The organism is Shewanella sp. SR44-4 (assembly GCF_014163715.1).
In the GTDB taxonomy this organism is placed as follows: domain Bacteria; phylum Pseudomonadota; class Gammaproteobacteria; order Enterobacterales; family Shewanellaceae; genus Shewanella.
Genome location: NZ_JACJDU010000012.1, coordinates 1 through 57,671 on the forward strand (window position 1 = coordinate 1; position 57,671 = coordinate 57,671).

50 protein-coding genes and 1 tRNA gene (1 of these 51 running past the window's edge) are annotated in these 57,671 nt (G+C 41.8%); 19 read left to right on the forward strand and 32 right to left on the reverse strand.

What is annotated here, in order from left to right:
• Positions 1–92 precede the first annotated feature (92 nt).
• The 3 genes from H5125_RS07705 to H5125_RS07715 form a co-directional block, all read right to left on the reverse strand.
• The gene (locus H5125_RS07705) at positions 93–683 is read right to left on the reverse strand and encodes a hypothetical protein (RefSeq protein ID WP_182743932.1); all 591 of its coding nucleotides are present in this window, start codon (positions 681–683) and stop codon (positions 93–95) included.
• 210 nt (positions 684–893) lie between these two features.
• Positions 894–969: transfer RNA gene (locus tag H5125_RS07710), tRNA-Arg, on the reverse strand.
• 161 nt (positions 970–1,130) lie between these two features.
• Positions 1,131–2,339: a flagellar assembly protein FlgT gene (locus H5125_RS07715; RefSeq protein ID WP_182743933.1), complete on the reverse strand. Its 1,209-nt coding sequence runs from the start codon at positions 2,337–2,339 to the stop codon at positions 1,131–1,133.
• A gap of 269 nt (positions 2,340–2,608) precedes the next feature.
• Between H5125_RS07715 and H5125_RS07720 the strand changes: the two genes are divergently transcribed.
• Entirely contained in the window at positions 2,609–3,319 is a 711-nt protein-coding gene (locus tag H5125_RS07720; protein ID WP_182743934.1) for a FlgO family outer membrane protein, read from the forward strand.
• Entirely contained in the window at positions 3,316–3,762 is a 447-nt protein-coding gene (locus tag H5125_RS07725; protein WP_011636625.1) for an LPP20 family lipoprotein, read from the forward strand. Before H5125_RS07720 ends, H5125_RS07725 begins: the two co-directional genes overlap by 4 nt.
• An 82-nt stretch (positions 3,763–3,844) precedes the next feature.
• Here the strand turns inward: H5125_RS07725 and H5125_RS07730 are convergent, their stop codons facing one another.
• Together H5125_RS07730 and H5125_RS07735 are read right to left on the reverse strand one after the other, a co-directional pair.
• Positions 3,845–4,777 (reverse strand): DUF6268 family outer membrane beta-barrel protein, encoded by a 933-nt coding sequence (locus tag H5125_RS07730; RefSeq protein WP_101085452.1) that lies wholly within the window; start codon positions 4,775–4,777, stop codon positions 3,845–3,847.
• A 149-nt stretch (positions 4,778–4,926) separates the two neighbouring features.
• Positions 4,927–5,577, reverse strand: coding sequence for a TetR/AcrR family transcriptional regulator (locus H5125_RS07735; RefSeq protein WP_182743935.1), 651 nt, complete (start codon positions 5,575–5,577; stop codon positions 4,927–4,929).
• A 244-nt stretch (positions 5,578–5,821) separates the two neighbouring features.
• Here H5125_RS07735 and H5125_RS07740 point away from each other — a divergent pair, with 244 nt between their 5' ends.
• The 3 genes from H5125_RS07740 to H5125_RS07750 all read left to right on the forward strand — a co-directional run bounded on the left by H5125_RS07740 (position 5,822) and on the right by H5125_RS07750 (position 12,156).
• Positions 5,822–6,943, forward strand: coding sequence for an efflux RND transporter periplasmic adaptor subunit (locus H5125_RS07740; RefSeq protein WP_182743936.1), 1,122 nt, complete (start codon positions 5,822–5,824; stop codon positions 6,941–6,943).
• Positions 6,940–10,005 carry an efflux RND transporter permease subunit gene (locus H5125_RS07745; protein ID WP_182743937.1) on the forward strand — a complete coding sequence of 1,022 codons (3,066 nt, stop codon included), beginning with the start codon at positions 6,940–6,942 and terminating at the stop codon, positions 10,003–10,005. Before H5125_RS07740 ends, H5125_RS07745 begins: the two co-directional genes overlap by 4 nt.
• A gap of 144 nt (positions 10,006–10,149) precedes the next feature.
• A complete protein-coding gene (locus H5125_RS07750; RefSeq protein WP_101085460.1) occupies positions 10,150–12,156 on the forward strand; it encodes a methyl-accepting chemotaxis protein in 2,007 nt (668 codons plus the stop codon).
• A gap of 245 nt (positions 12,157–12,401) precedes the next feature.
• On the opposite strand, the gene H5125_RS07755 is transcribed toward H5125_RS07750, so the two are convergent.
• The 5 genes from H5125_RS07755 to purL all read right to left on the reverse strand — a co-directional run bounded on the left by H5125_RS07755 (position 12,402) and on the right by purL (position 21,073).
• Positions 12,402–12,851: a host attachment protein gene (locus tag H5125_RS07755; protein WP_182743938.1), complete on the reverse strand. Its 450-nt coding sequence runs from the start codon at positions 12,849–12,851 to the stop codon at positions 12,402–12,404.
• Between the two features lie 362 nt (positions 12,852–13,213).
• Positions 13,214–13,324, reverse strand: a complete 111-nt coding sequence (cydX, locus tag H5125_RS07760; protein WP_011636618.1) for a cytochrome bd-I oxidase subunit CydX — start codon at positions 13,322–13,324, stop codon at positions 13,214–13,216.
• 17 nt (positions 13,325–13,341) lie between these two features.
• Positions 13,342–14,481 carry a cytochrome d ubiquinol oxidase subunit II gene (cydB, locus tag H5125_RS07765; protein ID WP_182743939.1) on the reverse strand — a complete coding sequence of 380 codons (1,140 nt, stop codon included), beginning with the start codon at positions 14,479–14,481 and terminating at the stop codon, positions 13,342–13,344.
• Positions 14,482–14,496: 15 nt separating this feature from the next.
• The gene (locus H5125_RS07770; protein WP_162022620.1) at positions 14,497–16,053 is read right to left on the reverse strand and encodes a cytochrome ubiquinol oxidase subunit I; all 1,557 of its coding nucleotides are present in this window, start codon (positions 16,051–16,053) and stop codon (positions 14,497–14,499) included.
• Between the two features lie 1,138 nt (positions 16,054–17,191).
• A complete protein-coding gene (purL, locus tag H5125_RS07775) occupies positions 17,192–21,073 on the reverse strand; it encodes a phosphoribosylformylglycinamidine synthase (protein ID WP_182743940.1) in 3,882 nt (1,293 codons plus the stop codon).
• Between the two features lie 355 nt (positions 21,074–21,428).
• On the opposite strand from purL, the gene mltF reads away from it, so the two are divergent.
• Positions 21,429–22,859: a membrane-bound lytic murein transglycosylase MltF gene (gene mltF, locus H5125_RS07780; protein ID WP_182743941.1), complete on the forward strand. Its 1,431-nt coding sequence runs from the start codon at positions 21,429–21,431 to the stop codon at positions 22,857–22,859.
• A gap of 315 nt (positions 22,860–23,174) precedes the next feature.
• On the opposite strand, the gene tadA is transcribed toward mltF, so the two are convergent.
• The 3 genes from tadA to guaB form a co-directional block, all read right to left on the reverse strand.
• Positions 23,175–23,654, reverse strand: coding sequence for a tRNA adenosine(34) deaminase TadA (tadA, locus tag H5125_RS07785; RefSeq protein ID WP_206780909.1), 480 nt, complete (start codon positions 23,652–23,654; stop codon positions 23,175–23,177).
• Between the two features lie 188 nt (positions 23,655–23,842).
• Positions 23,843–25,420, reverse strand: coding sequence for a glutamine-hydrolyzing GMP synthase (gene guaA, locus H5125_RS07790; RefSeq protein WP_162022616.1), 1,578 nt, complete (start codon positions 25,418–25,420; stop codon positions 23,843–23,845).
• A gap of 104 nt (positions 25,421–25,524) precedes the next feature.
• Positions 25,525–26,991 carry an IMP dehydrogenase gene (gene guaB / locus H5125_RS07795; RefSeq protein ID WP_101085482.1) on the reverse strand — a complete coding sequence of 489 codons (1,467 nt, stop codon included), beginning with the start codon at positions 26,989–26,991 and terminating at the stop codon, positions 25,525–25,527.
• A 118-nt stretch (positions 26,992–27,109) separates the two neighbouring features.
• Here guaB and xseA point away from each other — a divergent pair, with 118 nt between their 5' ends.
• Positions 27,110–28,450: an exodeoxyribonuclease VII large subunit gene (gene xseA, locus H5125_RS07800; protein WP_101085484.1), complete on the forward strand. Its 1,341-nt coding sequence runs from the start codon at positions 27,110–27,112 to the stop codon at positions 28,448–28,450.
• 252 nt (positions 28,451–28,702) lie between these two features.
• Here xseA and H5125_RS07805 read toward each other — a convergent pair whose 3' ends face one another.
• Together H5125_RS07805 and H5125_RS07810 are read right to left on the reverse strand one after the other, a co-directional pair.
• A complete protein-coding gene (locus H5125_RS07805; protein WP_162022615.1) occupies positions 28,703–29,380 on the reverse strand; it encodes an OmpA family protein in 678 nt (225 codons plus the stop codon).
• Positions 29,381–29,482: 102 nt separating this feature from the next.
• Positions 29,483–30,364 (reverse strand): choice-of-anchor H family protein, encoded by an 882-nt coding sequence (locus tag H5125_RS07810; protein ID WP_182743942.1) that lies wholly within the window; start codon positions 30,362–30,364, stop codon positions 29,483–29,485.
• Between the two features lie 341 nt (positions 30,365–30,705).
• On the opposite strand from H5125_RS07810, the gene H5125_RS07815 reads away from it, so the two are divergent.
• The 4 genes from H5125_RS07815 to H5125_RS07830 all read left to right on the forward strand — a co-directional run bounded on the left by H5125_RS07815 (position 30,706) and on the right by H5125_RS07830 (position 34,764).
• On the forward strand, positions 30,706–31,062 hold the full coding sequence (locus tag H5125_RS07815) for a PepSY domain-containing protein (protein ID WP_242445092.1): 357 nt from the start codon (positions 30,706–30,708) through the stop codon (positions 31,060–31,062).
• Between the two features lie 3 nt (positions 31,063–31,065).
• Positions 31,066–31,749, forward strand: a complete 684-nt coding sequence (locus H5125_RS07820; protein ID WP_182743943.1) for a response regulator transcription factor — start codon at positions 31,066–31,068, stop codon at positions 31,747–31,749.
• Positions 31,742–33,070: an ATP-binding protein gene (locus H5125_RS07825; RefSeq protein WP_101085491.1), complete on the forward strand. Its 1,329-nt coding sequence runs from the start codon at positions 31,742–31,744 to the stop codon at positions 33,068–33,070. The genes H5125_RS07820 and H5125_RS07825 overlap by 8 nt, the downstream gene beginning before the upstream one ends.
• A 179-nt stretch (positions 33,071–33,249) precedes the next feature.
• Positions 33,250–34,764, forward strand: coding sequence for a DUF3300 domain-containing protein (locus H5125_RS07830; RefSeq protein WP_182743944.1), 1,515 nt, complete (start codon positions 33,250–33,252; stop codon positions 34,762–34,764).
• Positions 34,765–34,869: 105 nt separating this feature from the next.
• Here H5125_RS07830 and H5125_RS07835 read toward each other — a convergent pair whose 3' ends face one another.
• The 7 genes from H5125_RS07835 to H5125_RS07865 all read right to left on the reverse strand — a co-directional run bounded on the left by H5125_RS07835 (position 34,870) and on the right by H5125_RS07865 (position 40,715).
• Positions 34,870–36,273, reverse strand: a complete 1,404-nt coding sequence (locus H5125_RS07835) for an ATP-binding protein (protein WP_182743945.1) — start codon at positions 36,271–36,273, stop codon at positions 34,870–34,872.
• 86 nt (positions 36,274–36,359) lie between these two features.
• Positions 36,360–37,019 (reverse strand): response regulator transcription factor, encoded by a 660-nt coding sequence (locus H5125_RS07840; protein WP_162022611.1) that lies wholly within the window; start codon positions 37,017–37,019, stop codon positions 36,360–36,362.
• A gap of 16 nt (positions 37,020–37,035) precedes the next feature.
• A complete protein-coding gene (locus tag H5125_RS07845; protein WP_182743946.1) occupies positions 37,036–37,932 on the reverse strand; it encodes an FAD:protein FMN transferase in 897 nt (298 codons plus the stop codon).
• A gap of 56 nt (positions 37,933–37,988) precedes the next feature.
• Positions 37,989–39,287 carry a DUF3570 domain-containing protein gene (locus H5125_RS07850; RefSeq protein WP_162022609.1) on the reverse strand — a complete coding sequence of 433 codons (1,299 nt, stop codon included), beginning with the start codon at positions 39,285–39,287 and terminating at the stop codon, positions 37,989–37,991.
• A complete protein-coding gene (locus tag H5125_RS07855) occupies positions 39,278–39,517 on the reverse strand; it encodes a DUF4266 domain-containing protein (RefSeq protein WP_162022608.1) in 240 nt (79 codons plus the stop codon). Before H5125_RS07855 ends, H5125_RS07850 begins: the two co-directional genes overlap by 10 nt.
• Positions 39,518–39,521: 4 nt before the next feature.
• The gene (locus H5125_RS07860) at positions 39,522–40,034 is read right to left on the reverse strand and encodes a TlpA disulfide reductase family protein (RefSeq protein ID WP_242445093.1); all 513 of its coding nucleotides are present in this window, start codon (positions 40,032–40,034) and stop codon (positions 39,522–39,524) included.
• A gap of 114 nt (positions 40,035–40,148) precedes the next feature.
• Positions 40,149–40,715, reverse strand: a complete 567-nt coding sequence (locus tag H5125_RS07865) for a cytochrome b/b6 domain-containing protein (protein WP_101085505.1) — start codon at positions 40,713–40,715, stop codon at positions 40,149–40,151.
• Between the two features lie 136 nt (positions 40,716–40,851).
• Here H5125_RS07865 and H5125_RS07870 point away from each other — a divergent pair, with 136 nt between their 5' ends.
• Positions 40,852–41,253, forward strand: coding sequence for a hypothetical protein (locus H5125_RS07870; RefSeq protein ID WP_182743947.1), 402 nt, complete (start codon positions 40,852–40,854; stop codon positions 41,251–41,253).
• 16 nt (positions 41,254–41,269) lie between these two features.
• Here the strand turns inward: H5125_RS07870 and H5125_RS07875 are convergent, their stop codons facing one another.
• The 9 genes from H5125_RS07875 to H5125_RS07915 form a co-directional block, all read right to left on the reverse strand.
• Positions 41,270–41,479, reverse strand: coding sequence for a DUF3565 domain-containing protein (locus tag H5125_RS07875; protein ID WP_101085508.1), 210 nt, complete (start codon positions 41,477–41,479; stop codon positions 41,270–41,272).
• A 109-nt stretch (positions 41,480–41,588) separates the two neighbouring features.
• Entirely contained in the window at positions 41,589–43,055 is a 1,467-nt protein-coding gene (gene der / locus H5125_RS07880; RefSeq protein WP_101085510.1) for a ribosome biogenesis GTPase Der, read from the reverse strand.
• Between the two features lie 103 nt (positions 43,056–43,158).
• The gene (gene bamB, locus H5125_RS07885) at positions 43,159–44,394 is read right to left on the reverse strand and encodes an outer membrane protein assembly factor BamB (RefSeq protein WP_182743948.1); all 1,236 of its coding nucleotides are present in this window, start codon (positions 44,392–44,394) and stop codon (positions 43,159–43,161) included.
• A 12-nt stretch (positions 44,395–44,406) separates the two neighbouring features.
• Entirely contained in the window at positions 44,407–45,027 is a 621-nt protein-coding gene (locus tag H5125_RS07890) for a tetratricopeptide repeat protein (RefSeq protein WP_182743949.1), read from the reverse strand.
• Positions 45,028–45,053: 26 nt separating this feature from the next.
• Positions 45,054–46,328: a histidine--tRNA ligase gene (gene hisS, locus H5125_RS07895; protein ID WP_162022604.1), complete on the reverse strand. Its 1,275-nt coding sequence runs from the start codon at positions 46,326–46,328 to the stop codon at positions 45,054–45,056.
• A 95-nt stretch (positions 46,329–46,423) separates the two neighbouring features.
• Positions 46,424–47,539 (reverse strand): flavodoxin-dependent (E)-4-hydroxy-3-methylbut-2-enyl-diphosphate synthase, encoded by a 1,116-nt coding sequence (ispG, locus tag H5125_RS07900; protein WP_101085518.1) that lies wholly within the window; start codon positions 47,537–47,539, stop codon positions 46,424–46,426.
• A gap of 31 nt (positions 47,540–47,570) precedes the next feature.
• Positions 47,571–48,548, reverse strand: coding sequence for a RodZ domain-containing protein (locus H5125_RS07905; protein WP_182743950.1), 978 nt, complete (start codon positions 48,546–48,548; stop codon positions 47,571–47,573).
• The gene (gene pilW / locus H5125_RS07910) at positions 48,548–49,333 is read right to left on the reverse strand and encodes a type IV pilus biogenesis/stability protein PilW (protein ID WP_101085522.1); all 786 of its coding nucleotides are present in this window, start codon (positions 49,331–49,333) and stop codon (positions 48,548–48,550) included. Before pilW ends, H5125_RS07905 begins: the two co-directional genes overlap by 1 nt.
• Before the next feature lie 31 nt (positions 49,334–49,364).
• Positions 49,365–50,486, reverse strand: a complete 1,122-nt coding sequence (locus tag H5125_RS07915) for a bifunctional tRNA (adenosine(37)-C2)-methyltransferase TrmG/ribosomal RNA large subunit methyltransferase RlmN (protein ID WP_011636587.1) — start codon at positions 50,484–50,486, stop codon at positions 49,365–49,367.
• 147 nt (positions 50,487–50,633) lie between these two features.
• Here H5125_RS07915 and H5125_RS07920 point away from each other — a divergent pair, with 147 nt between their 5' ends.
• From H5125_RS07920 to H5125_RS07935, 4 genes are all read left to right on the forward strand, one after another.
• A complete protein-coding gene (locus H5125_RS07920; RefSeq protein ID WP_162024297.1) occupies positions 50,634–51,683 on the forward strand; it encodes a CNNM domain-containing protein in 1,050 nt (349 codons plus the stop codon).
• Between the two features lie 221 nt (positions 51,684–51,904).
• A complete protein-coding gene (locus tag H5125_RS07925) occupies positions 51,905–53,641 on the forward strand; it encodes a bifunctional UDP-sugar hydrolase/5'-nucleotidase (RefSeq protein ID WP_182743951.1) in 1,737 nt (578 codons plus the stop codon).
• 174 nt (positions 53,642–53,815) lie between these two features.
• The gene (locus H5125_RS07930; RefSeq protein ID WP_059747853.1) at positions 53,816–54,118 is read left to right on the forward strand and encodes a hypothetical protein; all 303 of its coding nucleotides are present in this window, start codon (positions 53,816–53,818) and stop codon (positions 54,116–54,118) included.
• A gap of 57 nt (positions 54,119–54,175) precedes the next feature.
• A complete protein-coding gene (locus H5125_RS07935) occupies positions 54,176–54,697 on the forward strand; it encodes a GNAT family N-acetyltransferase (RefSeq protein WP_182743952.1) in 522 nt (173 codons plus the stop codon).
• 235 nt (positions 54,698–54,932) lie between these two features.
• Here H5125_RS07935 and H5125_RS07940 read toward each other — a convergent pair whose 3' ends face one another.
• On the reverse strand, positions 54,933–55,145 hold the full coding sequence (locus H5125_RS07940; protein WP_041413444.1) for a DUF3820 family protein: 213 nt from the start codon (positions 55,143–55,145) through the stop codon (positions 54,933–54,935).
• 747 nt (positions 55,146–55,892) lie between these two features.
• Between H5125_RS07940 and H5125_RS07945 the strand changes: the two genes are divergently transcribed.
• The 3 genes from H5125_RS07945 to H5125_RS07955 all read left to right on the forward strand — a co-directional run.
• Complete coding sequence (locus tag H5125_RS07945; protein ID WP_101085529.1) at positions 55,893–56,639, forward strand: AAA family ATPase; 747 nt, start codon at positions 55,893–55,895, stop codon at positions 56,637–56,639.
• Positions 56,599–57,021 (forward strand): hypothetical protein, encoded by a 423-nt coding sequence (locus H5125_RS07950; protein WP_101085531.1) that lies wholly within the window; start codon positions 56,599–56,601, stop codon positions 57,019–57,021. The genes H5125_RS07945 and H5125_RS07950 overlap by 41 nt, the downstream gene beginning before the upstream one ends.
• Positions 57,022–57,381: 360 nt before the next feature.
• Positions 57,382–57,671, forward strand: the 5' portion of a protein-coding gene (locus H5125_RS07955) for a M90 family metallopeptidase (RefSeq protein WP_182743953.1). The gene runs 535 nt beyond the window's last position; the window shows 290 of its 825 coding nt (coding positions 1–290); its start codon is at positions 57,382–57,384; its stop codon lies off the right edge, out of view.

The following is a 57,671-nucleotide window of genomic DNA, read 5'->3' on the forward strand; positions in this document are numbered from 1 at the left end:
CAATATATCCAGTTCTACAATTACAAACGCAGACATTCAGCAATAGATTATAAGACGCCACATCAAAAATATAATGAGTTAAAAAAAGCGGCTTAAAATCTCTCCAGAAATACTTGACCATTACAAACAAATATTTGAAACAACAAATTGGCTTGCTTTGGCATACCAGCCATCTGACAAGCTATGGCACCATGAATAAGCTCTGCACTGTCTTGTGGGATCGCATTTAGGAATGTGAGAGCTTCACTACCTTCTTCACCAAACGCTTCATGTAAGTTGGCAGCATTGGCAAATCGTCTGATCTCATTAATATCATCATAAGGCTCTGCAGCTATTGACTCAAATAATGATGTAAATATCTCTGCACCTTCAAGCTGCTCAGTCTCAAGTATTGACTGACTATCATCAACTTTCGAAAGCGCTTTGGCTAAAGACTCTTCATTAGTGCCTTCTGGGAGAAAAGGTTTAACGGCTGAATCTTTTTGAGTAAGCATGTCGAATGACTGCAAGCTGGCTAAAAAATCGGCTTTCAGCTTTTGATTAGCATGTTCTGACGAATTTAAAATATTAACCATTTGCAACTTCAGCGCTTCAGGCATTTCGGTTAGAAGTTCTTCTAGCTGATTATCGACTTCAGACTTGTGAGGTTTAGTTTGTTGGTTAGACTCTTTATTGAGGTTCATTACACAATACTTCCATGTTTTAGCTTTAATAGAAAACTATTGGAAATACGCTTAAATGTCCATGATTGGGTTCAAACTATCGAAAAGCGGAGTGTTGAAGAATGCTTAAAAAAAAATTCCAAAAAAGTGGTTTCCAGAGGCGGCACATAGGCGGCACAACTTTTGACGATTTTATTAAGTGCTTGATATTTAAAATAAAAAGAGGTGTTATGGTCTCCCCACAGGGACTCGAACCCCGATCGGCCGCTTAGGAGGCGGCTGCTCTATCCTGTTGAGCTATAGAGAGACCCAGTGATTATACTGAGTTTATAATCGAATTAAACCTTTTATATTTAATTGCTTGATTAATAACCAACTAATTCATAATCGCCTTACTCTTAGCACTTAGCACTTAGCACTTAGCACTTAGCTCTTGAGTCTGAATTATTAACTTCTTAGAGCTAATCATTAATTCTTAATCGCAATATCATTTACTTGAATATTATCTGCACTGTCGATGCCGTCGAATATTGCGGTTGAGCTGTCTTCGGTAACTTGTTCGATAACCACATTGGCACGACTTTTAGTGGCGATGGCACGCATGGAATTAAATCTGTCTGGGATATTCTTTTGTAATACGATTTGGAACTTATCACCCATTTTAACGCCATTTTTACGGCCTAAATTGATGATAATACGATCCCCTTGCCTGGCGACAATTTGGCCTAATAATGGACGACAGTTTAACTGCTTATCCAGCGACATCACGCTTTGCTGTAAAATATCGCTGATCGCCTGACCATAAGATGACCGCCAAAAGCGCTGGTTAGCAGGTGAGACGATTTCTTGTCTTTCAAATTCCCAAGGCGCTGAGGTGGCGAATGATTCTGACCACACCACTTCACCGCTGATCCCGTGGTAAAGGGTTAATTTAAATATAAACTGTCTTAACGGATCATCCTCGACAAAGCCCATATAACTGCTTTGAGCAGGTTCGGTCGAAATATCAATGATTTCAGGTTGCAGCAGATATTGGCTGTCGGTGATTTCGCCTAACCAACTGGGAATACGATATCCTTTAAAGTTGACCAGTTGATTGATGTTATCAATTTTTTCATCGGCATGTAGTCGTGCAAAACTGTATCGCGACTGTGCATTGATAGCTTTACCTAATTGCTCGGTGATCCGCTCTTCAAAGTGAGCTAATTGACCATAACGCAACTGTTCGCGTTCTTGTAAATAGGCTTGTGGCAACATAATCGCGGCTTTAAGTGATTGGCTTTTACATTGAACGTTAGGTTCTTGTTCGCTGAGTTCAAGCTGTAATACCACGGTGATGGTGTGTTGGCTGATCATTTCACTCATTAATTCAACGTTATTGGCCGATCCCATCCGCTGAATTTGAAAGGTATCTTGAGTAAGCCGACCTTGGTTGACTTGTTGTTCGCTGGAAAAGTTAACCCCGGCTTTTAAACTGGCGTAATTTAATGCTTGGCTTATAGCGTCTTCACGGGCTTTATCTATATCGCCATTCACGATTTTAGCCTTACCAGTTACTTCAATTTGTTCAGCCAATACCGACGACGTTACACACAATGCACTCACGCATAGCATTGCTATTACGGCAAGGTGATTAAAGGTTTTTGTTCGGATAACAGGGCTGTGTCGGATCAACATACAATGTCCTAATGTCAAAAAATCGTCTATTTTGCACAATTGTGTAAATTCAGCTTACTCTATTTTAATCAAAGCAAAAATTGTGCCGACTCACTATATTAGTGGTTATTTTCGATGTTGCACTATTACAGTAAAGCTTTGAACGCATTTGCCGATATAAAGACACCAATAATAAAGAGTACATAATTGGCCTTAGTTATCGATGGACAAGGCGATTAAATGACTCATTTATACCAAGACTAGCGGCATTATTTGTTAGAGGAATTATTATGATTAACAGGCTTTTTATCTCCACGGTCATGCTTGCGTCGTTATCGTTAGCGGCATGCACCCAAACGCCTAATGCTGCCAATAACCTTGCCTTTAGTAATAACGGTAAATTTGTCAAAACCGTCGACGAAGATGAGGTTTATCACGATAAACTGGCTTATGATATTCAGGCTGCGGGGATATCACCCAAAGGCCAGGTGAATGTGTGGGCAGAAAAGTTAGTTAACGAGTTAGTGTTACAAAACGACGCCTTGCGCCCAGATCAACCACTGCTGATTTCTACGCCAGTGATGACCAGTAATTTAAATGCAACCAATGAATTAGCATTACAGTTACAACAAGGATTACTCGCGGCATTCCACGCTCATGAATTTAACTTAGTCGATTTAAATGTGGCGACAAATTTGCGCGCCACAGAACAAGGCGAGTTTATGTTGAGCCGCAACTGGGAACTGTTACGTGCAGATTTACCGGTTTCACACGTATTAGTGTCAACCATGACCCTCACCCCTGAAGGAATTGTGTTTAACGGCCGAGTGGTTAATGTGACCAATAATCGCGTCCTTTCAGCGGTGCAATCATTTGTGGCAGCATCGAGTTTGTCGGGTTATTTACAACCCTCTGAACTCATTGAATCACGCAATGGTTTACTGTATCGCCACGAGAATAAGGGCGACAGTCGTTACACCGTATTAGGAGATAAGCTATGAAGTCGTTGATGTTAATTATGCTATTGCTGCTCACTGGCTGTGTGAGCAAAGATAAATATGTTCAGTGGGAAACCGAAGCGCCAGCCTCGTTCCCAACGCTAACGGCAATTGGTTATGCCCCGTTGGCGACTCAGCCCAGTAAAGAGCCATCACATCGTATTTTAATGGCGATGCAAGCTTCAAAAATTGCCGCTTACCGAGAGTTGGCTGAGCAAGTATATGGACAAAAAATTTCGGCTAATAGCGACGTAAGTGAATGGTTACTAACTGACGACAACGTTAAATCTAGCGTGAGTGGTATTATTCGCGGCGCTAAAGTGGTTAAGACCTACCCTTCTGGTGAGTTTTATGTCACGGAGCTAGCTCTGGACTTTAAACAAGTATGGCAGTTGTACGAACAACAAAATCGTCCTAAACGCGTAAAAGAAGTTACTTACTTTTAATTGAACGTTTACGCTAACTTGTTGATATAAAAATGCCGCTGATATCAGCGGCATTTTTATTATATTAGGTTAACACTTATCATTAAAACGTCAGTTTAAACACTAAACCTAATGCTGCTTGGTTTTCCATGTCTTCCGTAACGTCTGGGTAACTTAACTCCATTTCGCCACCAAAATAATAACCTGCGTACGCATTAAGGCTAACATTACTAGTTGCTTGCCAGCCTGCGCGAGCAAAGCCTACCCATTCTTCTACTTCAATGGTTTTGTCATCATCAGCAATTAAAAAACGTTCTGTTCGCATTGAGCTACCCACACCGAAACTCCAGTCACGGTTATACTGATAACTTAACTCTAATCCTGCAGGACCACTAAAACCAGCTTGGAACGGGTTAGCAAGTACCCACTTCTCGTTTATCTGCCAACGCACGGCTAAGTAAGGTACGGTGCGCACTTCTGAAATATCATTTAAGTATGCAACACCAAAGCCGAGCATATTGCCGGAATCAAAGCGGTACATGCCCGAGGCAACGACACCATAACTTTGCGCATTTGAAGATGATGCAGTATCGGCATAGGCGTATTGCAGTTTGGGGGCTATAAGAAACATCCAATGATTATCAAGACGGTAAGATAACGATAAACCAGCACTGTACTGATGTATGGTTGACCAAGGTTCAGTACTGCTGCGTAACAGAGTGTTTTGGTTCATATCCCAGTCGTAATCGAGATTATCGTAGCCTAGATTTGCCCCAATTGACCACTGACGATTGAGTGGCATGCTGGCCGAAAAACTGGTCTTCCAAGCATCACGTTGTAACTGATTAGGGTTATTGCTATCAGCCCCAACATTAGCGGTACCCGTTGATGTACGAGCCACAGTGAGCGAAAATGGTGAACGTTCTGGCGCTGCTAAAGCATGCTGACTTAACAACAGTCCCGATGCTAGCAAAATTGACAAAGCTGATGTACTCAATGATTTTGGCTGAATTACGTTAACGTTATAAAGCGTCATATCAATCTGCTTCCCTTCAAATAATGAGATAAGTTAGCTATTAACTTGGCTTAACTGCACCTTGGCTTAATAGCACGTTGGGTTAATAGCACCTTAGTTTAATTACGATAATACTGTTATCGCGCCAATTAAGTTCAACTTTTATTGGCTTATTTTACGTCTACTTGGTGGGCTCGCAAAAACATCTCGGCAGTATCTTGTAAATATTGTTGCCTAGTTGTCAGTAAATCACCTATCTCTAATCCTAGCTCTAAACGTAATTTTAGTTCGCCAAATAACATTAAACACAATCTAACTGCGCTTTCGTGCGGATTTTCAAAAAAGTATTCGCCATGTTCATTGACCTTTTTTAAGTAATTTCTAATCAGTCCGAGTACGTGCTTGGGACCTGCGTCATAAAACAATCTAGACACTTCTGGGTGAGTGTCTGCTTGAGCTACGCAAGTTTTAAATACTGTCATTGTTTCTTTGCTAACAATCATTTCACCAAATTGCAGAGCAAACTGCAAAATAACCCGTTGTGGATTTGCTGCATCAATTAAAGCTTCGCCAGTGAGTTGATGCACAACACATTTAGACTCAATCGCGGAAACAAACAAATCATCTTTGGAACCAAAATGAGAGTAAACGGTTTGTTTTGATACACCGGCATGTTTTGCCACTTCGTCCATGCTGGTATTAGGAAAACCCTGATGGCAAAAAAGGTCAATCGCAGACTCAAGTACTTGAGCCCGCTTTTGCTCACTGCGGCTCAAACTAACCTGTTCGATGTTATTAAGCGATGTGTGTTTTTTTGTCATGTTGGTTCCGTAAATTAACCCATTAAGCACAATCGAGTGTCAGCGTTACTACTCATTATTTAGCGTTATAGTAACTAAAAATAGACTGGACAGTCTAGTTTTATAAAACTAGACTACCGAGTCTAGTTAACATTTAAGTTACAAGTCACGATTTGCGGTTAATGAGTTCGCTTATTGTTATTAACACTGGTTTTTAAGATAAATCAACATTGGCACAATATATTGCTTTGCAAGGAATAAACTTATGTACGCGTCAAAGACATTCACCCCAATCATTCGATACTGGGCGCTAGGTTTAAGCTTAATCTCATTAGGCGGTTGTGGCTCTGAGGTAAAAGAGCATTCACAAACAACTGAGTACCAAACGGTATTGTCACAGCCTTTATCATTAAGCGACCGTTATCAACACATGCAAACTTATACGGGTACGATTCGCTCGGCCAATACCACCGGAATTGGCTTTGAGCTTGCGGGTAAACTGAATAATATCCTAGTCGACAGTGGCGATACTGTGAGCAAAGGACAAATATTAGCGCAGCTTGATACTGATTTATTAACCGCAGAAAAGCAGCAATTACAAGCCAGTTTATTGCAAACTCAAGCGGATATAGATTTAGCAAAAAGCACCTTAGCCCGTACTCTAAAGTTGAAACAACAAAACTATGTGTCTGAGCAGCAACTCGATGAAACCCAGCAACAAGTTATTAGCTTACAAGCAAACCAAAAGCGTATAGAAGCCAGCTTAAGTGCGACCAATTTGAAAATTGAAAAATCAACCTTAATGGCCCCATTCAATGGAAAAATCAGTCAACGTTTTCATAATATCGGCGAAGTGATTGCGCTAGGCAGTCCGGTTTTCACCTTAGTTGGTAACAGTCAGCCTGTGGCTTATATTGGAGTACCCATTGATATCGCACAGCAGTTAACCGCCGAGCAGATGGTAGATGTCCGTGTAGGTAAGCAAACCTTTATCGCTAAAATTGCCGGTATTAGTGCCGAGGTCAATACCATTAGTCGCACGGTTCAGTTGCGTATTCATTTGCCCGACTCAGCCAGAGTGATCAATGGCGAAATAGCTTATTTGGCGTATCAACAAGACGTGCAAGCACTTGGTTATTGGGTGCCTATGTCGGCATTAACCGATGGCGTGCGCGGATTATGGAACGTGTTTGCCTTAGTTGAGGCTGAGCAAGGTTTTTATACCATTGAGCGCCGCGATGTAGAGATTATCTATACCAATGAACAACAAGCGTATATTCAAGGTGCCATAAAACCAACCGATTTAATTGTATCGCAAGGATTACATAAATTGGTCGTTAACCAGAAAGTCACTCTCGCTCAAGCTGAGAAAACGGGGGCATTATGATTAAAGCATTTTTAGAAAATGGCCGCCTAACCAGTTTATTTATCGCATTATTAATTGTTGCCGGATTAGGTGCCATTTCAAGCCTACCTCGCACCGAAGATCCACATATTACTAACCGATTTTCGTCTGTTATCACTCAATACCCTGGTGCATCTGCAGAGCGGGTTGAAGCACTTGTGACTGAGGTATTAGAGAATCAATTACGCCGTTTAGAAGATTTAAAGCTAGTCCAGTCGACCTCTCGCCCCGGGATTTCGGTTATCCAGCTAGAATTAAAAGACACGGTCACAGAGACGGATCCGGTGTGGTCGCGCGCTCGAGATCTTATCGCCGACAGTAAATCATTGTTGCCAGTAGAAGCACAAAATAGTGTATTAGATGATCAACTAGGTTATGCCAATACCGCCATTTTAGGACTTGTTTGGGCTGACGATAGCCCTGTAAGAACCGATATTCTAAATCGTTATGCCAAAGAATTACAAAGCCGTCTAAGACTGCTCAGTGGTACTGATTTTGTTAAACTTTATGGCGCACCACAAGAAGAGATTTTAGTTGAGCTAGATGGCAATAAAATCAGTCAATTGCATTTAACCCCCGCCAGTATTGCCGCTATTTTAAATAATGCCGACAGCAAAATTTCAGCCGGTGAAGTTAATAACAGCCAATTTAGAGCCTTAGTTGAAGTCTCTGGTGAGTTAGATTCGCAGAATCGTATCCGCCAAGTGCCGTTAAAAGTAGACGACTATGGTCAAATTATTCGCTTAGGGGATGTGGCCAATATTAGCCGCCAAGCCAAGACTCCGGCATCGAGTATCGCTTTAATCGACAGTCAGCAAGGCGTTTTGGTGTCTGCACGCATGCTCAACAATAATCGAGTCGATGTGTGGCAACAGCATGTAAGCAGCGCCATAGATGATTTTTCAGCTAATTTACCGGCCAATATTAAGGTGCAATGGTTATTCGACCAACAAAGCTATACCAGTGATCGATTAGGTGACTTGGTGATTAATCTGCTACAAGGATTTGTGATTATTTTAGTGGTTCTGATGCTAACATTAGGACTGCGCAATGCAGTGATTGTGGCGATATCATTACCATTAACCGCATTATTTACCCTCACCTGCATGAAATATACTGGACTACCGATCCACCAAATGTCGGTAACAGGTTTAGTGGTTGCGCTGGGGATTATGGTCGATAACGCGATTGTGATTGTTGATGCCATTGCGCAACGCCGTCAACAAGGTATGAGCAAACTGGAAGCGGTATCAAAAACCTTACACCATTTATGGCTACCACTAGCAGGGTCGACTATTACCACCATGCTAGCCTTTGCACCTATTGTATTAATGCCTGGAGCTGCGGGTGAGTTTGTGGGTGGCATTGCCATTTCGGTCATGTTCGCCTTACTCGGCTCATATATTATTTCTCATACCATTATTGCTGGCCTTGCGGGTCGATTCAGTCGCAGTGAAAAACCAACGGCTTGGTATCAGCAAGGGATGGCATTCCCAAGAATTAGCCAAGCATTTACCGCCAGTTTACAGTTTGCGTTATCTCGGCCAATACTGACCGCCATCGTAATTGGAATATTACCGATAGCTGGCTTTTTTGCCGCGGGCAAAATGACTGAACAATTTTTCCCTCCGTCTGATCGCGACATGTTCCAAATTGAAGTCTACCTGGCACCTCATGTCAGTATTGATAACACTCTCGAGCAGGTCAAACTGATTGATAAAAAGCTGCAACAGATTGACGATATTATTGCAGCTACATGGGTTGTTGGCGGTAATACGCCCTCTTTCTATTACAACTTAACTCAACGGCAACAAGGGGCAACCAATTACGCCCAAGCGATGATTAAAGTGACCGATTATGCCGCTGCCAATCGGTTAATTTTACAATTACAAAAAGAGTTTGATGCCCAATTTCCACAAGCACAGATTTTAGTGCGAAAACTGGAACAAGGGCCTCCCTTTAACGCTCCGGTTGAGCTGCGAATTTATGGCCCTAATCTTGATACTCTGAAAACATTAGGTGAGCAAGTACGTGGTATTTTAGTCGCCACACCAGATGTGATTCATACTCGTGCCACCCTCAGTTCTGGCGCTCCAAAAGTGTGGTTACAAGTGAATGAAGACGCCAGCTTAATGAGTGGCCTAAGTTTGAGCGACATTGCTAATCAAATTCAAATGGCGACTACTGGGATCATTGGTGGCAGTATTTTAGAGCAAACAGAATCACTGCCAATACGGGTTCGCTTAGGCGACAACAGCCGCGAACAAGCCACTCGTTTAGCCGAGATTAATCTGGTGTCACCATCGGGGTCAGGCATTCCACTATCGGCATTATCTTATAACGAAATAAATGTCAGTCGTGGTGCAATACCCCGTAGAAATGGCGAACGCGTTAATACTATCGAAGCTTATATCACCAGTGGAGTATTACCAGCACAAGTACTCAACGAGGTTAAAGATGCTATTGCTAATTTGTCTATTCCTGCGGGATATCATCTCGAAATAGGTGGTGAAAGCGCAAAACGTAATGAAGCAGTAGGGAATTTACTGTCTAATATTGTGTTGGTTGTAACCTTACTATTAGCAACGGTAGTGCTGTCTTTTAACTCGTTTAGATTAACCGCCATCATTTTACTGAGTGCTTTTCAATCGGCTGGTTTAGGTTTGTTATCCGTGTATGTATTTGGCTATCCGTTTGGGTTTACCGTCATCATCGGTTTGCTAGGATTGATGGGGTTAGCCATTAATGCGGCCATTGTTATTTTGGCAGAGCTTGAGGATATTCCCGAGGCGCGCGATGGCAATTTGGCCCTAATCATTAGCACGGTGAGCAGTTGTGGGCGTCATATTGGCTCAACAACTATTACCACCATAGGTGGCTTTTTACCGCTAATTATCGCCGGTGGCGGCTTTTGGCCACCTTTTGCTATCGCTATTGCCGGCGGTACGCTATTAGCCACCATGTTGTCACTGATTTGGGTGCCGGTAATGTATACCTTGTTGATGAAGCCGAAAGGTATACTGGCTAATCACTCAGTCGCGTAAAGATATAAATTTCATCAGAATTTATCATTACTTATCACTTTTTCGTACTAAATAACGGGTAATTAGTAGTCCTTAGATGTACATTTAAACTCGTATACCTACCTATTGAAAATTAATTGTCATAATAATTATGGAATAGTGCATATGAATTATAAAAATTGGCCTATAGCAAAACAAATTGGCTCACTTGCCATATTGTCTTCTATCGTTATCTTTACCGCTATGTCTTGGTTTTCCTATCAATCGGCATCCACTGTATTGCATGACAAAGCAATTCAAGCGATTAAATCACAAATGCACAGTAATACTCATTTAATTGAACTGCAGTTCAACAGTATGCTGGACTTAGCTAAACGAAATGCCGATGTTCTGCGTACCTTATATCCAGGACAATTCTTGATAGAAGATCGCACCGTTGAGGTGTTAGGAATTAAGACCCCTGTACTAGTCCATGATAATGAGCAAATTAACAATTCAAATAATAACGTAGATCACTTTTCGAAGCTTACAGGCGGAGTCGCTACAATATTTGCTCGCGATAATGATGATTTTGTTCGTGTATCAACATCACTTAAAAAAGCAGATGGTAATCGTGCATTAGGGACGTATTTAGGTATTACACATCCCGGTTATCAGCGTTTGGTTAAAGGCGAAGAGTATGAAGGCTACGCCAAGCTTTTTGGTAAAGACTACATGACAATTTATCGCCCAGTAAAAGATCCCAATGGCAAAGTTATCGCTATTCTTTTTATCGGTTTTGATATCACCCGATCTGTTGCACAAATCCAAAACTCACTTAAACAACTGACTCTTGAAGAATCAGGTTCGTATGTCATCATCCGAAACTCTGATCAACAGATTATCTCTCATCGTGAGTTAACATCAGAAGAACCATATAATGAAACATTGCTCGATGGCCTATCGCTTGAACAGGCACTCACAGATAAAGGGAGTTGGGTTTACAGCTCCTTGTCTAATCAAGAAATGTATTCTTATTCCGTATATATTCCCGGTTGGAATTGGACTTTGGTCGGTTTCGTTCCTGAAAAGGAATTGAGTGATGAAAGCTTAGGCATGTTAAAAATTAACGCCATATTGGCATTGCTAGGCGTAGTTATTATTTCCGTTTTACTTTTTAATGTCATTAATCGTGCAATTAAGCCATTAAAGAACCTACAGAGGCAAATAGCTAAATTAGGCCAAGGGGATCTTTCACAAACTTTCGAACAATGCCCTCAAGACAGCCACAATGAAGTTGATCACATCACCATAAGTGTGGCACAAACGGCTGCAAGTTTAGCAGGATTAATTGAGTCGTTAAAACAGTCTGTCAGCAGCTTAGAAAGCCAAGCAATTCTTAGCCAACAAACATCAAAATTGAATGGTAATGAGGCAAAATCACTGTTAAACCAAACAGAACAGATTGCGACAGCTATCGAAGAAATGTCTTCTTCTATTAAAGATGTAGCGCAGAATTCGAGTCAAGTTGCCCAGCAGGCGCAAGAAATTGATGGCGCATCAAACCAAGGACATACACAGTTAACTCAGGCGGTTACAGAACTACAATCCTTGCGTGAACAACTTATTCAAAGTCAAAAAAATATTGAAAGCGTCAACAATGAAACTCAAGCCATCAGTCAGGTTACAGAAGTCATTAACGGCATTGCAGACCAAACTAATTTACTCGCCTTAAATGCCGCAATTGAAGCAGCCAGAGCGGGTGACCAAGGTCGTGGTTTTGCTGTTGTTGCTGATGAAGTTCGCTCATTAGCACAAAGGACACAACGTTCAATTAGTGAGATAGGTACGACTATTAACAAATTACAACAGCAGGTAGAACACACAGCAACACAAATGATCCAGTGTCAGCAACTGGGTGAGTCATCAGCGGTACAAGCTGATACAGTTAATAATCAACTCACACTGATTAATCATAATATCGGCGAAATGGCAATATTTTCATCTAGTATTGCCAGTGCCACCAAACAGCAAAGTACGGTAGCAGATGAAGTGTCACGCAGCTTACATACTATTTCTACACTTGCACAAAATAGTGATGAACGGGCAACAAAAGCGGTAAGTGATTCAGAGCAATTAACCAAACTTGCGCACAGTATCAAACAACAAATAGGTGTATTTAAAGTGGTTTAACTAAGTGGGATTTTAGCAGACCAGTACTCAATCTACTGAGTGCTGGTTAATTATCTTAATCGCTTAGTTGAGCAACGATAATCGTCACAACGAAGATTTGCGACTTAGGTAATACAGGTTCATGCTTAATGTTATTTCACGACAGTAGTTTACGACAAAAAACAAAAATATCCCATTAAGCTGCCGACATATGAATTAAGAATGATGACAGCTTAATAAACGAACCTAATTATCTAAATTTCAGCTTATGTGGCTAAGTTAGGTAAGATAATTGGCAGCTGACCTCTAATCGAGTCGATGTCCTGCTTTACAATATCTTTATCTATTTCCAGCGTAACAACTTTAGTGACGTTAGTGCTCATTTCTTTGCGTAAGTTACCTAGAAAATGAGGCGCGGCAACAACAATCAATTGGCTAAATTTGTGCGCATTATATTCAGCCTCAAGGTATCGACAGATCTCCCTGGCAAATTCGACAGCCTCATTCTTTTTAGGCTCTGTTTTCCCCCCGACAGAATGATGACTATTGGTTGCTCCTCCAGCCTGACGGCCTGGTAGATCTGAGGTTAGTTCCTGTTCATGCTGCTGTGCTTCGGGATGGATCATACTCTTAATCTCAATTAATGTAGATTTTGCTGTTTCTGCGTTAAATAGACGTGCATGTGCGCTATCCGCGACTAAAATCCAACTGCTCATTATATATCTCCCGTTAAGTGCATTATTAACAAATTGCCATGTTCAAAAAACAAACAATTAGCGTTAATTAATTATAGACAATATTTCTGTTAACACTTGGGAATTGAACTGTATTTCCTGGTATCTTTGAATAAAAATCTTACTTAGCAGTGGCGAGTTTACTATATATTTTTTGGCTTTTTAAAAGGCGGCGACTGAACATAAAATTGGCTTTGTTAACAGCCACTAAGTAACAAGCTAATGAGTGCTAGATTGAGTCATAAGTTAAAACCGGTCGATTTTAGTTTTGTAAACAAGATGAGTAGCCAATAAAAAACCGCTTTATTACTAAAGCGGTTTTTTTATATCAAACGATATAACGTTTATAGTTCGTTGTTACGATCCATATTTTCAGTATTCTCAAGCCATAACGCGTTGATGATACCGAATGAACACGCTAACAATACCCCTAAAATCCACGCAAAATACCACATAGACGTTGCTCCTTAATTTAGTAAAGTGAGCTTTTGTTGTTTTCAACATACTCACGATTTAAGCGGCCGTACATCTTGTAGTAAGTCCAAATGGTGTAACTTAATACTGTAGGTACGAAGATAATAGCGGCAACGGTCATCACTTTTAGTGACATTTGACTGGCTGTAGCATCCCACATTGTTAAGCTGACATTAGGTTCTAATGATGAAGGCATAACAAATGGGAACATTGCTGCACCACAGGTTAAAATGACACTAGCAACCGCAAGCGAACTGAAAAAGAACGCAAATCCACTACGATTTAAACGACTGGCAAAAATCACCAATATTGGCATTAATAATCCTAACACCGGGAATAACATGGTAAGAGGATATTTATCATAGTTGGTTAACCAAGCACCCGCTTCAACCGCCACTGTCTTAGTAGTTGGATTTGACGGGCCAGCAAGGTCGAGGGCTGAGGTAATAACATAACCATCAATACCGTTTACAAGCCAAACCCCTGCAGCACCAAACAGAACCACTAATAGACCACCACAAATTTGCGATGCTTTAGCGCTTCTAACGCGCAGCTCTCCGTCGGTCTTCATTTGTAACCATGTAGAGCCTTGCATTATCACCATAGTGACACTCACAAGACCGGCTAATAAGCCAAACGGATTCAATAAACCCAACAGACCGCCATGATAAGTGGCGCGTAAATATTCATCAAAGTTAAATGGTACGCCTTGAAGCAAGTTACCAAATGCCACACCAATGATTAACGGTGGTACAAAACTGCCGACAAATAATGCTCTATCCCATGACTTACGCCATCTTGGATCTTCAATTTTAGAGCGATAATCAAAACCGACTGGACGTAAAAACAATGCAAATAGTACTAGCATCATTGCCACATAAAAGCCCGAAAACGATACCGCGTAGACCATAGGCCAAGCAGCAAATAATGCACCACCCGCCGTCACTAGCCATACTTGGTTACCGTCCCAATGTGGTGCGATAGTGTTAATCATAATACGGCGTTCAGTATCATCTTTACCAATAACGGGTAACAATATACCTACGCCCATATCAAAGCCATCTGTCACGGTAAAACCAATCAACAGCACGCCGATTAACGCCCACCAAATAAATCTTAATACTTCATAATCAAACATAATCAGGTCCTCAGATTAAGCATCTTGGGTTTCGAAATGGTAACGGCCGGTCTTTAAGCTGCTTGGACCAAGACGAGCAAACTTATACATCAAGTAAGCCTCTATCACCAACAGGATGGTATAGAACACCGTAATCGAAATAATACTGAACCAAAGATCCGCCGTCGTTAAACTAGACGCCGACATGAATGTTGGTAGCACTTCAGAAATGGTCCAAGGTTGGCGACCAAACTCTGACACAAACCAACCAGCTTCAATGGCTACCCATGGAAGTGGCAAACTGTAAAGAGCAGCACGAAGTACCCACTTTTTCTCGGCGATTTGATGACGAGTGCTTTGCCAGAAGGCGGCAGCAAACACCAATAGCATTATCATCCCAGAGCCAACCATTAAGCGGAAACTCCAGAACATAGGCGCCACGGTAGGAATTGAGTCATAAGACGCTGCAATAATTTGCTCTTCAGTCGCATCCACCACTTTGTCGGTATAACGCTTAAGTAAGAAACCATAACCTAGATCGATTTTAGTTGCTTCAAATTGCTCTCTAACCTCAACCGATTTATCACCAGCACGTAATTTTTCAAGTAAAGCATACGCAACCATACCGTTACGAATTCGTACTTCGTGATCTTTAATAAGATCCTTAATACCGGTTACTTCTCCATCTAAAGAACGTGTCGCAATGATACCCATCGCATATGGGATCTTAACGGCGTAATCCGTGTGCATAGTTTCTTGGTTAGGGAAACCAAATGCAGTAAAGGCTGCTGGTGCAGGTTCCGTGTGCCATTCAGCTTCAATTGCCGCTAATTTAACACGTTGGACTTCACCGACTTCATAACCCGATTCATCACCTAACACGATGACCGATAAAATAGATGCCATACCAAAGCTTGCTGCAATAGCGAATGAGCGACGAGCAAAAGGTAAATCTCGGCCTTTCAATATGTAATATGAGCTAATGGCAAGTACAAACATGGCACCGGCAACATAACCAGATGCGACGGTATGAACAAACTTAACTTGCGCGACGGGGTTAAATACCACTTCGGCAAAATTGGTCATTTCCATACGCATGGTTTCGTAGTTAAACACCGAGCCCACTGGATTTTGCATCCAACCATTTGCGATCAAAATCCATAAAGCTGACATATTAGAGCCAAGAGCGACAAGCCAAGTGACGACTAAATGTTGGCGTTTGCTGAAGCGATCCCAACCAAAAAAGAACATCCCGACTAACGTAGACTCAAGGAAGAATGCCATTAAGCCTTCAATCGCCAGAGGCGCGCCAAAAATGTCACCTACGTAATGAGAATAGTAGGACCAGTTAGTACCAAACTGGAACTCCATCGCTAAACCCGTTGTTACGCCTAAGGCAAAGTTAATCCCAAACAACTTACCCCAAAATTTAGTCATGTCTTTATAAACTTGCTTATTGGTCATCACATACAGTGATTCCATAATCGCAAGAATAAAGGCTAAACCTAGGGTGAGTGGAACAAATAAAAAATGATACATGGCTGTCAGCGCAAATTGAAAACGCGATAGCTCAACGACCTCTTCGATAATCATTGGCGACTCCTTACTTCAGTACAACCAAATACGACATAGCAACACTCGGTTACCATAATGATGATGTTATACCTGAAAACGGTAATATTGAAGCAGTGGACAACTCACCAAAGAGTGAAAAATGATAAATTAATCTATTTGCCTGTGTTTTCAAGTCCAGTCCTAAACGCCCTATATCTTACGGTATAATGGCTTGGTAGATCATATTTTTTAATCAAAAATGTGATAAGCATTAGATTTTTTGCATGAATAATTTTTTGACTTAAAAAATCAGTCTTTTACAGTCGATCTCACACCTATTCGATACACATTTGATGTCAGATGGATCACAACTCAACAAGAAACTTGTGGTATTCGTTGTAATAAAAATTGTACAACCATCTCCACCCTATCTTGAGGTATTGACAAAAAATGGATAATTGCTAGGAATAAAAAGCAAGCATGTCTTATTTTTGACAAAACACCCTGCTCACTCAGATTGTTAATAAAAAGTAGTTAAATACACAAAAATTAATATTAGATAAATATTTCTATAATTAACAATACACCACTAAATTCATAAAGCGCTGTTTAAATTAAGTATAAGTAAATTTATTTTAAAAATTAAATTAAAATAATACAATAATTCATTAAATAAACTAATGCCAAACATCATTTTTTCTCGTTTGAGCATACATTAGTTCAATTGTATAATTTGCGCACAATTAAGAAGACGAACACTAAGTAGTGCAATGAGTCGTTGTCTTAATTCCAGTGACCTAACCTAGAGAGAATGTGCTATGACTCAATTATTCGAACATATTGCCAACTTGTACAAACGTGTTTTTACTGAAATGTTTACTGCTAAAGAAGTGAAATAAGCGAGCTCACGTTTTTATCTATACCGTGTTTAGTGAATGTTTTTGTTAGCGCAGAAATAATATTAAGCGGTAATCGTTATGATCCAAGGATAACGAATCAGAAAACCCCATAGAATAAATCTATGGGGTTTTTCTTTATCACGACAACATAAAATCAGCAGCGCTAAACAAATTGAAACCAATAAAAAAGGCGACTCAAAGGAGTCGCCTTTTGCTTTATAAATTAAGTGTTTTAGCTAAATCAAGTGCTTTAGCTAAACTAAAAATTTAATTTGCGATTAGCCGATTTTCACTCGTGCATTACGGAACATGCGCATCCATGGGCTATCTTCACCCCAGTTATCTGGATGCCATGAATTAGCAACAGTTCTAAATACTCGTTCAGGATGCGGCATCATAATGGTTACACGACCATCTGTGGTACAAATACCCGTTAAGCCATTGGCTGAACCATTTGGATTTTCTGGGTACTGGGTGGCAATTTGACCATGACCATCAACATAACGCAGTGCAATAGTGCCCGATGCTTCTGCATTTGCTAACGCTTGAGCATTAGCAAATTCCACTAAGCCTTCACCATGCGATACAGCGATAGGCATACGAGAGCCAACCATACCGTCAAAAAATACCGATGGATTTTGTTGCACTTCAACCAAACTGAATCGAGCTTCAAAACGCTCTGAGCGGTTACGTACAAAACGCGGCCAATGCTCACTTCCTGGAATAATTTCTTTCAGATTAGATAACATCTGACAACCATTACACACGCCAAGGGCGATGCTTGAATCACGTTCGAAGAAACGGCTAAACTCATCGCGAGCACGGTCATTAAACAGAATCGACTTAGCCCAACCTTCACCAGCACCTAACACGTCACCATATGAGAATCCGCCACAAGCCACTAGGCCTTGGAATTCTTCAAGGCTAATACGGCCAGATAAAATGTCCGACATGTGCACGTCGCGGCTTTCAAAACCGGCACGGTCAAAAGCTGCTGCCATTTCAACATGAGAGTTAACGCCTTGCTCACGTAAAATAGCCATTTTAGGGGCAGCGCCTTTAAGAATATAAGGTGCAGCCACATCTTCACTTGGATTAAAGCCTAATTTAACCGTTAATCCTGGCGCATCAGCTTGTTGTTTAAGCTCATACTCTTCACGCGCGCATTCTGGGTTGTCACGTAGCGCTTGCATGCGATAGGTCGTTTCTGACCACAAAGTGCGCAGTGCTGTACGACTATCAGCAAATATCACTCGCTCGCCATCGTTAATGCTAATCTTGTCTGCCGCTTGTAAGCCACCAATGTGATGACACGTGACACCTTTAGCCTCAAATTGTGCAGCAATGGCTTTGGCATCAACAGCACTGACTTGAATTACAGCACCAATTTCTTCGTTAAATAAACGCTCTAAATCAGTACCATTCAAGCTGGCTAAATCAATCATTAACCCGGTATTACCGGCAAAGGCCATTTCCACTAAGGTGGTAAATAAACCGCCGTCGCTACGGTCGTGATAAGCCATAACCGCTTGCTCGGCGACTAACTGCTGCATCACTTCAAAAAAGCCCGCTAAGTTAGCGGTTTTATCTAATGTGGGTGCAATATCGCCTAACTCACTATAAACCTGCGCTAAACAAGAACCGCCTAAACGATTTTGGCCATTGCTTAAGTCCAGCATTAATAATGCACTGTCACCTTTATCATCACGAAGTTGCGGCGTTACCGTTTTACGAATATCTTGCACCACACCAAAAGCGGTGATGACTAACGACATAGGCGATGTGACGGATTTGTGAGTACCATTTTCTTCCCATGCGGTTTTCATCGACATGGAGTCTTTACCGACAGGAATCGTGATACCGAGTTCAGGACAAAGGTCTTCACCAATCGCTTTAACCGCCTGGTATAAACCCGCATCTTCGCCTGGATGACCCGCTGGAGACATCCAGTTAGCAGAAAGTTTAATACGCTTGAACGAGCCAATATCGGTACCGGCAATGTTCATAATCGATTCGGCAACTGCCATACGAGCAGAGGCGTCGAAATCGAGTAATGCTAACGGAGTACGCTCACCCATCGACATCGCTTCACCGCAGTAGCTGTCATAACTTGATGCGGTTACTGCACAGTCGGCAACAGGAACCTGCCATGGACCCACCATTTGGTCGCGATTAACTAAACCAGTGACGGAGCGATCACCTATGGTGATAAGGAAGGTTTTGTCAGCCACGGTTGGCAAGGTTAAAATGCGCTTAACGGCATCGTTTAGCTCAATTTTAGTTTGATCTAACGCTGGCGATACTGCTTTGGCAGTCACCACATCACGGCTCATTTTAGGCGCTTTACCTAATAAAACTTCAAGCGGTAAATCAATCGGCTTGTTATTAAAGTGACTGTCGGCAAGCGTTAAATGCATCTCTGCAGTTGCTTCACCAACCACCGCAAATGGCGCGCGTTCACGGGCACAAATATCAGCAAATTGTTGTAAGTTCTCTGGTGCAACCGATAACACATAACGCTCTTGAGATTCATTACACCAAATTTCAAGCGGGCTCATGCCTGGCTCGTCAGAAGGAACATTACGTAAATTGAATACCCCACCGCGATCAGCATCATTCACTAACTCAGGGAACGCATTAGATAATCCACCAGCGCCCACATCGTGAATAAATTGAATTGGGTTGGTGTCACCTAACTGCCAGCAGCGGTCGATAACTTCCTGACAACGACGTTCCATTTCTGGGTTTTCACGTTGTACAGAGGCAAAATCTAAATCTTCGCTAGACTGACCAGACGCCATAGAAGATGCGGCGCCGCCACCTAAGCCAATGTTCATTGCCGGTCCACCAAGCACAATAAGCTTAGCGCCAACGGTAATCTCACCTTTTTGAACATGTTCTTCTCGGATATTGCCTAAGCCACCGGCAATCATAATCGGCTTATGATAACCACGCACTTCAACGCCATTGTGGCTAGAGACTAATTGCTCGTAGGTGCGGAAATAACCGGTAATGGCAGGACGACCAAATTCATTGTTAAATGCTGCGCCGCCAAGAGGGCCTTCGAGCATGATTTCTAACGGAGTGACGATACGATCTGGTTTACCGTAATCCCCTTCCCATGGTTGTACAAAACCAGGAATTTTCAAGTTAGAAACAGTAAAACCAGATAAACCTGCTTTAGGTTTAGAACCTCGGCCAGTCGCACCCTCATCGCGAATTTCACCACCAGAACCAGTAGCAGCGCCAGGATATGGGCTAATAGCGGTTGGATGATTGTGAGTTTCTACTTTCATCAATATATGCATTGGTTCAGTGTGATAGTTATAAACACCATCGGGATCAGGGAAAAAACGACCCGCTACCGGACCCGTCATCACTGCGGCATTATCTTTGTAAGCTGATAACACGTAATCTGGCGTGACTTCAAAAGTGTTTTTAATCATTTTGAACAATGATTTTGGCTGTACTTCGCCATCGATTGTCCAGTCTGCATTGAAAATTTTGTGGCGACAATGTTCCGAGTTTGCTTGAGCAAACATCATTAGTTCGATGTCGTTAGGGTTACGCTTTAAACGAACAAAATTTTCAATTAAATAGTCAATTTCATCATCGGCAAGGGCCAAGCCTAGCTTAATATTGGCCACTTCTAAGGCGCGGCGGCCTTCAGCAAGAATATTCACACTGCTAAATTTTGCTGGTTCTGTACGAGCAAATAATATTTCAGCAGCTTCAAACGCCGGCAGCATGACTTCGACCATGCGGTCATGCAATAAACCTTGCAGTAGTTTTTGCTGCTCGGCTGTTAATACTGACGCTTCAACATAATAAGCAATACCACGCTCAAGACGGTTAACTTTGCCTAAGCCACAGTTGTGGGCAATATCAGTAGCTTTAGAAGACCAAGGAGAAATAGTGCCAGGACGAGGAGTAACAAACAGTAAAGTGCCTTGTGGGGCATGAGACTCAATAGCTGGGCCATAAGTAAGAATAGTTTCTAACTGTAGACGTTCATTATCATCTAGTGGTTCACTCAAATTAGCTAAATGTACATATTCAGCATAAATTTGCGATACAGGAAGCGCTGCGTTTTCGCAAGCCTCCATGAGTTTTTGAACTCTAAATGCAGATAGTGCTGGGGCTCCGCGAATGATTTCCATCACGTCTATTCACCTTTATAATATAGGAGGATCAGAATTGGCGCTATTATAGGGAATTGCACACTACAAATCACCTTCAAGCGCAGGTGAAAACAGTGTTTCCTGATAGGGAAAATATCCCATTCAAGTAATGCTAAAATGAATAACATAAACACTTTACCTTTTAACAAAAAATAACCACTAAATGCTGCTTATTTACTCAACTATAGGCGTTTAGGAAAACTACTGATAAAGTAAGCAAAAAATAAGCTAACTCCCCTACATATTTAAAGGCTATTCAACCGGTATTTCATTCGTTTTTACACATCACTCTGGTGACATTAACGAAACAACTTAAGATAACCAATTAATAAATATGATCAAAACCTTATTCATAATCTTACTTTGCGGGATATTATCCGCCTGTCAACCTGTTGATATTCAAGATGTTGATATTGCTGCCCCTGCACCTAAGCGTACCGTATTAAAGGTAGGGACATTATATGGCCCGCAGATTTATCTTAATTCAGAACAGGGTGAAAGCGGATTCGACTTCGAAATGGCGCAGCGCTTTGCTGACTATTTAGCCGTTCCTTTAGAAATGATCCCGTACACCAATCGCAAGCAATTATTCGCGGCATTAAAAGAAAACAAGATTGATATTATTGCGGCTGGCATCGCTAAAACCCCTAACCGTAGTCAACAATTTAAGCTCGGACCCACCTTATATAAAGTCAACCAAGTATTGGTTTATAAGGAAGGCACTCCGGAGCCCAAAGATATTAGTACTCTGTCAGGTGAAATTACTGTCATGGCTAACTCATCTTCAGTCAATACCTTAACTAAATTACAAAAAGACTATCCTGAGTTGATGTGGAATCAAGTCAACGACAAAGACAATGAAGAACTGTTTGCATTAATTGCCAACGGTGAATTGAACTACACCATTTCAGATTCAAATAGTTTATTGATCAATCAGCGTTTTTTACCTGAACTACGCGCGGGGATGATTTTAGAAGAAAAGGTCGAAGTGGTGTGGCTATTACCGCCGAATAACAGCGACCGTTTAATGAGTAAACTATTGGCTTTTTGGCATAAAGAAAGACGTGCGGGTACGCTGGAGCATTTGAACGAGAAGTATTTTGGCCATGTTAAGCGTTTTGATTACGTTGATACTCGTGCCTTTATCCGCGCAATTGATAACATTCTGCCCGAATATCGTAGTTTTTTCGAGCAGTATTCTGGAGAGTTAGATTGGCGTAAATTAGCGGCTGCTAGTTATCAAGAATCACACTGGAACCCGAGTGCTCGCTCACCTACAGGGGTGAGAGGTATGATGATGCTAACCCAACCTACAGCGGCTTATGTTGGTGTAGATGATCGCTTAGATGCAGAACAAAGCATACGTGGTGGGGCATTTTATTTAAAAGACATGATGGAGAGATTGCCTGACACCATCTCTGAAGCTCAACGGATCTGGTTCGCACTGGCTTCCTATAATATCGGTTTAGGTCATGTTGAAGATGCACGACGATTAACTGAATCAATGGGAATGGATCCTAGCGCATGGCGTGATGTCAAAAAAGTATTACCTTTGCTGCAACAATCTAAATATTATAAACAAACTCGATATGGTTATGCCCGTGGTAGCGAAGCTGTTCATTATGTTGACAGTATTCGTCGTTATTACGACACCTTAGTGTGGATCGATAATCAAACCCAAAAGTTGGAGATTATTGAAGAACCTCAACAAATTGAAATCATTGCTGAAGACGCTTCAAAAAATATCCATGAAGCAGCACACTAATTTTTGTGCTGACACGATTATCGTCATAAACCTGACCGATAATTGTCACGAATATAAGGTACTATGGTGCTGAATTTATCGTAAGAAAGCATTCTGCTAAAGTATGCGGTTTATCAGTAACCTCGATGAGGTTAGCCAATATTAAGGGATCACGGTATGAGAAGAAGAGCTATAAGCAATACCATGTCACGTCGTCGTGTCATGCTTAAAGTACATAAAAGCCGCATTCAAAATCGTCAACGAGCTCATTTTTTATTGGTACAAACTGAAAATTAATCTTCCGTTAACCACATAAAAACCAGTCACTCAATCAGTCTATTTTATAGCTAACTGTTTGAGTGCTTTTTTTTCTGCTCTACGTCGTTGAAAAAATGCACTTAGCTGCGCACCACACTCTGCTGCCAACACACCTGAACTGACTTCAAGCTGATGATTAAAAACTGGATGTTGTAATAAATTAATCACGCTACCTGCCGCGCCAGTTTTTAAATCATCTGCACCATAAACAACCCGCGCAATACGGCTGTGCACCATGGCACCTGCGCACATAGTGCAGGGTTCTAACGTGACATATAAAGTCGTGTCGAGCATACGATAATTCTCTAACACCTTGCCGGCTTGACGAATACATTCCATCTCGGCATGAGCGGTTGGATCGTGATTCACAATACTTAAATTACAACCACTGGCAATCAATACATCGTCTTTAACCAATACGGCACCCACAGGCACTTCGCCTTTTAGCTCGGCTTGCTCGGCAAGTTGCATCGCTAAACGCATCCACTTTTCATCAATGGCGCGCTGAAGCTGATTCGATTTCTCATTGTGCGCATTAGAAAGTGGGCAAGTATCGCTGGAAACGTGTTTTTTTGGGGTATCTGTCACTCTATAAAACCTAGGTAATTGTCATACGTGGCTATTCTAGCAAATAAAAAAGACGCCGCAGCGTCTTTTTATTTAAAGTAAGGAGTCACGCTACAGCGTTATTCCCATTCAATTGTTGCAGGTGGCTTACCTGAAATATCATAAACCACACGAGAAATCCCATCAACTTCATTGATAATACGATTCGACACGCGACCCAAGAAATCATACGGTAAATGTGCCCAATGTGCGGTCATAAAGTCGATAGTTTCTACCGCACGTAGTGATACAACCCAATCATACTTACGACCATCACCCATTACGCCTACCGAACGAACAGGTAAGAAAACGGTAAAGGCTTGGCTGACTTTATTATACAAATCCGCTTTATGCAGTTCTTCAATAAAGATAGCATCGGCACTGCGCAATAAATCACAATACTCTTTTTTGACTTCGCCAAGTACACGAACACCTAGACCAGGTCCTGGAAACGGATGACGATAAAGCATGTTGTAAGGCAAGCCTAACTCTAAACCGATTTTACGCACTTCATCTTTAAATAATTCACGTAATGGCTCAACTAAACCCATCTTCATATTGGCAGGTAAACCGCCAACATTGTGGTGCGACTTAATCACATGCGCTTTACCGGTTGCACTGCCCGCTGATTCAATAACATCAGGATAGATAGTACCTTGGGCTAGCCATTTGGCATTAGCGCATTTCTTTGATTCTTCGTCGAAAATCTCAACAAACACACGGCCAATGATTTTACGTTTGGCTTCTGGTTCTGCTTCGCCAGCCATCGCATCTAAGAAACGGTTTTCAGCATCGACGTGAACAATTTTGAGTCCAAAATGATCGCCAAACATTTCTAATACTTGATCCGCTTCATTCAAACGCAGCAAACCGTTATCAACAAACACACACGTTAGTTTATCGCCAATCGCACGATGTAATAACATCGCCACAACCGATGAATCTACCCCGCCAGATAAACCCAGAATAACTTCGTCATCACCAATTTGCTTTTTTAAACGCTCAATAGCATCTTCAATAATTGATGATGGCTTCCAATTGGCTTTACAGCCACAAATGTCTAGCGCGAAATGCTCTAGCATACGCTGACCTTGGCGAGTATGCGTCACTTCTGGGTGAAACTGTACGCCGTAAAAACCTTTCTCTTCATTGGCCATAGCAGCAAACGGACAAGTTGCCGTTTTAGCGACGGTCACAAAACCTTCAGGGATAGCAGACACTTTATCGCCGTGGCTCATCCACACATCAAGCAAAGGTTTGCCTTCTTCGCTAACAGCATCTTCAATGCTTTTAAACAAAGCTGATGTGGTTTGCAATTCAATTTGTGCGTAACCAAACTCACCTTCGCCAACGCCTTGAATCACTTTGCCACCCAGCTGCTCTGACATGGTTTGCATGCCGTAACAAATACCCAATACCGGTACACCAGCAGTAAACACATATTCAGGGGCACGCGGTGAATTGTCTGCTGTGACACTTTCAGGGCCACCGGCTAAAATAATACCATTTGGGGCAAACTCACGAATTTGCGCTTCGCTCACATCCCACGCCCATAACTCACAATACACACCAATTTCACGGATACGACGCGCAATAAGTTGAGTGTACTGAGAACCAAAATCGAGGATTAGAATCTTATGATCGTGAATATTACTCATGAATAACCTTTACATATTAATTAAGTGTAATAACTCGCATCCAATTGATGCGGTCAAATTAACGCTAATAAAACGAGGGCGACATAACGTCGCCCTTATCATAATTACGAACGATAGTTTGGTGCTTCTTTGGTAATGGTCACGTCATGAACGTGTGACTCACCCATACCTGCTGAAGTCACTCTTACAAACTGTGCTTTTTCATTTAACTCTTTAATCGTGGCACAACCGGTTAAGCCCATGCATGAACGCAAGCCGCCCATGTGTTGATGAATGATCTCTTTCAACTTACCTTTGTACGGCACGCGACCTTCAACACCTTCAGGTACGAGTTTGTCTGCTGCGTTGTCACTTTGGAAGTAACGGTCAGATGAACCTTGAGTTTGGCCCATAGCGCCCAGAGAGCCCATACCACGGTATGACTTATAAGCACGACCTTGGTAAAGTTCAGTTTCACCCGGCGCTTCTTCAGTACCAGCAAACATAGAACCCGCCATGATGCATGATGCACCTGCAGCTAATGCTTTAGCTAAGTCGCCAGAAAAACGAATACCGCCATCAGCAATAACAGGAATGCCTAAGGCGAGTACTGCTTCAGCAGCATCAGATACCGCAGTGATTTGTGGTACACCGACACCCGTTACAATACGAGTGGTACAAATTGAACCAGGGCCAATACCGACTTTAACGGCGTTAACGCCCGCTTCAACTAGCGCAATTGCACCAGATGCGGTGGCAACGTTGCCGCCAACAATTTGTAAATCAGGGTATTTGGCTCTAGTGTCACGAATACGCTGCAATACGCCTTCTGAGTGACCATGTGATGAGTCAATCAATAACACGTCAACACCGGCTTTTACAAGCGCGTCAACACGCTCTTCATTGCCAGGACCCGCGCCAACTGCAGCGCCCACACGTAAACGACCTAATTCGTCTTTACATGCGTTTGGTTTGCGTTCAGCTTTTTCGAAATCTTTAACGGTGACTAAGCCTTTAAGTTTAAAGTTTTTATCAACCACTAAGACTTTCTCAATACGATGAGAATGCATTAGTTTTTGTACTTCATCTAACTTAGTACCTTCAGTTACTGTGACTAGACGATCTTTAGGGGTCATCATGTCGGCAACGGTTTTGCTCCAATCAGTCACAAAACGCACGTCACGACCTGTAATAATGCCCACTAGTTCGTGTGCATCATTGACTACAGGGTAACCAGCAAAACCATTATGTTCCGTTAATAAACGTAAATCAGTTAAGCTTGTGGTAGGTGTAACAGTAACGGGGTCTTGAACAATACCGGCTTCATAACTTTTAACTTTACGGACTTCTTCAGCTTGTTGCTCAATACTCATGTTTTTATGAATAAATCCTAAACCACCTTCTTGCGCCATCGCGATCGCAAGACGAGATTCAGTCACAGTGTCCATGGCAGCTGACACAAGTGGAATATTTAATTCGATTTTAGTCGTTAAACGAGTTTTAAGAACTGCGGTATTAGGGAGTACGGTCGAGTGGGCAGGAACCAACAACACATCATCAAAGGTTAGTGCATCTTTCAGTAAACGTAGCATGGCAACATCTCCCTAGTAAGTAGGATTTGAGGTGAAATATTGCGGCGAGATTATACCTTGCATATTGCAGTTGGTAAATGGAAAATGGATTTTTATTAACGTTAGAATGAGAACTCTCATGAGTGCCACAAAAAACAATGTTTATAGTGTTTCGCAATTAAATAGCGAAGTGAGGCATATTCTTGAAGGTCAAATCGGCAAAATTTGGCTAAATGGTGAAATATCAAACTTTTCGGCCCCAAGTTCAGGGCACTGGTATCTCACCTTAAAAGACGCTCATTCACAAGTTCGCTGTGCCATGTTTAAGGGCCGTAATCAATCTGTGCGCTTTAAACCCGTCAATGGTCAACAAGTGTTGATTAAAGGCGCCATCAGTGTTTACGAGCCTCGTGGCGATTATCAGCTGCTACTTGAGTCAATGTTGCCAGCAGGTGATGGACTACTCGCACAAGAATTTGAAGCATTAAAACTAAAATTGGCCGCTGAAGGCCTATTTTCCCTAGAAACCAAACGCCCTATTCCAACTAATATCCAACGAATTGGTGTCATCACATCGGCAACGGGTGCGGCGTTGCGAGACATCTTGCATGTATTAGCACGCCGAGATCCCTCAATCGAAGTGGTTGTGTACCCCACTCAAGTTCAAGGTGCTACAGCCAGTCAATTAATCTGCCAAGCCATTGTTACTGCCAATCAACGCATGGAAGTAGATGTACTGTTGCTTACCCGTGGTGGTGGCTCGTTAGAAGATTTATGGTGCTTCAACAGCGAACATTTAGCCCATGCGATTTACAACAGCGCACTGCCTGTGGTGAGCGCTGTTGGCCATGAAATAGATACCACTATCAGTGATTATGTTGCCGATGTACGCGCCCCTACGCCGTCAGCCGGTGCTGAATTATTATCGAAAGACAAAGGCAATAAAGCTGAAAAGTTGGCGCTATTGCTATCGCGTTTACAGCAAGGGATGAAACATTACCAATTGCAGCAGTATGGACGATTAACTCAGTTATCTCACCAACTTCAACGCCATGAGCCGCAGCATAAACTGCAGCAATTTGAACAACGATTTGACGAAATGCAAATGCGCTTAGAAAATGCCTTACAGCATAAACTCAGTCGCCTAACCTTACGCCACCAGCAATTACATAATCGCTTGCAACAACGTTCACCAATTAATACCTTAACCATAGAAAAACAACGGCTTGGGTATTTAATTGAACGCTTTAACGACGCCAGTAAAGATTATTTTAAACAGGCTGAATCACGAGTTTCACAGGCCGCCCATAAACTTGATACCGTCAGCCCGCTGGCAACCTTGAGCCGAGGTTACTCAATCACAAGTACCAATGAGCATGTTATCGAAAATGCCAATCAATTAAGCAATGGTGATGTAATTCATACTCGGTTAAAGCAAGGAAGTGTCACCTCAACAGTGACAGATGTTTCAACTAAATAACAAGCATGGTTTCGATGATAGAAATGTGGCAAAAAGACGTAACGTGAAACAGATAGATTATCGATTATATATGCTTGTTATTTAGATCACTTACCATCCATATATACCAAATTATCTGTGCCAAATACATGTAGTCATCTAGATTATTGTTCACTAACTCCGTTATCGGTTAAGCAAAAAAAGCCATCTTTCGATGGCTTTTTTATTTAAAGATCAACAAGCATTGCTTGTTAACCACACTCACGGATAAAACTATTTACCCATTGGTGTTAATACAATTTCTACACGACGATTTTGCGAACGACCTTGCTCGGTAGAGTTGCTGGCAATTGGGCTTGACTCGCCCATACCAGTTGAAGATACCCGTGAACCGCTAACCTTCTGGCTCGTCATATATTGCGCAACTTCACTCGCTCGTACTTGTGACAAACGCAGGTTATAAGAATCTGAACCCGAACTGTCGGTATAACCAATCACATTTAAGCGAGTGTCATCATATTCTTTAGCCACTAATACAACACTGTTTAACACTGATTTAGCGCGTGAACTTAAGACAGTTTGATCAACCGCAAAAGTCACTTCATTAGGCATGTTCAGTACAATATTGTCACCGTTGCGCGTCACACTCACGCCAGTTGATTTTAACTGTTTACGCAATTCTGCTTCTTGCACATCCATGTAATAACCAATACCACCACCAAGAGCCGCACCAGATGCTGCACCAATTAATGCACCTTTACCGCGGTCGCTTTTGCTTGATGAAAGTACACCAATGGCTGCGCCTGAAAGACCACCGATAATAGCGCCATTTGTGGCTTTAGCATTTTCTGATTCGCCCGTATAAGGATTAGGTAATTGGCAACCAGACAACAACAGCGCCGAACCGATTAATGAACTGCATAACAATGATGCATTTAACTTTACTGACATACACACTCCTAACTACTTATCCCATATGGATAAGTAAAAACTGACAAAATCAAAAATCGTCATTCTAACGTAGATCTAAGGTACACAAGCATAAATTTTACGTTATATTTTATTAATCAAACGTCGACGAAACCCAATCACTCCGGCGAGTAAGCCAATACTTAACCAAGATAACGCCCCGCCTGAATGTTCAGTTTCAATATAAATTTCTTCCACATAAACCGCATCACGGTCGCTACTTTCAAGTGGCAACGCGTATAAGGCATTCGACTCATCACTACTTATTGTCGCAACCGGATCGGCATAACCTAGCTCATATAAATCGATCAACACATCATAGTGATCGGCTTGATAACCACTGGCTAACGTAGTGAGCACTTCGTAATCATCATTACTAGAATCTGCGTGGAGGGTGAATACGTCGGTTGAGTAATAATGGATCCACGGCCCACCATCTTGGCTTAAATATAACTCGGCAAATACATCAGCCTGAATGTCGCCCGCACTGCTGGTAATATCAGCATCAAAGGTCACACTAAAGGTTTGATAAAAACCATCATAATCATAGTCATCAAATAAACTTGAATCTGCACCGTAGAAAGAAAAGTCGTAATAAACAACTTGATTTTGCTGCGCCAACGCTCGTTGTTGCTGGTTGGCCGTTGTCGCGGCAGCTTTTTGATTTTTAGCCATCACTTGTTCACGGGTGACTTTTTTATTCAGGGTTGCAACGGTACCTTGCAACTTAGCTTGCTCATGTAAAGCGCTCACCCTAGCCTGCTTGTCCGCTTCAGTTTCTGGCGTTTGCGGATTAATGACTCTTGCTTGACTGTATGTACCAAAAGCTTGTTCAGAGATCCGCTCGGCGCCTTGTACTGTTGGCGAACTTAACCAGAGTGCACTAGCAACACATAAACTTACGCCCCATTTTAGCTGGGTATTAATTGTCGATAGATTGGCTGTCTTGGCAGTATTATGTTTCATGTTAGTTCCTCACAGTCTTGATATTGAGGCCATTTAACCCTAATCAAAATGAACGTAAGCTGAACATAGTAATAAGGTAGACTTCCGATATCGCTACCCTTTAGTGCCACTGTTATAAATCAATACCGCGAAAACATCCCATAGAGGTAAACCATTCAGTTAATGTTCATCTGCTACCCCTTATACTGCCAAGTCAAATCATCGATACATTGGCATTTACTGATATCTTACGGGCGTTTATGTTTCGCTTACGGCTATTTACTCAATAAGATTAAGTAGATGTTTCTATATAGAAAGGGATCTTTTACACTGGCAATAATGAGGTTATTAGGGAACACAATATGCAGCGTATGCTCAACGTAAATGCCACCATGTTAGGCCTGATGTTAGCGGTACTTTCACTAGCGTGCTCAGTGCCGTCCTATGCTGCTGCATTACATTCATCAGCAGGTGCTCAGTTCTCCCCAGGCCCCAATAATAATCGTCAAAACAATAACCAGCAGAACAGTAATCTGGTGGTTAATAGCGCTCAACAAGCTGTACAAATGGCTCAACGAAGTTATTCAGGTAAAGTATTAAAAGTGCAATCAGCTAACGTCAATGGACATCCTGGTTATCGAATTAAATTACTCACCAATGATGGAGTCATTTTTTATGTGTTAGTCGATGCCACCAATGGCTCGGTTACAAGGAACTAGCTCATGAGATTATTACTGGTCGAAGACGATTTAGCCCTACAAGCAAACATCAAACAGCACCTTATCGACGCGCAATATACTGTTGATGTCGCCAGCGATGGTGAAGAAGGCTTATTTCAGGCTCAAGAATATCAATACGATGTCGCCATTATCGACGTCGGTTTGCCTAAGCTTGATGGCTTGTCATTAATCAGTCAGTTACGTGAGCAAGACATTAGCTACCCGATCATTATTTTAACCGCTCGAGACAGTTGGCAAGATAAAGTGGTCGGTTTAGATGCCGGCGCAGACGATTACTTGAGTAAGCCGTTTCAGCTTGAAGAACTTGTCGCACGAATTAATGCATTAATTCGCCGCTCCGCAGGTAAAGCCAGTCCAGTGATTCAAAATGGTCCCTTTAGCATTAATACCCGCAGTTTAGAAATTAAAAAGAGCCTGCAAATAATTAACCTTAGTGGTTCTGAGTACAAACTATTTGAATACCTGATGCTGCACCCAGGGTCGGTACATTCCAAAAGTAGTTTAATTGAACACATTTATGATCAGGATTTTGATTTAGACTCCAACGTGATTGAAGTGTTTATCCGTCGTTTACGTAAAAAACTCGACCCCGACAATCAATATCAATTAATTGAAACACTGCGTGGTCAGGGCTATCGACTGCGTCAATTAGACCCTGATGCGTAAACTACTCAGCTCGCTTAAAGTCCGCATTGTGATCAGTGCGTTATTACTGATTTTGGTATTATTGCCCATTATCGGCATAACCGTTAATAACGCCTTTGAAACCCAAATTAATGTCGCGGCAAAAAACCAGTTAAAAGCCTATGTTTACTCTGTTTTAGCCATGGCAGAAGTGGAAGATAACCAATTACAAATGCCGTCTCATTTACTTGAAAACCAATTCAATGTGATTGGTTCAGGTCTTTATGCGTTAATCACCACCAAAGATAATCAGCTACTGTGGACCTCAAACTCATTTCTCGGCCTCAACACCCCGATTAACTTACCCAAGCCCGTAACCGGTAGAAGTACCTTCGACTCGATATTGATTAATGACAAGCCACAGTTGATATACAGTTTTAGCGTGAGTTTTGCCACCAGCGAACAGCCTTTTACCATGACGCTGCACATTATAAAAAACCAACAAGAATACCTACAACAAATCCAAAAGTTTTCTAACACCTTATGGACTTGGTTGCTAGTGTTAACCGCCTTATTGGTTATTGTACAGCTCAGCTGGTTGCTATGGACCCTAAAACCTTTAGGCCAATTTAGCCAAGAACTCAGTGCGGTAGAACAAGGCACATCAATGCAACTCAGTACCCGCTACCCTGTGGAATTGCAAAAAGTAGCGCAACAGTTAAACACCTTATTACAAACCGAACAAAATCAGCGTAAACGCTACCGTAATGCGTTAGCCGATTTAGCCCACAGTTTAAAAACACCTTTAGCGGTAATCCAAACTCAAGCTGACTTAAGCGACGCCTCGATGGAACAAATTAACCGTATAAACCAAATTATTGCTTACCAACTAAAGCGGGCACAAAGCGCGGCTGGCAGTGCTTGGCACTTAGGGGTTAATGTTGACAGTATTGCCGTTAAATTAGTCAGAACCTTAAGTAAGATATACCAACATCAAAACCTCACCATTGAGTATCACCCCAACGAACAAGCCCGCTTTAAAGGCGATGAAGCAGACTTAACAGAAATGCTTGGTAATGTGCTCGACAATGCCTGCAAAGCCGCGAAAACAAAAGTGACATTAACCCTTACACAGCAAGATAGTCAGCTGTGCATGACAATTGAAGATGATGGTGAAGGTATTCCGAAAGATAAACAGCAACATATTTTTGAACGGGGGATCCGTGCAGACACTTACACTCAAGGCCACGGGATCGGGCTGGCAATCGTTAGAGACCTTGTCGACAGTTATCACGGCAAACTTACTGTTGGCCAATCGGCATCATTGGGTGGCGCTCAATTTGAGTTTACTTTCCAACAATAAACACCTGCTTTAGATTGCCGCTATATACTATTTGTTTAGTTTATCTATCTAGCTTATTGCTCTTGCTTACTCCTCTCGCATAGTTCTAGCGTATTAACTTCCGTTATGAGCTTTCAGCTTATGTTCATCTTCGGCCCGTTATGATGAACCTAACAGTCATCAATGACGCTGGAGATAACATGAAAAAAGCCATTCACGTACCCGCTCAGGCATTGCTCGCCTTAGCCTTGGTCTGTATGCCATTAACCAATGTGCACGCGGCGCAACCAACTAATTCATACACTTATACAGCAGAAGATGATGTGGTGAGTGATGCTGAGTTGGCACAAATGCTCGCGCCAATAGCGCTATATCCAGACAGTTTATTAACCCACATATTAATTGCGTCAACGTACCCATTAGAAATTGTCCAAGCCAAACGCTGGTTATCAAACCAAGGTAACCGCGACACCAACCAAATTATGACCGAGGTAGAGTCGCAAGACTGGGACCCAAGTGTCAAAGCCTTGGTAGCATTTCCCAATGTATTGCAGCGTTTAAATGATGATTTAGCGTGGACTCAAAGCGTAGGCGATGCCTTTTTGCAAGATGAAGGCCGCATGCTAGACACCATTCAATCATTAAGACAACAAGCTGATGAAGCCAACAACTTAGCCGACCTTGAGCAAGTAAAAGTGTCGCGGGTTGAGCGCCGGATTATTATTGAATCAGTTCGCCCAGAAATTGTTTACGTGCCTTATTACGACAGCCGTATCGTTTATGGCAACTGGCGCTGGAATCGTTATCCACCGGTTTATTGGAATGCACCTGCTTATGTACATTATCGCCCTAACCACAGTGCTATTTACTGGGATAGCGGAGTACGTATTAGCTTTAACTTCTTTTTTAGTGGTTTTCATTGGCATGATCGCCGTGTAATTGCGGTACCAGTACGTCAAAACTACCGTTACTACACACCACGAAAAATAAGCTACAGCCATGGTGCCCAACATTGGCAACATAAACCTAAGCATCGCAAAGGTGTGGCTTACCACAGCCAAGTGATCAGCAAACGTTATAATGGCCATTATGAGAAACGTAACAAGCAGGTAAGTTATTCACGCGAAGCCAAACGCCAGCAAGCCAATGAACCTCGTCATTATTCCACCAAGGTGAATGATCAGCATAAAGACATAAACCATAGCAGCAAGCAGGATAAGCGTAGTGACAAATCAACGTTAAGAAGTGTAGGCCGCAATGAGCCGATTGAGCACAAAAGTAGCAAGCTAAAACGCGAGTTAAGCCAGCAACGTCAACCAGCAGCACAAGTAAAATCATTTGAGCGCAAAGGTGAGCCGATGAAGTCAAACTACAGTCGTCAACGCGATGTGGCCCAAACTAAGTATGAGACAAAACCAGTGGCGAACATAACAAGCAAGCCGCGCACTCAAGAATTACAACAAGCTCAACGTAACACTCGAGTTGAAACATCGCGCCAGCCGCAAGTTAACGCGATGCGCAATCCACAACAGCAAGTGAAACAAATACGCAGGAGTGAACCACAAAAGCAGCAAGTTCGCGAAACAACTCGATCAACGCCTCAGCAAGCTTCGCGATCAATGAGTCAGCAACGTGATAATGCATCATCACGCCGTGCAAGCCAGTCAAGAGACACCGGACCTTCAAGAGAAAAACAGTCTAGAGAAAGACAGTAAACAGTAAAAAAAGCCGCGAACTACAACAAAAAACGACATGAGTAGGTCTTGTCTCTCATGTTGTTTTTTGTCTATATAAAATCAATAAAATTGCCAGTATTCACGCTAAACCTGAGCATGGGGTAATACAATACAGACATTTAAGCCATGAGGTTCTACTCGGCTAAAAGTCAATTCACCATGATGTAAACTGATAATATGCTGACAAATTGATAAGCCTAAACCCGCACCATGTGAAGCGTTTTCATCAACACGATAAAAGCGGTTTTTGGCTAAGCTGATTTCCTCATCTGACATGCCCCGGCCTTGATCAAGCACATAAATTTTTGTCTGTTGCTCGTCCTGAGTAACCTTAATGGTTATTAAGGATTCTTTAGGACTGTATTTACAGGCATTTTCGATAATATTTTTCAGTACTAATTCGATGTAAAACGGATCGGCATTAATGTTCATATCTTTAGGAACAACGATATACCACTCGTAATCGGCAATGACGTGTACTAGCTGATTTATCACATTCTCAATAATATCTTGTAGCTTACAATCGGTTTTATTTAACGCCTCTATCGCATCCACTCGTGATAACAACAACAGCTGCTCCACTGTATGGCTAATGCGGTTTACACCCTCGCCTATGGCTTCTATATATGGCAACGTTGCCTGCTGAATTTGTGGCATTTGGCCAGACAATACATCGCTTAAGCCATCGCTGTGTAACTTAATAATCGCTAATGGCGTTTTAAGTTCATGGGCGGCATCGGCACTAAAACGACGTTCACGGATCATCGTCTCGCTAATGCGCAGCAAGAAGCCGTTAAGGGCTTTTTGCGTTGATGCTAACTCCTTCGGTAAAGTGAAATTGATAGGAGTTAGGTCTTGGGCTGAGCGGTTATCTAAATGACGTTCTAATAACTTAACCGGTTTAAATAAGTAATAAGTTAACAACAACATGAAAAACATCATAATGGGAGTAATGATTAACGGCGAGCGCCAAGTGTTGCTGATAATTAATGACACGATCTCTCGTCGAACATCATCACGCTGTGCGGTTACAATCCATACCTGATGCGACGATGAGAAAAAGCTGTACACATGCCATAACTCATTATCGATGCTACGAGTGTCATAGCCTTGGATGAAATTGGTTAGTTGTTGCTCGCCAGAACTATCAGAATACGCGAGTAACTGCCCCGAGCTGGACAGTAATTGAAATGATAATTTATGCTCATAAGACAAGGTGACAGGATTAGATTGATCAGCAAAGGTTTCTATTTTTGAATCCGCAACATGGAACAAACTTGGCTGCTGGAGCAATTGTGCCAGTTGAGCTTCTGTTAAATGTTCGACATAAAACTGTTCCAACATTTTGGCGGTTTGCACCATCTGCGCATCAAACAATTCTTCGACTTCATGCATAGCATCACGCGTACTGAGTATGCTCGAAAAAGTTACCGTAAGAACAATCCCCACCAGCATAATCAAACTTAATAATAATCGTAATGAAAACATAATATCCTTATTGTATTAAGTGTAATTAAGTCGCTGTTTGGCTGCCCAGCATTTACTTCATCTACCCTATCTAACTCATAATAAAGCTATACCGTTTCAGTTAAAATATAGCCTATACCGCGCACGGTTTTGATCAGCTCAGTGGCCGTTTTTTTACGTAGATGATGAATATGCACTTCAATCGAGTTGCTGCCCACTTCATCCCAGCCATAAGTTAGCTGTTCAAGTTGATTACGGGTTAACACGCGACCTGCTGATTGAGCAAATTCGAGTAACAATTGATATTCACGGCGTGAAAGCGACACTAACACATCGCGAAAATGCACTTCACAACGGGCAAAGTCGATGTTGAGAGCACCATAGCTAAATTGGTTATTATCTAGGCCATGTTGACGTCGAATAATCGCCTTAAGCCTAGCAATTAATTCCCTCACATCAAAAGGCTTACTTAAATAATCATCAGCACCAATATCTAAACACATTAAGCGGGTGTCAAAATCTGTATTTGCGGTCAACACAATAATAGGTAATGAGATACCATTTTTACGCCACTGTTTTAATAAGTCTGCACCATTGCCGTCGGGTAAACTTAAATCGAGAATAATGGCGCTAAAATCTTCATTTCCTAAGGCGATTTGGGCTTGATTATATGATGCTAAATGATCGACCTGAATACCTGATTTAGCTAAGCTCATTACGATGCCTTGTGCTAACAACTTATTATCTTCTACTAATAACACCCGCATTCAGTACCCTTATTCATTAACGAAACACCTTAAAATCGACACCTTGTTGCTGTAAAAAACCTTCAGCATCCGGTCCTTTTAGCATCGACATTGTGGCCAACATTCCAGCCATAACACAATTGGGCGCCAGCACAGTGACCGATAATGGCGCTTGCTCTACAGGGTAACCCTTTTTAGGATTAATAATATGCCCATAACGTTTACCGTCCACCTCTATATAGCGCCGAGTAGTACCACTAGTGGCTAACGCCCCCTGGCGAATGGTTAACAGTGCCGCAGCGTTATCAAGATTATGAGGGTTTTCAATCCCCACCTGCCAGCCATCGATTTTGGTGATCGGGCAAGCAATATCACCACCAAAGTTGACTAATACCGATTGCTTTGGCCAACGACTCGCTAATATTTGTGCGGTGCGATCCACCGCATATTCCTTACCGATACCGCCAAAGTCGACACTCATGTCTGCAGGCATACAGACGGTCTTATCCGTCAATGCAATACGAGCAAAACCCACCTTAAGCAAAGCAGCATCAATGTCCGTTTGTAACGGCACACGATGGTTACCATCAAAACGCCATAACGCCATTAATGGACAGGCACTGATATCAAATGCTGATTCACTTAATTGAAAACATTGTTGAGCAAATTGCAATAAATGCACTGTCTCGGCATCAATCGGGGTCGTTTCACCTTGGGCATGATTTAACTGCCACACCACGTTAGCTTCAATAAAACGGCTGAATTTATGTTCTATACGCTTTGCTTCGTCATAAGCAATAGTCAGCATTTGCCTCGCAATATACTCGTCATCAACTGCCATTAATAATTCACATGGGCTAGCCATAGCATTAAATGAACCTAAAAAGCCCCAAGGACGAGGCTGTAAGCTCATCACTTTTGGGGCTTTTGACATTGTTGTTAGTGGTTCAAGCAAGTTAAATTACTCTGTTTATTGATGACACATTCATCTTAAAACGAATAACTCACTTGAGCTACTATCGCTTTCACCGCTGGGAATAAATCGTAGTTTTGTAGCTGACCAGGTATCTCAGTACCATTATTTTCAGGATTTTGCTGATAATACTCAATACGATAACTTAATTCATGGCCACCCGATAAACGCTGGCCAAATTTAAGTCCTATGGTGTAAGCCGTCATATCACCAATGCGATAATCGGCGCTGGCATACTCTGGTATTGCATCGCCACTCATCAAGAATGGTTGATAAAACTCAGCTGCTTGCTGCTGGTAATAACGTAAGTGCAATTGTGCGTACATAGTTGGACTAAAATTATATCGGTAATGCGTTTCTAAAGTATGCGATTGAATATCCCAATCATCAGTACTATAGCGATATGAAAAATCGACTACGCCAGAATCCAATGCACCTTTGGTGAGTAAAAACACACTATGCTTAAGGCGTGAGTCTGGACGATTTTCGTAACGGTAAGCTTGTGTTTGACCGTTAACATCGACCTCACTAAGGATCTTATACGGGTCGGTCATGTAACCTGACACACTTGATAAACCATAGTTAGCTTGCATCAACCAATTACGATTAATAATCTGAGTCACACCAAACATAATATCACTGGTTTGTTTAGTATCATCACCCGCTAAACGCGTTTGATCAAAGGCTGCTTGATAATCGGCATCACTGGCATAATCGCCACGAAACACCATTTCTGACATTGCCACAGGACGACCGCCAACAGGGTCAACCACATCATTGGTAAATGCCCCCGATAACGACAATGTAGTGTTATTTTTATTAAAACTACGTTCAAGACCCGCGTTAATGCCCATCGAAAGATAATCAAACTCTTTTGAACCGTACACACCTACGTTACCGGTCCAATCTTGATTAAGCACTTCTTGCCAGTTAGCGCTAAGCTGAACACGAGTATCATGAAAGGTATCATCCAGCGGTGTTTCGCCAGCACTGACAGTATATTGGCCATCACCTGACGGACGCGTGAAAGTTTGACTGTCACTTTGAGCCACTGCACCAGAAGCTGATGCACCAGTTAAACTGTCGACCACAATTTTAAGGTCCAATAACGAACTGTCACCAAAGGCTTTTTGTACATTACCAATCGCTTCTGCAGCTTGAACCCGGTCTTGCTCGCCATAATACATAATGGCAGCATCAACCTTCCAATCATCATTGGCAGGAATCGGTTCTGCTGCACTGGCCTGTTGGCTTAATAAACTACAGCTTGCTAATGCCAACGCACTGGCAATACTTTGCTTAGATGTTAGTTGCATCCACAACCTCCGCCCGCTAATGAGCGACCACCACTAGTACCTTCTTTACTAAAATAAATATGGTCATCTAACGCGAGATCAAGTTTTTCGCTGTTCAACGCCATATCAGCACGGGCTAATTGATCTTTTTCCCAAGGTTGTACACCTAAGTTCGAACAGCCAACCAAACTACTGACAATGGCTAATGCCACCACAGCTTTGGCAAAGGGTTGATAAAATGCTTTTGTCATCAATTTACTCCTGTAACAACATTTGGATTTCTTGTTCATAGGCGGGAATGTTTTCGGTAAAAAAACCCATGTGAGTTTGCACTAATTCACCTTTACGATTGAACAAAAAGCTACTTGGCATACCTTGTAACTCAAAGGCTTGGGCAATATCACCTTCAGGGTCAAAACGAAGATTAAATTTTGCCGGCAGTTTGCTCAAAAACTCATGGGCTAATGCGGTATCAACATCAAGGTTAATTGCGACTACCTCTAAACCTTGCTGTTGATATTTAGCCTGGATGGCATTCATCCACGGAAATGATTTACGGCATGGAGCACACCAAGACGCCCAAAAATCGACATAAACCACTTTGCCAGCAAATTGTTGCAGACTGACACTTGCGCCTTGTTGATCTAACACATCATGTTCTAATGACGGAGCAGCTTGAGCTTGGGCATTAACACCTAACCCTATCGCTAAACTTAACGCTATAAACTTAATGTTACGAAAATGACAAAATAACCCAATTGACATCATATTTTCACCTAATAAACATATTGCAAACAACATAGTCCACCAATCTTAAGATTCACTTAAGCATTGTAAAGATATCGTAAAGACAATTTATGCCATTAAAAAAAGAAAATAACATTAGCCTCCAATCATTTTCGACACGATGCCTTTATCGTTACCAGACTCGGCCACTAAAATCCCTGCTAAATGTAAACTTATAAAAGGGATGAAATACCACAGTGCCAACTTATGAATTGTTTCAGCCTGTTCTTCTATTGCCTCTGGACCAAACTTGAGTAACAAACCTGTTATTACAGAGAACGCTATGCCAGCATAAAATACCCAATACACCCATGCCTGAAACTTTTGCTTTGTCGTAGCTTGGCGCGAAAAAGGCGACGGATAATGCAGACCAAATTTAGCCATATAAACAAACCGAGCAAAAACAAATACGCCCACCGCATAGCCAAAATAAATATGCCACTGGAACATAACGCCACGAATACTTTTAGCAATGCTCACCGCTTGTTTATCGGTAATAATGACATCTAATTTCGCTAAGCCTTGGTGAATTATGGCGGCCATATGGTTTTTTTCCATCCACCCAAGCCTTAGTAATACGGTTAATAACATCACCATCATGGTCAAGGCCAACCCCCAATGAATAAGACGATGGAATAATGGATAAGTTGTCTGTGTTTGCATATAAACCTCGGTAGGATTGCGATGATGGGGCCATTATCACGCCGGAATCTTAACAATCACTTATGGATAACAATAATCGAAAAAGAATCTAAAACATGACACTATGGCGATAAAATAACTTTGAACGAACTCACACATGACTCATTTTCTGCACAATACCCGACAAATGGCGTTATTCCTTGCAGGTTTAGGAACTTCATTGGGCGGACTTTATACTTTATTCCCACAGTGGGCTGTCGAAAACCTTAACCAGTTAGCCTATCACTCCAGTGACACAATATTTATTCAGCATTGGGGATTTATGGTATTAATGGTTGGATGCAGTTTTTTTATTGCAATGTTCCGTTCAGCTTGGATAAAACCGCTGTTTTGCATTGCGCTCATTGAAAAGCTGTTTTTTGTTAGCTTGGTATTGAGTCATGCCAATCAAGATTTTGTCGATGGTTTTTGGTTATCAATGGTAATGGACAGCATGATATGTACTTACATTGCCGCGTATTTATGGTGGTGTCGAGCCACTGGTGATTTAACGTATTAAGATAGGTAAACTCAATTTAACCGAGACTATCTGGCGGTGCCGCGACATCGCATTTTTTACAAATAAGGATCATTCCTAATTGCTGTTGCCGACCTTCTACTGTCATTACCCAAGGGCGAACAGTCCAAGGTGGATTATGGCGTACATGTTGAAAATGGCCGCAACCTAATTCTGCCACCCAATGATGTTCTTCATCCAAATGATAACCGGTAATTTTTTGCTGCATCCTAGTTCACCCAATCTTTAATACCAATTCTAATAGACGGTAAACACCTACAAAAAAGCCTGAACAAGTCAGGCTTTTTGAGTAATAAGTAACTTAAATAACAACGAGGTTACTTAGTACGATCGCGAATGTGGCTCATTGCACGCTTACGACGACGCTCTTGACCCACAGTCAACTTCTCAGTTCTACCTTCAAACGGGTTAGAACCTTCATGGAAACGTAACTGAATTGGCGTACCGACTACTTTTAATGAACGACGGAAATAGTTCATCATATAGCGCTTATACGAATCAGGTAGTTTCTTAACTTGGTTACCATGAATAACCACGATTGGTGGATTATAACCGCCAGCGTGAGCATATTTAAGCTTCACACGACGACCATTCACCAATGGTGGTTGGTGATCATCTTGCGACATTTGCATAACGCGCGTTAGCATTGATGTACTTACGCGACGTGTCGCACTGTCGTAGGCTTCTTCAATTGACTCATATAAATGACCAACGCCAGTGCCATGTAATGCCGAAATAAAGTGAATACGAGCAAAATCGATAAAGCCTAAACGGCGATCAAGTTCGCTTTTAACACGGTCTTTGACTTTTTGATCAATACCGTCCCACTTGTTTATCGCAATCACCAATGCACGGCCTGCGTTTAAGGTAAAACCTAATAAACCAAGATCTTGCTCTGCAATACCTTCGCGTGCATCGATAACTAATAATACTACGTTAGCATCTTCAACCGCTTTCAAGGTTTTAATTACCGAGAATTTCTCGATAACTTCATTTACTTTACTGCGACGTCGAACACCAGCAGTATCAATTAACACGTACTCTCTACCTTCGCGTGACATTGGAATGTAAATACTGTCACGAGTGGTACCTGGCTCGTCATAAACGACGACACGTTCTTCGCCGAGGATACGGTTAATCAGTGTTGATTTACCCACGTTAGGCTTACCAATAATGGCGAGCTTAATCGGTAAGTTTTGTAGGCGTTCTTGTTCTGCTTCCGCTTCTTCTTCAGTATATTCACGTTCAACTTGCTCGCCTTCTTCGTCGAGTTCGCGAACAATACCCATAGCTTCGGCATAAGGCGTTAGTGCGTAGTCAATCATGTTGGTTACACCACGACCTTGCGCGGCAGCCATTTGATAGACTTCACCTAAACCTAGAGACCAAAATTCACCACAAGCTGAATCGGCATCAATACCATCAACTTTGTTGGCAACCACAAAAGTGACTTTATCACGGCTACGTAAATGCTGAGCAATCGCTAAATCGGCAGCGGTCATACCAGCACGAGCATCGGTCATAAATAATACGACGTCAGCTTCTTCAATCGCGGCCAATGACTGTTCAGCCATTTTGGTTTCGATCCCTTCTTCGCTGCCATCAATACCGCCAGTATCAACAACGATAAACTCGTAGCCAGCTAAAAATGCACGGCCGTACTTACGGTCACGTGTTAAACCTGGGAAATCAGCGACTAACGCATCACGAGTACGAGTAAGACGGTTAAATAATGTCGATTTGCCGACATTCGGTCGCCCTACAAGGGCCACAACAGGGATCATGATTTTGCCTCTAAAAAACTTTTCAATAAAAAGCCCCCGGAACGCTTCCAGGGGCTCTAGTAAGGACATTATACCTTAATTAACGCAAAAATAGTGCTATGACTTATTCCGCATCAGTTTCAGTATCTTCCTCAACATTCATTTGCTCTTCTTTGTTCAACGTAACAATCGCGACTTTGCCGCTACGGCCTTGAACATAGATTTTGTCACCCACCACTAAAGGTTGGGCATATAATCCATCACTATCAACTTGAACTCGGCCAACTATATCGCCGCTGTTACGGTCAATAAAATGCAAGTAACCTTCAAAGTCACCGACAACAATATAATTATCAATTACTGCAGGGGCTGTTAACTCACGGTTTTTAAGGACTGAAGTGCTCCATAACTCTAAACCATTACGGCGATCGACAGAGTAAATACGGCTATGATCATCGACCAAATACAGGCTAATACCTGCAGCGGCTAAATCATTAAAGCTTGAATATTTACGCGACCAAACTACGCGACCGCTACGAAGTTCCATAGAGACTAAGTTACCATTGTAACTAGCAACATACAGATTTTCGCCCAGTATTAATGGCGTCATATCAATATCAGCCATCCGGGTAAACTCATTTGCACCGGTTGGACTAAAAACGGCTTGTTCCCAAGCTGCTTGGCCATTACTTTTAACGACAACTGCGACTTTACCGTCAGCTGTTCCCAAAAAGAAACCGCCCGCTTCATACGCAGCAGAACCTGTACCTCTTAAGGTAAGATTTGGCAGTTGCATTTCATAGGTCCATAACTTTTTACCATTATCGATATCAAATGCTTCAAATGCGCCTTTACTGGTATTTACCGCGACAACATCTTCTGCCACTGTTGGTGCCGATAATAACTCGCCATTTGCTTGCGCAGACCACACAACGTCACCCGTTGCTTCGTCAAGCGCAACCAATAAACCGGTTTCGCCACCAACAAACACTTTATTACGTGCAGCGGTAACACCTGCAGCTAAAAGAATACCCTTGGTTTTGGTTTCAAGCTTATCTTCAAAGACATCATTGAAGTCTTTTTTCCAAAGCTCATCACCGGTTGCTTCATCAAAGGCAACCACAATACCGCTACGATCGGCGACAAACACCTTGCCGTAACGAACGGTAGGACGAAGTTGAGAGTAATAATCCCCTACACCGTCGCCGACACTGGTATCCCAAGTAATCTCAGGAAACACGGTTGCTTGTATATCAACTAATTCACTCACTGGCTCTTCTTCAACATCACTTGAAGAACAAGCAGACATAAGAGCAACACTTAACCCAACGGCAAGTAGATTTTTACACCACGACTTCATCGGCTAAATTCCTTATGCCTTGTTTAGATTGTCTAATTTCATGGTCAGCGCTGGACTGGCTAACGCGCCACCATTATCCACTGCTGCTTGATAAGCTGATTTGGCTTTATCCAAATCACCTTGACGCACTAAAAAGTCGCCTTTCAATTCTTCACGTTGTGAAGCAAATGCTTTATCAGTCACTTGATCTAACGTCGCTAACGCCATGCCTATATTGTTTTGTTCTGCTTGAATACGTGCTAAACGAATCATCGCTACCATACCCAAACCAGAACCTGGTTGGGCAGCAATTATCTTAGTAAATGAGGCTTCAGCTTTAGCTAAATCACCCGCTTCAACCGCTGACTTTGCTACCATCAATTCAAGCAATGCTTGATAACCTTGCTGATCATGTTCTGATGCAAAGCTTTCTGCCTGAACCAATAACGCAGCAGGGTTAGCCGACTGTGTCACGATAGACTGAAACGACTCTGAAGCTTCTTCAGCCGCCGCCACTTTCATGTCTGAATATTCGTTCCAACCATATAGACCGCCAAGGCCTACTACGGCACCCACAATAATTGAGGTACCATAATCTTTCCAGAACTGCTTGATAGCATCTACTTGTTGTTCTTCTGTGCTATAAATTTCCACTTGCACTTCCCCTTTAAAATCTGTTCTTAAATCAGTTCTGCAATTTTAGCTACGAGTTCACTACGCGTAACCAATTGTTGTTCATCGTTTGTTCTTAGCGGTTTAATAGCGACTTGGCTATTAGCCATTTCGTTTTCACCAATAATTAACGCAAACTGAGCACCACTTTTATCGGCACGTTTCATTTGCTTTTTAAAGTTGCCACCACCGCAATGGCTCATGACTTTAAGTGTTGGTAACTGTTGACGCAACTCTTGAGCCACTTTAATGGCTTCAACGACGCAATTTTCACCCATTGCAGTGACATAAACGTCAACTTCTGGGGCAATATCACTGGTTAACTCAAGTGTTTCAAGCAATAGTACAATACGCTCAAGGCCCATTGCAAAACCAACAGCTGGGGTATCTTTACCACCAAGTTGGCCGACTAAGCCGTCATAGCGCCCACCCGCCAATACTGTACCTTGAGAGCCCAGGCTAGTGGTAACCCATTCAAATACAGTGCGGTTATAATAATCTAAACCACGGACTAAACGCGGATTAATGGTGTATTGGATACCAACAGCGTCTAAGAGTTCACATAAAGTTGAAAAATGTGTCTTGGTCTCTTCACCAAGATAGTCCATCAATGCGGGAGCATCAGCTAAAAGAGCCTGCACTTGCTGATCTTTACTGTCTAGCACTCGCAATGGATTGGAATACATGCGACGTTGACTATCTTCATCTAACTTGTCTTTGTGCTGCTCTAAGAATGCAATTAAGGCATCACGGTAAGCTGCACGTTCAGCCGGATCGCCTAAAGTATTAAGCTCAAGTGCCACGTGTTCTTTAATGCCTAACAAGTCCCATAAACGGGCAGATAACATTAATACTTCAGCATCAATATCGGCGCTAGCAATGCCGTAAACTTCAACGCCAAACTGGTGGAATTGACGGTAACGACCTTTTTGCGGGCGCTCATGGCGAAACATGGGTCCCATATACCATAAACGTTGTTCTTGATTGTAAAGCAGACCATGTTCGTTACCCGCACGCACTGTTGAGGCTGTGCCTTCAGGGCGTAAGGTTAAGCTGTCACTGTTACGATCTTCAAAGGTGTACATTTCCTTTTCAACAATATCGGTCACTTCACCAATAGAGCGTTTAAAAAGATCGGTACTTTCTACAATAGGAGTACGAATTTCACTGTAACCAAATGCACTAACTGATGAGCGCAATACAGCTTCGACTTTTTGCCATAAAGGACTTTGAGTAGGCAGAATATCATTCATTCCACGAATAGCTTGGATTTGCTTTGCCACTGTTAACGTGTCCACTTCTTGATTAGCTTGCGCTAATAAAATGTAAATATACCCTCAACATCGGCAACTCTTGGTTGCCATGCACAGGATTAAGATTATTCAGTTTTATCGATTATCGCGATGCGATTAGCCATCATGCTGGCTTTAGCGCGGATTTTTGCTTCTAAACCATCGACAATATTTTTATTGTCAAAGCGCTCTTTTTGACGCACTCCGTCATCATAATAACCGCTCTTAGCATGGCCGCCAGTTAAGCCGATATCAGCCACTAACGCTTCACCTGGACCGTTGACTACGCAACCAATAATAGACACATCCATTGCAGTGGTAATGTCCTCAAGACGACGTTCGAGTTCATTGACGGTACTAATCACATCAAACTCTTGGCGCGAACAAGAAGGACAAGCAATAAAGTTAATGCCACGGCTACGAATACGTAGCGACTTTAAAATATCAAAACCAACTTTAATTTCTTCAACCGGATCGGCCGCTAACGAAATACGTAAAGTATCACCAATGCCTTCAGCTAATAACATGCCTAAACCGACAGCTGATTTAACTGAACCCGCACGCATCCCACCGGCTTCGGTAATACCTAAATGTAACGGTTGACGAATTTGTTTAGCCAGCAGACGGTATGATGCGACAGCCAGGAATACATCTGACGCTTTAACGCTGACTTTAAATTGATCGAAATTCAAACGGTCCAAAATATCCACATGACGCATCGCTGATTCAAATAATGCTTCAGGCGTTGGTTCACGATATTTGTCCATTAAGTCTTTTTCAAGCGAGCCACCATTCACTCCGATACGGATGGGAATGTTTTTATCGCGGGCGCACTCAACCACACTGCGAATGCGTTCTTCATTACCAATATTACCTGGGTTAATACGCAGGCAATCTGCACCGTATTCGGCCACTTTAAGCGCGATACGATAATCGAAATGAATATCGGCCACTAATGGCACATTGACAGACTGTTTGATAATTTTAAAGGCTTCAGCATCATCCATTGTCGGTACTGAAATACGTACAATATCAGCGCCCACTTTTTCTAATGCTAGAATTTGCGCCACGGTGGCCGCAACATCGGTAGTTTTAGTATTCGTCATCGATTGAACAGCAATCGGTGCACCATCACCAATAGGGACATTGCCCACATAGATACGTGTTGATGGTCTGCGAATAATTGGGGATTCGTTATACATGCAAATATGCTCTACTGCTGTTGCTAAAGCATTATGACGCTTTAGGCAGGGTTAATCTTGCAACTCGACCGTTGGCAAACTCAGCTAAACTGACATTATTGCCATCGAGGCTGATGCTGGCTACTTGAGGAGCACCCAGAATCACTTTAAAAGGTTTTATTCCACGAACTTCAATTCGTTGTGCCGAATTCTTCACGCCATCAACCATCACTTTGCCGTTTGCATCAGTCACGTTAACCCAGCAATCACCGGTAAGCTCAATGGTTAACACACTTTCGCCACTGGCTAAACTGGTTTCTGTTGTTGATGAAGATTCAGTACTAGCAGTTGTAACACTGCTGCTAGCCGCTAATTGTTGTGCAGTACTGGCTGCATCTTGTGCCGTTTGAATTAGCTTATCTTCGGCTTCTATTGCTGCCTTGTTAGCCGAATCTGTTGCACTATCATTGCCTTCGTTACCTACATCATTAGCAGTAGATTGCACTGAGCCACTTCGAATGATCTGTTGCGGTTCAGGCATGTTGCTTTCAGCAGCAATCTCTTCAACGGTAGGCTGCGATAAATCAACATTGGTTAGTAACGATGATTTCTGTACCCACCACAACACTAACATGGCAATCAATACGGCAACGATAAGATAAGTCACTAAATTAAGACGACTATTACGAGCTTGATGAGTCGTTTTACGTGAAAAACTTTGCATTGCAGGCGCAACAATTTCAGGCAACTGATGGCTTAAGCATTGTTGAATTTGGTTAATGTCAGCACTCACAACACGGGCATAATTTTTAATATAACCTCTAACATATGTGGTGGAGGCAATATTAACAAAAATGTCATTTTCAAGATCATTGATAATCTTGGGACGTAAATGCAATTGGGTTGCTACGGTCTCAATTGAGAGTCCCTTTGCTTCGCGAGCCGCTTTTAAAATGGCGCCAGCAGTAACAACATCCTTTAACAATGACGTTTCTTCTACGTCTTGTTCTACTTCGAATTCTTTAGTCATTAATTCAAGTTAGCTCTATAATTTTTGGCTTGTGGAGATGCAGGAAACTTAGCAATAAGTAAAATGCCAAATCGTTTTACGGCTTCTATATCATTCGCCGCCCGCTCAATCTTAATCCCTAAGGCTAAACTTTCTGCTGATTCGCTAGCAACTCGATGGTATCTTGCGAGTTGTTCGCGCGCATTGCCGTAGTCAGCATCTTCCATGGCTAACTCGGTTAATTCTAATAACGTTACTTTACGTCTTTGATCATACTTTAACGCCATATTAAAATACTGTCGCGCTTTTTCTTTATCACCGGCTTTACGGCTGCATACGCCTAAGTTTTCATAACTCGATGCGGTACGGGTATATTTAGGTGTTTCAATCGCCGCAAGAAACATTTTCTCAGACTCAACAAAATTATTTTGCTGACACAAAAACACCCCAAAGTTATTCCGTGCATCACCAGTAACATCACTCAAGCTAATGGCTTTTTTATATGACTCTTCTGTTCGCTCTATATCACCAACTGTTTGATAATAATAAGCCATTGCCATATGAACTTCACTGATATTCGGTGCATATTCAACAGCTTTATTTAAATTGTACTTGGCTTGTTCACTATTCCCACGATTTAGATAAGTTAACCCAAGTTGCATTCGTTCTCTAGCGGCCCCCTGCTTATCAAACCGACGCTCTGCTACAGGGGTATCAGTACCACTGTAAGTACGCTCAGTAACACAAGCAGTGACGGACAAAGCCACTAAAGTAATCAGAACAACCTTTTGCATTCCGTGCTTCATTTATAAGCCTATTATCTATGCAAACAACGAGTTATTCCATTGTGACTGAAATCTGATTCTGTTGCATTTGTTTTTTTGCTAAACGCTTTGTTCTATCACGAATATCGCCAGCTAGTTGGCCACAAGCAGCATCAATATCATCACCACGAGTTTTACGAACAATCACAGTTAGGCCGTGTTCCATCAACACTTTAGAAAAACGATCTATGCGTGAGTTAGAAGAACGACCGTAAGGAGAACCAGGGTACGGGTTAAACGGAATTAAGTTAATCTTACATGGAGTATCTTTCATTAGAATCGCAAGTTCATGCGCTTGGTCTGTGCTGTCATTAATATGATCAAGCATGACATATTCAACCGTCACGCGGCCGCGATTTGCATTAGACTTTTCTAAATAACGACGAATACCCGCTAAAAATTCTTGTAATGGATATTTTTTATTAACTGGAACCAACACATCGCGCAGTTCATCATTTGGTGCGTGAATACTTACCGCTAATGCGACATCAATGGCGTCACCTAATTTATCAAGTGCAGGTACTACACCAGAGGTTGATAACGTCACTCGACGTTTAGATAAACTAAAGCCAAAATCATCCAGCATAATATCCATCGCAGGGATCACGTTAGCAAGGTTCAGCAAAGGCTCACCCATCCCCATCATCACTACGTTAGAAATTGGTCGATCGCCAGTGTCTTTATGGAAACCTAAAAATTGCGATACACGCCAAACTTGGCCAATAATTTCAGATACCGTTAAATTACGGTTAAAACCTTGTTGGCCCGTTGAGCAGAAGGTACATTCTAAAGCGCAGCCGACTTGTGACGATACACACAAGGTCGCGCGGTCTTCTTCAGGAATATATACGGTTTCAACTTCTTGGCCTTGGCCAACATTGATAGCAAATTTAATAGTGCCATCATTCGACTTTTGAAAACTCGCAATTTCAGGCGCAACAATTTCACACTTCGCTGCAAGTTTGGTACGCAACACTTTGTTTATGTTGTTCATTTCTTCAAAGTCAGTAACACCAAAGTGATAAACCCACTTCATTAACTGATCGGCACGAAACGGTTTTTCGCCCATCTCACTGAACAACGCCCGTAGTCCTTTACGATCAAGATCTAATAAATTGATTTTCTTTACACTCATTCGCCTAACCTCAAAACACCAAAACCTGTAACAGGGCGGCGAATTATACAGTTAGCATCACGTTTTAGCCAGTATATCTGCATCTAGTGATATGTTAGTATTACTGCAGGCTATATGGCCTTCTACGAGGAAGTTTTTACTCACACTATGTTAACCCTTTTATTGATTGTTTCTTTTGCTATTTTGATTTCCTTTTTGTGTAGTATTTTTGAAGCAGTTCTCTTATCTGTCACTCCAAGTTATATCGCAACCCTAAAAGAAACTAACCCCTTTATTGCTGCGCAGCTCGATAAGCAAAAGCAAAATATTGACTCTCCTTTAGTGTCTATCCTAACGCTAAATACCATCTCACATACCATGGGTGCTTCTATTGCTGGCGCACAGGCGGCTATTGTGTTTGGTAGTCAAATGCTTGGGGTATTCTCTGCTGTTCTAACTTTTTTAATTTTGTTCCTCTCAGAAATCATACCTAAAACATTAGGGGCTAATCATTGGCGTAAATTGGCGCCATCGGTATCGGTATGCTTATTCTGGATGGAAAAAATGACCATGCCTTTAATTTGGATGTCTCAAAAAGTCACCAATCTGTTAGGCAAAGGTAATAACGGTCAATACATTCGTCAAGAGCTCGGCGCGATGAGTAAAATGGGTAAAGACAGTGGTGAGTTAAGTGAACAAGAATCACAAATTTTAACCCAAATGTTATCGATGAAAGACATGCACGTCAGCGACATCATGACCCCCAGAACGGTAATATTTAAATTATCGACTCACATCACTCATGCGCAATTTATCGACCAATATTTGTCGAGCCCGTTTACTCGTTTTCCGATTTACCAAGGTGACCGAGATAATGTGATTGGTTATGTCAATCGTAATGACATTATCCTTCAGTCTCGACAAGCACCAGATACCGAAATTGGTACTCATTTAAAAACGTTACTTGTAGTCCCCTCTTCCGTAAGAGTATTGCCACTGTTTCAATTAATGATAAAACGTAATGCTAAAATGGCATTAGTGGTTGATGAATATGGCTCAAGTGAAGGGATAGTGACAATTGAAGATATCATCGAAACCTTAATTGGTTTAGAAATCGTTGATTCAAAGGATTTAGCTCCCAACATGCAAGCTCTGGCGCGTAAGCTGTGGCAACGACGAATCAAGAATAAAGGTTTAGTTATATACGATGATAATTAACTTGGTTAATTAAGCCACTTGCGCACGGATACATAATCAAAAAATCAATTATTAACATTCTGTTGGTCGCATTTTTTAATACAAACTGTATTGGCTATATCCAGCCAACTAGTACCATCATTTCCGTTGTTTGAGCTGCAATATAAAGATCACAACAACGCGCAGTGATGACATGTTTAGCTAAATTAGTATAAGATGGTGACATTATATTGAGGAAAAAAATGTCACATATTTATCGTTTATCTATAGCTCATATTAATGACACTCATTCTAACTTCGAACCTAGTCCAGTCCAGTTTAGCCTGACAGCCCAGCAACGCACTTATACACTTGAAGGCCATTCAGGTGGCTATGCGCGTTTAGGTTACCAAATTGAACAAACAAGGCAGCAAGCCGCAGCCGAGCAAACTCCATTTCTATTTTTACATGGCGGCGATAGCTTTCAGGGCACTTTATATTTTAGGGAGTTTCAAGGTGCGGCCAATGCACACCTTCTTAACTTACTCAAACCTGATGCCATGGTGTTGGGTAATCATGAAATCGATGCAGGTAACAGCCCTGTGCAGGCCTTTTTGAACCGTATCGACTTTCCGGTATTAGCCGGAAATATGGATTTAAGCGCAGAAGATAGGCAGAAAACAGGTCGATTATACGGCCACCCGATGTTGTACGACTTTGATGACAGCACCGGGACAGCAAAAGTATTGATAAAGCCATTTCACGATATCCAAATGGCTATTATTGGTATTACCTTAGATCAAATGCATTTAATTGCTAGGCCGGATCCCGATACCCACTTTGTTAATGCTATCGACACTACCCGTAAAACAGTTCAAAAACTGAAACAGCAAGGCATTAATCATATTATTGTACTAAGCCACCTAGGTTTAGACCAAGACCAAGAACTTGCTGCCTGTGTCGACGGCATAAGTCTAATTGTCGGCGGACATTCTCATACTCTCCAAGGTAATATGAGCAACATTGGCTTAAGCGATATTCCTTACGCAGAAACCATAAACTCAACGCCTATTTTGCATGCCGGAAAATATGCAGAAACGCTGGGTATTGCTCAAATCAATTTTGATTCAAATGGCAAAGTAACCGAACTTATCGGTAATAACTATTTTATGCTTGATGACAATATTCATGTCAGCACCAAAGACGGACAGCCTGCCGATAGTACTATTGCCGCAGATTTAATCGAGCAGTTGTTCAATCACCCAAGCATAAAAGACGCTAAGCATGATGATGCTATTCATCAGGTGATTCACAGCCAATACCGCCCATCATTAGATGCGCTAGAAAACCAAATACTGGCTCATATACCTCGAAACTTTGTCCACACTAGGTTGCCCAGCAAACAGCTGCCTCATGGCAGTGAAATAGCCCCTTGGGTGAGTCGTAGCATGTATAAAGCGGCTAAATACATTGAGCCAAATATCGATTTTGCACTCCATAATGCGGGAGGTGTAAGGCAATCACTCAATAAAGGGCAATTATCACTTGCCGATGTTATTGGCCGCATTTTGCCATTCGAATTACCCCTAACCTTGTATCAAATTATGGGTAAACATATTATTGAAGCTTTAGAATCGTCCATCAATAGCGCTACCAATAATGGTATTGTCGGCACAGGTGCGGGCAGTTTCCCCTACCCCTATGGATTACGCTACTTCTATGATGGTAAGCGAGTTAAAGGCCAGCGGATCACTCAAATTGATATCTACAAGCAGGATCAATGGCAAACTCTTGAATCTAATAAGTTGTATATTGGCGTATCAAGTTCTTATACCGCAGCGGGTAAGGAAGGTTATGATGCGTTATTGCATGCCCACTGGCAGCAACCGATGAGCAATCAAACGCTGCCAGAAGCCTTTATCGATTTTGTTAGTCAACATGGCCATCTCATTACGGGACAACTGTTTACAAATGTACATTACATTAGCCATCGCGATTAAACGGCAACTTCATATATTTAGAAGACAATACCTAAAAGAAACCACCTAACAGCAGATAGAAGACAATAATTCGCGGTAGATCACAGACCATAATGAGCAGAGATGGTTAAATAGTTCAAAGGTTGAATTAATATCCTCATTAATTATCATTTTTGGCAAAATAGGAATACATACATGAAAGCTAAATTAATTGCATTTGCTGCCGCTGCCACTTTGGCTATGGGTGTTTCTTCTGTATGGGCACAAGGTGCTTTGCATCAAGGCGAAGTACTCGACACCATGAATGGTGGCGGTTATACCTACGTTCAACTAAAAGAAGCTGACAAAACATATTGGGCTGCGGGTCCGCAAACTGAAGTGGCTAAAGGCGATAAGGTAGAAGTGTCGGAACAAATGTGGATGAGCGACTTTAAAAGCTCAAGCCTAAACAGAACCTTTGATAAAATCATGTTTGTTGGCAATATTAATAAAAAATAGTACGTTTTATCGTAAAAAACTTACATAATTGGCCAATCTTATCGATTGGTCTTTTTTATGAAAAACTCAATAAATCAACCTCATCAAATCGTTGATTTTTCTGCATCCTATGCAACTCAAATAAGTGAATTATACCATACGGCTGTACAAGGCATTATTCATCCAAGATACCCGACCTTAAAACTCAATGCTTGGTCATCAGCACCCCGTTCGGCCAAATTTTGGCAACTACGATACAAACGAAATAAAGCCTGGTTAGCACTTGATAACCAAAAGATCATTGGTTTTATTAGTCTAGAAACTCATTTTAAACACCAGGGGTATATTGACTGCTTATACGTTCACCCCGACTATCAGCAGCAAGGCATCGCCCGCGCACTCTATAAACACTTACAACATTGGGCTCTTCAGCAACCATATCCTTATCTCAGTGTTGATGCGTCATACTTATCTAAACCGTTGTTTGAAGCTATGGGATTTGTTTTGCAACAAACAAGCTATCAACAAAAGTGTGGCCAAACGTTTACCGGCTTTTACATGAAAAAACGGTTAATAGACTCGCTACTAGGGCGGGCTTAGTCCTGCGAGAACGCTATAAAAGCGATAAAAAACGATAACGAGCGTTACAAGCCTAGGTGCTAGGACGCTTCGCGGCTAGATTCTATAACAGCGGTAGAGCTAGGACGATAACGAGCGAACGCTTTGACCGCTTTATTTAACAGCGTAGCGATCTAGCAGGACGCAGTCCGCGCTAGCCTCTAGGCTGTTACGTTCGTCATCGCTTGTTACCAGCTTCATCGCTTACTACCTAGCTTCACCGCTTTAACAAAGGTTGAAGCATTTCTTCCAATCCGTTGAGCTTCACTTCATACATTAATGCTAGTTGCTCACCAAGTTTGCCTTCAGGAAAACCTTTAGAGTGAAACCAAACCAAATAAGGTTCTGGTAACTGCAGTAATTTACGACCAGCATATTTACCAAATGGCATGGTTTGATTAATCGCTTCTAACAATTGCTGCTCATTCATCACTTATGGCTCCACGCCTTTGTTTATCGATTAGGTTAATGTAATACCGATTACATTAACTATTTTATCAGTTCAAAGCCTTTATCAAAACTGCTTTAAGTTAAGCAAAGTGAACTGACAATGCACGCGATTGACATTACGGGCCATCAAAAAAGTACAACGAGTGAAATGCACAATGATTGATACTGGGTTAATTAATGAGAGGTTAGCGGCTCATTAATCAACCAACCCTGAGTAAACTCATGCTGAATGAATCGTCGCCTCTATTCAAACTCACCCCAGGCTCAGTTCAAAAGCGATTGTAACTGACTATATCGGACAATAATAAGACCACTGGTTAGCGTAAAATAACCGATTGAATCAAATTTAAGCTTAAAATAACTCGTTTTGCTGCATCCCTAAAATATATCAATTAGCTATATCAAAATAGATTTATAGTCATTTAATGCATATAAAACACGTATTCATATTTTATATGCATTGAAAACACCTCATAAAACAACAATGTTATTTGCACATAACAGCTGCAAGTCATTATTAAATTTAACCTTTCACTAACATTGGCGGATGCAAACCTTTGCTGTCAATTTTCTGCCTTTATGGTCAAAACAGTCAAATAACCGCCTCGAAGACATTAATAAAAAACCGTCAAAAATCAGCTAATTGACTAAATCTATAACCATTATTACAGTGTAGTATCAATTACATTTAACGGTGTAAGTTAGTTATATTGAGAGGGCAACATCCATGATCATATTAGTTGGTGGTGAAAAAGGGGGGAGTGGTAAAAGCTGCCTTGCGCAAAATATTGCAGTCTTCCTAACCAATGAAGTTCAAGCCAGCGTGATTATGGTCGACTGCGATCCGCAAAGAACCACATCAGACTGGATCCAAGCTCGGAACAACAACCCAAAACTGCCGGCCATTAACTGCGTGCAACTGTATGGCAAAATTCGTAATGACTTGCTCAGCTTAGAGCAACATTATGACTATGTTATTGTCGATTGTGGTGGCCAAGATAATCTAGCGCTTAGAGCAACCATGTCAGTTGCATCCTATGTATTAATGCCATTGCGCCCAAAACGACGAGATTTAAAAACCGTCAGCCATATGGACGATATCGTCTCAACTTGTTTGATGATAAACCCAAAAATGAAAGCATCATTTGTGATCACTCAATGCCCAAGTTTACCGAACCAGGCAAGCAGAATTACTGAAGCAAAAGATGTCTGTCGTACTTATGACATTAATGTATTAGATGCCGTTAACTACAGCCGCAATATTTACGACGACAGTGAAGAATCTGGCTTATCAGTATTTGAGTTAGAACCCCAAGGTAAAGCTGCAGAAGAAATGCGCAATATTGCCTGTGAATTACTCGACATTACTGATGCAAAGCAACTCATTGAACAGCGCAATACTGCATCGAACGTGACCACGATGAGAGGAAATTATGGGACTAGCCGATCTCAAGAAAAACGCTTCGTTATGTAAAAGCACCAATAACATTGCAGTATCAATTGATGACTTTATTGCAGCAGCCGATTTATATGCTGCTGGCCAAGACCGTCCTCAACATGAGGAAAAGCAAACGCTAATGACAAGCGATGCAGGTAAGCAAAACAATATAATCGATTTTTTACAACGAAAATATCCACAGCATGTAGAGCCAATAAAATCGGTCAATAAAAGTAAACAGCAACCTTTTAGACGTTGTACCTATACCTTAAGTGAAACGGCAATAAGCCAGCTCGCATTACTCAGTCAGCAAGGAGGAATAGCAAAATCAAAACTTATCAGGCAGTTGATTTCACAATATTTTAGTCTATCTCCACAACAACAAAAACGGTTAGATGTTAGCTTTACAGACCAATAGTTAATTTTGCAGACAAATAGTTAATTGAACATAAATTTAACCAAACACAACGACGACCACTTTATCCCCGCCCTTTCACTGGCAGTAAATATGAGACTAATATTTGCTAGCCAGTGCTTTTATTTAACCAAAATCCCAACCTACACGTTAAGCAAACTACGTTATCACTTATGGCTCCCATTGCTATTTAGTTTTTCCTAAAGCTTGAATTTGCTAACAAACTGCCCCATTAAATACTCATGGAATTAAACAGCGACTAGCGAATGAATTAAATGAGTCATGCTAAAAATTGCAAGCTCAGATAATACATAATCTTAAAATAACAATCTTAACGCCCTCTTCGACTACCAGGACACTTCTATGATCGCGATTGTAATATTACTCGTTATATCAATAACAGCTGTGGCATGGATTGTCAGTAGCCAATGGCGCCTCAACCGTCAACGTAGCATTGTCGCCAGCAAACCATTTCCCACTCAATGGCGTCATATATTAAAAAAGCGTTTTCCTTATTTCAAAGCCATGCCGACGGATTTGCAACTTCAACTCAAAAAGCATATTCAGATATTTATTGATGAGAAACAATTTATCGGTTGTGACGGATTCGAAATCAATGACGAAGTAAAAGTGACGATTGCAGCCCAAGCGTG

Bases quoted from the DNA above. Each gene is read 5' to 3' on its own strand.
- H5125_RS07730 (WP_101085452.1), bottom strand. From the start codon at position 4,777: ATGACGCTTTATAACGTTAACGTAATTCAGCCAAAATCATTGAGTACA.
- purL (WP_182743940.1), bottom strand. From the start codon at position 21,073: ATGGAAATCATTCGCGGAGCCCCAGCACTATCTGCATTTAGAGTTCAA.
- H5125_RS07715 (WP_182743933.1), bottom strand. From the start codon at position 2,339: ATGTTGATCCGACACAGCCCTGTTATCCGAACAAAAACCTTTAATCAC.
- mltF (WP_182743941.1), top strand. From the start codon at position 21,429: ATGATCAAAACCTTATTCATAATCTTACTTTGCGGGATATTATCCGCC.
- H5125_RS07870 (WP_182743947.1), top strand. From the start codon at position 40,852: ATGACTCATTTTCTGCACAATACCCGACAAATGGCGTTATTCCTTGCA.
- guaA (WP_162022616.1), bottom strand. From the start codon at position 25,420: ATGAGTAATATTCACGATCATAAGATTCTAATCCTCGATTTTGGTTCT.
- H5125_RS07755 (WP_182743938.1), bottom strand. From the start codon at position 12,851: ATGAGCAGTTGGATTTTAGTCGCGGATAGCGCACATGCACGTCTATTT.
- H5125_RS07850 (WP_162022609.1), bottom strand. From the start codon at position 39,287: ATGCAACTAACATCTAAGCAAAGTATTGCCAGTGCGTTGGCATTAGCA.
- H5125_RS07950 (WP_101085531.1), top strand. From the start codon at position 56,599: ATGGGACTAGCCGATCTCAAGAAAAACGCTTCGTTATGTAAAAGCACC.
- H5125_RS07810 (WP_182743942.1), bottom strand. From the start codon at position 30,364: ATGAAACATAATACTGCCAAGACAGCCAATCTATCGACAATTAATACC.
- H5125_RS07855 (WP_162022608.1), bottom strand. From the start codon at position 39,517: ATGACAAAAGCATTTTATCAACCCTTTGCCAAAGCTGTGGTGGCATTA.
- H5125_RS07830 (WP_182743944.1), top strand. From the start codon at position 33,250: ATGAAAAAAGCCATTCACGTACCCGCTCAGGCATTGCTCGCCTTAGCC.
- H5125_RS07720 (WP_182743934.1), top strand. From the start codon at position 2,609: ATGATTAACAGGCTTTTTATCTCCACGGTCATGCTTGCGTCGTTATCG.
- H5125_RS07815 (WP_242445092.1), top strand. From the start codon at position 30,706: ATGCAGCGTATGCTCAACGTAAATGCCACCATGTTAGGCCTGATGTTA.
- H5125_RS07845 (WP_182743946.1), bottom strand. From the start codon at position 37,932: ATGTCAAAAGCCCCAAAAGTGATGAGCTTACAGCCTCGTCCTTGGGGC.
- H5125_RS07835 (WP_182743945.1), bottom strand. From the start codon at position 36,273: ATGTTTTCATTACGATTATTATTAAGTTTGATTATGCTGGTGGGGATT.
- xseA (WP_101085484.1), top strand. From the start codon at position 27,110: ATGAGTGCCACAAAAAACAATGTTTATAGTGTTTCGCAATTAAATAGC.
- H5125_RS07945 (WP_101085529.1), top strand. From the start codon at position 55,893: ATGATCATATTAGTTGGTGGTGAAAAAGGGGGGAGTGGTAAAAGCTGC.
- H5125_RS07860 (WP_242445093.1), bottom strand. From the start codon at position 40,034: ATGATGTCAATTGGGTTATTTTGTCATTTTCGTAACATTAAGTTTATA.
- pilW (WP_101085522.1), bottom strand. From the start codon at position 49,333: ATGAAGCACGGAATGCAAAAGGTTGTTCTGATTACTTTAGTGGCTTTG.
- H5125_RS07875 (WP_101085508.1), bottom strand. From the start codon at position 41,479: ATGCAGCAAAAAATTACCGGTTATCATTTGGATGAAGAACATCATTGG.
- H5125_RS07840 (WP_162022611.1), bottom strand. From the start codon at position 37,019: ATGCGGGTGTTATTAGTAGAAGATAATAAGTTGTTAGCACAAGGCATC.
- H5125_RS07735 (WP_182743935.1), bottom strand. From the start codon at position 5,577: ATGACAAAAAAACACACATCGCTTAATAACATCGAACAGGTTAGTTTG.
- H5125_RS07740 (WP_182743936.1), top strand. From the start codon at position 5,822: ATGTACGCGTCAAAGACATTCACCCCAATCATTCGATACTGGGCGCTA.
- cydX (WP_011636618.1), bottom strand. From the start codon at position 13,324: ATGTGGTATTTTGCGTGGATTTTAGGGGTATTGTTAGCGTGTTCATTC.
- H5125_RS07925 (WP_182743951.1), top strand. From the start codon at position 51,905: ATGTCACATATTTATCGTTTATCTATAGCTCATATTAATGACACTCAT.
- H5125_RS07745 (WP_182743937.1), top strand. From the start codon at position 6,940: ATGATTAAAGCATTTTTAGAAAATGGCCGCCTAACCAGTTTATTTATC.
- H5125_RS07805 (WP_162022615.1), bottom strand. From the start codon at position 29,380: ATGTCAGTAAAGTTAAATGCATCATTGTTATGCAGTTCATTAATCGGT.
- H5125_RS07770 (WP_162022620.1), bottom strand. From the start codon at position 16,053: ATGATTATCGAAGAGGTCGTTGAGCTATCGCGTTTTCAATTTGCGCTG.
- cydB (WP_182743939.1), bottom strand. From the start codon at position 14,481: ATGTTTGATTATGAAGTATTAAGATTTATTTGGTGGGCGTTAATCGGC.
- H5125_RS07905 (WP_182743950.1), bottom strand. From the start codon at position 48,548: ATGACTAAAGAATTCGAAGTAGAACAAGACGTAGAAGAAACGTCATTG.
- H5125_RS07825 (WP_101085491.1), top strand. From the start codon at position 31,742: ATGCGTAAACTACTCAGCTCGCTTAAAGTCCGCATTGTGATCAGTGCG.
- H5125_RS07935 (WP_182743952.1), top strand. From the start codon at position 54,176: ATGAAAAACTCAATAAATCAACCTCATCAAATCGTTGATTTTTCTGCA.
- H5125_RS07930 (WP_059747853.1), top strand. From the start codon at position 53,816: ATGAAAGCTAAATTAATTGCATTTGCTGCCGCTGCCACTTTGGCTATG.
- der (WP_101085510.1), bottom strand. From the start codon at position 43,055: ATGATCCCTGTTGTGGCCCTTGTAGGGCGACCGAATGTCGGCAAATCG.
- H5125_RS07920 (WP_162024297.1), top strand. From the start codon at position 50,634: ATGTTAACCCTTTTATTGATTGTTTCTTTTGCTATTTTGATTTCCTTT.
- H5125_RS07750 (WP_101085460.1), top strand. From the start codon at position 10,150: ATGAATTATAAAAATTGGCCTATAGCAAAACAAATTGGCTCACTTGCC.
- H5125_RS07820 (WP_182743943.1), top strand. From the start codon at position 31,066: ATGAGATTATTACTGGTCGAAGACGATTTAGCCCTACAAGCAAACATC.
- H5125_RS07705 (WP_182743932.1), bottom strand. From the start codon at position 683: ATGAACCTCAATAAAGAGTCTAACCAACAAACTAAACCTCACAAGTCT.
- H5125_RS07940 (WP_041413444.1), bottom strand. From the start codon at position 55,145: ATGAATGAGCAGCAATTGTTAGAAGCGATTAATCAAACCATGCCATTT.
- ispG (WP_101085518.1), bottom strand. From the start codon at position 47,539: ATGTATAACGAATCCCCAATTATTCGCAGACCATCAACACGTATCTAT.
- H5125_RS07865 (WP_101085505.1), bottom strand. From the start codon at position 40,715: ATGCAAACACAGACAACTTATCCATTATTCCATCGTCTTATTCATTGG.
- guaB (WP_101085482.1), bottom strand. From the start codon at position 26,991: ATGCTACGTTTACTGAAAGATGCACTAACCTTTGATGATGTGTTGTTG.
- bamB (WP_182743948.1), bottom strand. From the start codon at position 44,394: ATGAAGTCGTGGTGTAAAAATCTACTTGCCGTTGGGTTAAGTGTTGCT.
- H5125_RS07915 (WP_011636587.1), bottom strand. From the start codon at position 50,486: ATGAGTGTAAAGAAAATCAATTTATTAGATCTTGATCGTAAAGGACTA.
- H5125_RS07725 (WP_011636625.1), top strand. From the start codon at position 3,316: ATGAAGTCGTTGATGTTAATTATGCTATTGCTGCTCACTGGCTGTGTG.